General features: G+C 60.5%; 47 protein-coding genes and 1 tRNA gene (1 of these 48 only partly in view). 32 read left to right on the top strand and 16 right to left on the bottom strand.

All coding sequences use genetic code 11. The features are described from left to right. Positions 1-608: part of a CHAT domain-containing protein coding region (locus tag BR24_RS07680; RefSeq protein ID WP_496540914.1), annotated on the bottom strand (this coding region is incomplete at its 3' end). 2,236 nt of the annotated region lie to the left of the window's left edge; the window shows 608 of its 2,844 annotated nt. A 129-nt stretch (positions 609-737) separates the two neighbouring features. Here BR24_RS07680 and BR24_RS07675 point away from each other — a divergent pair. The 3 genes from BR24_RS07675 (at position 738) to BR24_RS07665 (ending at position 4,430) form a co-directional block, all read left to right on the top strand. After that, positions 738-1,547: a hypothetical protein gene (locus tag BR24_RS07675; RefSeq protein WP_496540913.1), complete on the top strand. Its 810-nt coding sequence runs from the start codon at positions 738-740 to the stop codon at positions 1,545-1,547. A gap of 345 nt (positions 1,548-1,892) precedes the next feature. Beyond that, a complete protein-coding gene (locus BR24_RS07670) occupies positions 1,893-3,155 on the top strand; it encodes a hypothetical protein (protein WP_496540912.1) in 1,263 nt (420 codons plus the stop codon). 174 nt (positions 3,156-3,329) lie between these two features. Next, the gene (locus tag BR24_RS07665) at positions 3,330-4,430 is read left to right on the top strand and encodes a tyrosine-type recombinase/integrase (protein ID WP_496540911.1); all 1,101 of its coding nucleotides are present in this window, start codon (positions 3,330-3,332) and stop codon (positions 4,428-4,430) included. A gap of 14 nt (positions 4,431-4,444) precedes the next feature. Here BR24_RS07665 and BR24_RS07660 read toward each other — a convergent pair. Both BR24_RS07660 and BR24_RS07655 read right to left on the bottom strand, forming a co-directional pair. Beyond that, positions 4,445-4,521: transfer RNA gene (locus BR24_RS07660), tRNA-Asp, on the bottom strand. A 157-nt stretch (positions 4,522-4,678) separates the two neighbouring features. Further along, positions 4,679-5,935 (bottom strand): RsmB/NOP family class I SAM-dependent RNA methyltransferase, encoded by a 1,257-nt coding sequence (locus BR24_RS07655; protein WP_496540910.1) that lies wholly within the window; start codon positions 5,933-5,935, stop codon positions 4,679-4,681. Between the two features lie 169 nt (positions 5,936-6,104). Here BR24_RS07655 and BR24_RS07650 point away from each other — a divergent pair, with 169 nt between their 5' ends. The 13 genes from BR24_RS07650 to BR24_RS07590 all read left to right on the top strand — a co-directional run bounded on the left by BR24_RS07650 (position 6,105) and on the right by BR24_RS07590 (position 20,114). Then, complete coding sequence (locus BR24_RS07650; protein ID WP_496540909.1) at positions 6,105-7,745, top strand: FG-GAP repeat domain-containing protein; 1,641 nt, start codon at positions 6,105-6,107, stop codon at positions 7,743-7,745. Between the two features lie 34 nt (positions 7,746-7,779). Next, positions 7,780-8,841, top strand: a complete 1,062-nt coding sequence (locus BR24_RS07645) for a TRAP transporter substrate-binding protein (protein ID WP_496540908.1) — start codon at positions 7,780-7,782, stop codon at positions 8,839-8,841. 58 nt (positions 8,842-8,899) lie between these two features. After that, positions 8,900-9,385: a TRAP transporter small permease gene (locus tag BR24_RS07640; protein WP_496540907.1), complete on the top strand. Its 486-nt coding sequence runs from the start codon at positions 8,900-8,902 to the stop codon at positions 9,383-9,385. A 1-nt stretch (position 9,386) separates the two neighbouring features. Beyond that, positions 9,387-10,688, top strand: a complete 1,302-nt coding sequence (locus tag BR24_RS07635; protein WP_496540906.1) for a TRAP transporter large permease — start codon at positions 9,387-9,389, stop codon at positions 10,686-10,688. Between the two features lie 9 nt (positions 10,689-10,697). Further along, a complete protein-coding gene (locus tag BR24_RS07630; protein ID WP_496540905.1) occupies positions 10,698-11,648 on the top strand; it encodes a pseudouridine synthase in 951 nt (316 codons plus the stop codon). Between the two features lie 16 nt (positions 11,649-11,664). Continuing rightward, positions 11,665-12,228: a BON domain-containing protein gene (locus BR24_RS07625; RefSeq protein ID WP_496540904.1), complete on the top strand. Its 564-nt coding sequence runs from the start codon at positions 11,665-11,667 to the stop codon at positions 12,226-12,228. Between the two features lie 19 nt (positions 12,229-12,247). Continuing rightward, complete coding sequence (locus BR24_RS07620) at positions 12,248-12,757, top strand: C40 family peptidase (protein ID WP_496540903.1); 510 nt, start codon at positions 12,248-12,250, stop codon at positions 12,755-12,757. Positions 12,758-13,068: 311 nt separating this feature from the next. Then, positions 13,069-13,998 carry a diguanylate cyclase domain-containing protein gene (locus tag BR24_RS07615; RefSeq protein WP_496540902.1) on the top strand — a complete coding sequence of 310 codons (930 nt, stop codon included), beginning with the start codon at positions 13,069-13,071 and terminating at the stop codon, positions 13,996-13,998. A 272-nt stretch (positions 13,999-14,270) separates the two neighbouring features. Continuing rightward, positions 14,271-15,044: a substrate-binding periplasmic protein gene (locus BR24_RS07610; protein ID WP_496540901.1), complete on the top strand. Its 774-nt coding sequence runs from the start codon at positions 14,271-14,273 to the stop codon at positions 15,042-15,044. Positions 15,045-15,079: 35 nt separating this feature from the next. Further along, a complete protein-coding gene (locus tag BR24_RS07605; RefSeq protein ID WP_496540900.1) occupies positions 15,080-16,447 on the top strand; it encodes an L-serine ammonia-lyase in 1,368 nt (455 codons plus the stop codon). A 190-nt stretch (positions 16,448-16,637) separates the two neighbouring features. After that, positions 16,638-17,366, top strand: coding sequence for an amino acid ABC transporter ATP-binding protein (locus tag BR24_RS07600; RefSeq protein ID WP_496540899.1), 729 nt, complete (start codon positions 16,638-16,640; stop codon positions 17,364-17,366). 70 nt (positions 17,367-17,436) lie between these two features. Further along, entirely contained in the window at positions 17,437-18,264 is an 828-nt protein-coding gene (locus BR24_RS07595) for a transporter substrate-binding domain-containing protein (RefSeq protein WP_496540898.1), read from the top strand. 74 nt (positions 18,265-18,338) lie between these two features. Continuing rightward, positions 18,339-20,114: an amino acid ABC transporter permease gene (locus BR24_RS07590; RefSeq protein WP_496540897.1), complete on the top strand. Its 1,776-nt coding sequence runs from the start codon at positions 18,339-18,341 to the stop codon at positions 20,112-20,114. Between the two features lie 92 nt (positions 20,115-20,206). On the opposite strand, the gene BR24_RS07585 is transcribed toward BR24_RS07590, so the two are convergent. The 3 genes from BR24_RS07585 to BR24_RS07575 are packed head-to-tail and all read right to left on the bottom strand — an operon-like array spanning position 20,207 to position 22,651. Next, entirely contained in the window at positions 20,207-21,145 is a 939-nt protein-coding gene (locus BR24_RS07585; RefSeq protein ID WP_496540896.1) for a tyrosine recombinase XerC, read from the bottom strand. Continuing rightward, a complete protein-coding gene (locus BR24_RS07580; protein WP_496540895.1) occupies positions 21,120-22,082 on the bottom strand; it encodes a diguanylate cyclase domain-containing protein in 963 nt (320 codons plus the stop codon). The genes BR24_RS07585 and BR24_RS07580 overlap by 26 nt, the downstream gene beginning before the upstream one ends. A gap of 44 nt (positions 22,083-22,126) precedes the next feature. Next, positions 22,127-22,651 (bottom strand): tetratricopeptide repeat protein, encoded by a 525-nt coding sequence (locus BR24_RS07575; RefSeq protein ID WP_496540894.1) that lies wholly within the window; start codon positions 22,649-22,651, stop codon positions 22,127-22,129. Positions 22,652-22,728: 77 nt separating this feature from the next. Between BR24_RS07575 and BR24_RS07570 the strand changes: the two genes are divergently transcribed. The 7 genes from BR24_RS07570 (at position 22,729) to ald (ending at position 31,540) form a co-directional block, all read left to right on the top strand. Then, positions 22,729-24,507, top strand: coding sequence for an aldehyde ferredoxin oxidoreductase family protein (locus BR24_RS07570; protein WP_496540893.1), 1,779 nt, complete (start codon positions 22,729-22,731; stop codon positions 24,505-24,507). After that, positions 24,504-25,697: a class II aldolase/adducin family protein gene (locus BR24_RS07565; protein WP_496540892.1), complete on the top strand. Its 1,194-nt coding sequence runs from the start codon at positions 24,504-24,506 to the stop codon at positions 25,695-25,697. The genes BR24_RS07570 and BR24_RS07565 overlap by 4 nt, the downstream gene beginning before the upstream one ends. Before the next feature lie 13 nt (positions 25,698-25,710). Beyond that, positions 25,711-26,604 (top strand): CPBP family intramembrane glutamic endopeptidase, encoded by an 894-nt coding sequence (locus tag BR24_RS07560; protein ID WP_496540891.1) that lies wholly within the window; start codon positions 25,711-25,713, stop codon positions 26,602-26,604. A 135-nt stretch (positions 26,605-26,739) separates the two neighbouring features. Beyond that, positions 26,740-27,915 (top strand): metallophosphoesterase, encoded by a 1,176-nt coding sequence (locus tag BR24_RS07555; protein ID WP_496540890.1) that lies wholly within the window; start codon positions 26,740-26,742, stop codon positions 27,913-27,915. Between the two features lie 210 nt (positions 27,916-28,125). Next, positions 28,126-29,691 carry a DEAD/DEAH box helicase gene (locus BR24_RS07550; protein WP_496540889.1) on the top strand — a complete coding sequence of 522 codons (1,566 nt, stop codon included), beginning with the start codon at positions 28,126-28,128 and terminating at the stop codon, positions 29,689-29,691. 200 nt (positions 29,692-29,891) lie between these two features. Continuing rightward, positions 29,892-30,377, top strand: coding sequence for an Lrp/AsnC family transcriptional regulator (locus tag BR24_RS07545; RefSeq protein ID WP_496540888.1), 486 nt, complete (start codon positions 29,892-29,894; stop codon positions 30,375-30,377). Between the two features lie 50 nt (positions 30,378-30,427). Then, positions 30,428-31,540, top strand: a complete 1,113-nt coding sequence (gene ald / locus BR24_RS07540) for an alanine dehydrogenase (protein WP_496540887.1) — start codon at positions 30,428-30,430, stop codon at positions 31,538-31,540. Between the two features lie 90 nt (positions 31,541-31,630). On the opposite strand, the gene BR24_RS07535 is transcribed toward ald, so the two are convergent. The 4 genes from BR24_RS07535 to lpxB form a co-directional block, all read right to left on the bottom strand. Further along, positions 31,631-32,920, bottom strand: a complete 1,290-nt coding sequence (locus BR24_RS07535; RefSeq protein ID WP_496540886.1) for an NYN domain-containing protein — start codon at positions 32,918-32,920, stop codon at positions 31,631-31,633. A gap of 100 nt (positions 32,921-33,020) precedes the next feature. Further along, positions 33,021-33,344, bottom strand: a complete 324-nt coding sequence (locus BR24_RS07530; protein WP_496540885.1) for a hypothetical protein — start codon at positions 33,342-33,344, stop codon at positions 33,021-33,023. A gap of 68 nt (positions 33,345-33,412) precedes the next feature. Further along, complete coding sequence (locus BR24_RS07525; RefSeq protein WP_496540884.1) at positions 33,413-35,086, bottom strand: glycosyltransferase family 2 protein; 1,674 nt, start codon at positions 35,084-35,086, stop codon at positions 33,413-33,415. Further along, positions 35,079-36,221 carry a lipid-A-disaccharide synthase gene (gene lpxB, locus BR24_RS07520; RefSeq protein WP_496540883.1) on the bottom strand — a complete coding sequence of 381 codons (1,143 nt, stop codon included), beginning with the start codon at positions 36,219-36,221 and terminating at the stop codon, positions 35,079-35,081. The genes BR24_RS07525 and lpxB overlap by 8 nt, the downstream gene beginning before the upstream one ends. Positions 36,222-36,345: 124 nt before the next feature. Between lpxB and BR24_RS07515 the strand changes: the two genes are divergently transcribed. Beyond that, complete coding sequence (locus tag BR24_RS07515) at positions 36,346-37,266, top strand: Gfo/Idh/MocA family oxidoreductase (RefSeq protein ID WP_496540882.1); 921 nt, start codon at positions 36,346-36,348, stop codon at positions 37,264-37,266. 74 nt (positions 37,267-37,340) lie between these two features. On the opposite strand, the gene asnS is transcribed toward BR24_RS07515, so the two are convergent. After that, the gene (asnS, locus tag BR24_RS07510; protein WP_496540881.1) at positions 37,341-38,708 is read right to left on the bottom strand and encodes an asparagine--tRNA ligase; all 1,368 of its coding nucleotides are present in this window, start codon (positions 38,706-38,708) and stop codon (positions 37,341-37,343) included. A 141-nt stretch (positions 38,709-38,849) separates the two neighbouring features. Here asnS and ftsY point away from each other — a divergent pair, with 141 nt between their 5' ends. Then, positions 38,850-40,265 (top strand): signal recognition particle-docking protein FtsY, encoded by a 1,416-nt coding sequence (gene ftsY / locus BR24_RS07505; protein ID WP_496540880.1) that lies wholly within the window; start codon positions 38,850-38,852, stop codon positions 40,263-40,265. Between the two features lie 30 nt (positions 40,266-40,295). After that, the gene (locus BR24_RS07500) at positions 40,296-41,765 is read left to right on the top strand and encodes a 30S ribosomal protein S1 (protein WP_496540879.1); all 1,470 of its coding nucleotides are present in this window, start codon (positions 40,296-40,298) and stop codon (positions 41,763-41,765) included. Between the two features lie 379 nt (positions 41,766-42,144). On the opposite strand, the gene BR24_RS07495 is transcribed toward BR24_RS07500, so the two are convergent. Both BR24_RS07495 and BR24_RS07490 read right to left on the bottom strand, forming a co-directional pair. After that, on the bottom strand, positions 42,145-43,254 hold the full coding sequence (locus BR24_RS07495) for a hypothetical protein (protein ID WP_496540878.1): 1,110 nt from the start codon (positions 43,252-43,254) through the stop codon (positions 42,145-42,147). A 50-nt stretch (positions 43,255-43,304) separates the two neighbouring features. Then, positions 43,305-44,153 (bottom strand): pseudouridine synthase, encoded by an 849-nt coding sequence (locus tag BR24_RS07490; RefSeq protein ID WP_496540877.1) that lies wholly within the window; start codon positions 44,151-44,153, stop codon positions 43,305-43,307. A 138-nt stretch (positions 44,154-44,291) separates the two neighbouring features. Between BR24_RS07490 and BR24_RS07485 the strand changes: the two genes are divergently transcribed. The 6 genes from BR24_RS07485 (at position 44,292) to BR24_RS07460 (ending at position 54,621) form a co-directional block, all read left to right on the top strand. Continuing rightward, positions 44,292-45,278 (top strand): ornithine cyclodeaminase family protein, encoded by a 987-nt coding sequence (locus BR24_RS07485; RefSeq protein ID WP_496540876.1) that lies wholly within the window; start codon positions 44,292-44,294, stop codon positions 45,276-45,278. After that, positions 45,278-46,174: a DMT family transporter gene (locus BR24_RS07480; protein ID WP_496540875.1), complete on the top strand. Its 897-nt coding sequence runs from the start codon at positions 45,278-45,280 to the stop codon at positions 46,172-46,174. The genes BR24_RS07485 and BR24_RS07480 overlap by 1 nt, the downstream gene beginning before the upstream one ends. Next, positions 46,153-49,302 (top strand): UvrD-helicase domain-containing protein, encoded by a 3,150-nt coding sequence (locus BR24_RS07475; protein ID WP_496540874.1) that lies wholly within the window; start codon positions 46,153-46,155, stop codon positions 49,300-49,302. Before BR24_RS07480 ends, BR24_RS07475 begins: the two co-directional genes overlap by 22 nt. Beyond that, positions 49,303-52,173, top strand: a complete 2,871-nt coding sequence (locus BR24_RS07470; RefSeq protein WP_496540873.1) for a PD-(D/E)XK nuclease family protein — start codon at positions 49,303-49,305, stop codon at positions 52,171-52,173. It begins immediately after the preceding gene. A 20-nt stretch (positions 52,174-52,193) separates the two neighbouring features. After that, complete coding sequence (gene lhgO, locus BR24_RS07465; protein WP_496540872.1) at positions 52,194-53,384, top strand: L-2-hydroxyglutarate oxidase; 1,191 nt, start codon at positions 52,194-52,196, stop codon at positions 53,382-53,384. Positions 53,385-53,481: 97 nt separating this feature from the next. Next, a complete protein-coding gene (locus BR24_RS07460; RefSeq protein ID WP_496540871.1) occupies positions 53,482-54,621 on the top strand; it encodes an NAD(P)H-dependent flavin oxidoreductase in 1,140 nt (379 codons plus the stop codon). A 76-nt stretch (positions 54,622-54,697) separates the two neighbouring features. Here the strand turns inward: BR24_RS07460 and feoB are convergent, their stop codons facing one another. Genes feoB through BR24_RS07445 form a run of 3 tightly spaced genes read right to left on the bottom strand, consistent with a single transcriptional unit; the run spans position 54,698 to position 57,344 of the window. Then, positions 54,698-56,884, bottom strand: a complete 2,187-nt coding sequence (gene feoB / locus BR24_RS07455) for a ferrous iron transport protein B (protein WP_496540870.1) — start codon at positions 56,882-56,884, stop codon at positions 54,698-54,700. Between the two features lies 1 nt (position 56,885). Next, positions 56,886-57,128 (bottom strand): FeoA family protein, encoded by a 243-nt coding sequence (locus BR24_RS07450; protein ID WP_496540869.1) that lies wholly within the window; start codon positions 57,126-57,128, stop codon positions 56,886-56,888. Positions 57,129-57,185: 57 nt separating this feature from the next. Continuing rightward, on the bottom strand, positions 57,186-57,344 hold the full coding sequence (locus BR24_RS07445; RefSeq protein ID WP_462999015.1) for a FeoB-associated Cys-rich membrane protein: 159 nt from the start codon (positions 57,342-57,344) through the stop codon (positions 57,186-57,188). Between the last annotated feature and the right edge of the window lie 327 nt (positions 57,345-57,671).

Genomic DNA, 57,671 nt, shown 5'->3' with positions numbered 1-57,671 from the left:
TGAAGGACTTGGGGAGACTCAACCTCAGGGATTACTTCACAAAGTTCATCAAGGGTTCCGGTTTCCTCAACCTTAAGGTCAATTCGTTTTTCCCCGACGGCTTGAATGAACTCCGACTCCTCACGCTCGTACTGCAATGTTCCGACTCCATCCGGAGCAGCAGCCATAAAGACGATGCCGAGCCGATATTTGTTCAGCGCGCCGTTTTCCATGGGGGAACCGATCCTCCTGAACGGACGAAACTTCATTGCAGAGTCGGCAGCAAGAAAGCCTTTTTCGTCAGCCAAGACTTCCCAGGGCGCATTGAGTATAGTCCAAGAGGTCGCATCCATGTCCCCGTTATGCCGAAGTTCAAATGTCCACTCTTCTGCTCTATGTCGTTGCATCAACCCACTGAGGGACTGCTTTTCACCATCAAGCCATCTGAAGAGTTCTTCCCCCACACGTTTCAGTGCTTCAGGGTCAGGACTTCTGGATATCCCCTGGTAGCGAAGATTAAGCTCACGGATAGCATCCACATCGCTGTCCGCGAGTACCCGGTTTTCGATGAGTTCATCGTTCCAGTTCAACACCAAAGCCTCAGCACCGATGCGCGCAAGAAAAGCCATTTGATCCCTCTCAGCAATAATGACGATTGGATATAAATTTTCGAGACAGTGACATACCCATACTTCCCTCGCAATAGGGGCGTTTCCCGACTCTTTTGCGCTCAGCTCCTTTCATTTGCGTCAGGGACTTTGCTGTTCTACTGCAACCAAATGTCTGGCTCTCGCATACAGTTCCAAATCCTCCGCCACCTAGCCGCCTCATGGCGCACCTCCTACGGCCTCCATGATTTCAGACGCGAGGCAGAGCGCCAGCAAAAGCCAATAGCAAGCGCCGAGTTAGCCAAGTGGCTTTCTTTTTACCGAAACCATCGTCGTCTGACTGACGGAATATTCCGGTCCTTCGGTCTGAATGACCTTGGCCCATTCGAAAAGCCGTACGGCAACGCTTCCTTACCCGATGGCTTCCGTATGCAGGATTTCCATGAGCAAGCAGGTAAAATTGAGCCAGAGCTCAGCGCCGATGGGCAACTTTCCGGGGAACTGACGTTCATGGCTCTCGTGTGGGTTCCATGCATTGCCCTGTATGGTGACTATCCTCCCAACCTTCTCAGAAAGGCGCGACACGGGGATTTGGACACGATCTGTCAGCTTATTGTGGTCGATAAGTCAGTGCTTGCCGAACCCCGGATAGCGCAATGGGTTCTTGAATGGTCCTTGGCTATTGACCGACCCAAGCTGGAGCGGATCGGCAAGGCTTTTCAGACTGATTTGCCGAAGCTCACTCCGAAACAGTGCAAGATCACTTGGGCTCAGTTTGTCGATTCCATGGCCGAACGCATGGGCTGTCCAATGAACGTCCCTGAGATAAGAGGAATCTATGACTCCTTGGCGCAAGAGGAAGGGCTAGGCCCACATGACCCTGACCTAGCAGAAATGACGGATGATGCCCTCTACAGGGCGATTCGAAAGCGTCACAAGCCCTTGAGAGACCTCCCTTAGCCCTGCCTTCCCCCAGCCATCCCTTGAGCCAGAGCTGAAAAGTTGCCATCCCTCTCGCCGTCGCCTGACACCCACGCAGCATGAGCAAGGCCGTGGAATCAAGGCCGAGCGACCGCAGGGAGCGAGCCGCAGGGCAGCCTTGATTCTTCGGACGCTCATGCTCTTCTGCCCCAACAAGGGCGAGCAAAATCAGCCAGTATACCACCCGGCCCAACCGAGCACCCGGACATTTTTTTCTTTCGATGTGTCCGAGTACTTTCGTGTTCGATTTCCTAATCAAATCGCATGCGAAACAAATCTCGAACCAACGGAAATCGTCAGAGGCAGCCCTCTCAAGGGGGGCGAATGACTATCAGCCCCCCTCCAAAGGTGAAAACGAGGCCCCAAAAGGGTATACAGGTGCTCACAAGCGGCGTGGATTCCCTGAATCTGGCTCTGGATATCCAATGGAAGGACGAGAAGACATTCAAGATTCTGGAAGACGCAAAGGCGTGTGCTGCAAAGGATCAAAAACCTAGCCCTGTCTTCATCTATGATCCCGAGCGAGAGCGGCATATTCCGTTTTCCGTCCTGCCGCACGGCACCAACGGCTACAGCTGGATACTCACGAGCCGAGAATATGCCCTACGGATTGGGGATTGGATCGACCCGAAGCAACGGCCGAGCGCCATGGTGGAAGTTCGATCCGAAACCCTTTGGCATCGTGGGCTGGTCGATTCAGTAACGAGCATACTGAGCGGGCTTGAGGCGTGTGAAGCCAAAGTGCTGAAGACCAAGCCGAGCCGCATGGACCTTTGCATGGACCTGCTCATGCCTGAAACCATGTGGAACCCTTCGCTTGTCGAAAAGGCTTTCACCAGAGCCACGCAGTATTCAACCTACATGCAGCACCGCAAATTCTCAGGGATGAGCATTGGTAAAGGCAAGCTCAGTGCCCGCTTGTATGACAAGGCTCTGGAAATCAAATCTCAATCCAAGAAAACGTGGATGTACGACATCTGGCAGTTGGAAGAAGTGCCTGAGGGCAAAAAGGTCATTCGGGTCGAGTTCCAACTCAGGCGCGAAGCGCTGAAAGCACTCGGGCTTGATTGCATTGAGGATGCGTTCAAGAGCCTTGAAAATGTCTGGGCTTATTGCACGCAAAACTGGCTCAAATTCCAAACAAACGGCAAGCACCATACGCAACGCCGCACCCTGCCGTGGTGGAAGAAGGTCCAGCAAAGCTACCTCGGTGTGCATGATCCGGTACCTTCGATCAGAGCCAAGGCCATTCGCAATGATCAGAAGCAGCTAAGCGCCCAATTGGTCGGTCTGGCTACTTCGCTTGCGGCCACTTTGGATGAAGAGGATGGAAAACTCTATCCCGATTCGCTTTGTTCCGTGGATCTGGAATCGGTTTTCCATGAAGCGGTTTCGATTTCCGGCAAGACGCCGCCTGAACTACTCGAAAGCATCACCGAAAAGAAATCTAATTATTACAGGGATAAATTGAAATACCGAATTTTAAATTCGGACCGATTCAAATTCGGACTTCCGGCTGATTCGGATGCACTCGGAATCCCGCCTGAAAAGCAGTCCATTTTCGACTTCGAGGCCGAGGGAGAATAGAGATGGACATGACGACTCAGCTTGGACGCAAATTCAGCCCGAAAGAAGCCGCCGATTTCTTCGAGGTTGCGGAGTCCACGGTGATGCGGCATCCTGCCCGTTACGGCGGTGTAAAGCTAGGTCGTCGTGTCCTGTTCTTTGAAAACCTCATAGGCGAAGCAATCAGGAGGCATTATGCCTTACAAGTTGAAGAAGAACGGGAAAACCGTCTGGATGGCGCAAGTCAAACTGGACGGTCGAAAATACAGGCGGCAGTTTCAGACAAAAGCGGACGCCAAGGCGTGGGAAGTCGAAAGGAAGCAGACCACGACAAAGCCGGAAGAGCCGACGATCCCCACGACCTCCTTGCTTGAACTGGCGAACCACTACCTGAATTACGCGGTCAAATTCGCACCCAAGACATACAGCGAGAAACGAACGGCATTCAAACGGTTCTTCAAGAGCATTGATCCGCACAAGGCGGCTCAGGACTTCAGCAAGAAGGACGCTCTGGACTACCTTCAAGCCCTGTTTCAGGAGAAAAGCGGATATTCCACCAACAAGGAGCGCAAGAACCTTGCAGCAGCATGGAACTACGGCATCAAGTTCCTTGAAGGGTTTCCGACTTCGAATCCGTTTCTAGCTGTTCCGCGATTCCCGGAACAACGTCAGAACCGTTACATCCCGCCTGAAAAAGACTTCTGGAAAGTCTATGCTCAGGCAGAAGGGCAAAACCGTGTCCTGCTCCTGACCTTCCTGCATACAGCGGCAAGGCGTGGAGAGCTCTATCGGCTCCAATGGAACGACGTTGATTTCGGCGGAAGAAGGCTACGGCTTGGCACACGAAAGCGTCAGGACGGCTCCATGGAATATGAGTGGCTACCCATGACGGATGAACTATACCGGACGCTTCTGGAACACAGACAGCAGGCGGTAAACGAATGGGTGTTCGTACAGCCATCGGGCCGTTTTCAGCACAAGCCCTATACCGAGAATCGGGGCTTTCCGCAGGAGCTCTGCCGCAAGGCTGGGGTAACGCCGTTTGGCTGCCATGCGATACGGCATCTTACGGCGTCGATTCTGGCGAACAACAATGTTCCCATGATCGCTATTCAGCAAATCCTCAGACACAAGAAGCTTGCGACAACGGAACGCTATGTGCGGGGAATGGAGCCGATCCGCCCCCACCTTGAGATATTGCAGGGCGGCATGAAGGCAAGCCTTGACCCCGGCCAGATATCAGGGCCCACCGAAGGGCCCACCAGCAAAGAAAAAAGGCTTAGGAGAATCTCCTAAGCCTTTGATTTTAATGGCGGAGCCGAAGGGACTCGAACCCTCGGCCTCCGGCGTGACAGGCCGGCGTTATAACCAGCTTAACTACGGCTCCGCTTTTCAAAGATCGAACAGGTTAAGCACCGTTCGGTCCGGCGTTGAGGTGTTTGCCTCAGCGCGGAAAGAGGTATGTCCCAACTCGCGTTTCTTGTCAACCAATATTTTCAAAAAAAGTTCACCGAAACTGTTTTTTCCTCATTCGGCGGCGCAAATCACTTCTCCTGCCAAAGCAGTCGGTTGCCCTTTCGAGAGAGCCAGCCAAGACGCAGCCCCTCCCAATACAGGCCGCAGGACCCGGCACCCTTTCCCGCGGGCAAACCCTGACCGCTCAAGAGACGAGTCAGGTCTTCAATGTCGGCGTCAACCGCATGCGTCGAAGGCGACAGCGACAGCGCGGCCCACAGCCCGGCATCCGGCTTGAATTTCTTGCGATCACCTTTTCCGCCGATGCGACCGAGGCGACAGCCCTGCCACTTCACATCCTGCGGAAGCAGACCGCCCAGCTTCGTCGGCACCCAGAAAACCCGGCCATCATGCTCCACGGACGCCCCGGCAGGCAGATTCGAATAATCAAGGACAGCTCCGCCGGAGATTCCATCCAGTCGCAGTTCCGCCTTAACCTTCTCGGGTCGGACGTCTTCCGGCTCCGTCATCCCACCCGGCTTGCGCAAGGAGGCTACGAAAAAGCCCTGTCCTATGGACTCCTCCGCAACGCAGAGAACACCGCTCAATCCCTCACGTGGCTCCGCAAACACGAAGCCTTCGGGCTGGCTCAACGTCTCAGGCTCAAGCCCAAGTTCATCAGCGGCATATACTACCTGGGACTCGTTTTCTTCGGGGTTGGTGGTGCAGGTAGAGTAGACCAGCCGCCCGCCCGGAGCGAGAAGGTCAGCCGCCTTCGCCAGCAACCTGCGCTGAAGGGCTTTGAGAGGAGCCAGTCGCTCAGGCGTCCATTGGTCGCGCACCCCGGGGTTGCGACTCTCCGTCCCCCATCCGCTGCATGGCGGATCCAGCTGAATGTGACTCCATGTTTCCGGTTCAAGCGGAAGGTCCTGCGCGAGGGACCGCACGGTTCCCGCGTTGACGCATCCGGTTTTCCGCAGGTTGGCGCGCAGGGTTCCCATGCGCTCACCCGGCTCGCAGGCGAGGACGGCCCCCTGCGGGCCAACAAGAGAAGCCAGCAACCCCGTCTTGCTGCCGGGTGCCGCGCACATGTCCAGCACGCGTTGTCCACATCGGGGCGAGAGCGCCAGCGGGGGCAGCATGGACGAGCGGTCCTGTATATAGATACGCCCGAACCTTGCGGCCAGAGAGCGCCCGAGAGGGAACGGCTCGTCCAGAAGTCGCTTCGCACCGTCGAAGAACGGCTCCGTTTCGAACTCGAACCCTTCGGCGCGGAGCAATGCTTCGATCAACGGCCACTCGCTCGCCGCTCCGGTCAGTCTGAAAGACCTTGCCTCGTCTGCCATGAAACCTCCTGCAAAACACCTTGACTCGCGGGTTCGGATACCCGTATCCGATCATGTTGGCAACCAAGAGCTCCTTTGCATAGCGCTTCATTACCTGTTATATAAACCATCCCGCAGACGCGGAGGAAATCTGAATGAATCGGGTCCGTCCGGACCCCGGAGGATACGCATGTTCAAAAAGTTCGTTACGGCCGTGCTCATGTCGGCCTTCGTTCTCGGCGCCGCTACGGCCATGGCCCAGTCTCCCAAGACTTTCGTAGTGCTGCCTGTCAAGTACCAGGGCCCCAAAAGCTATGAATACCTGATCAAGGGCATTGAACTGCAGCTGAAGAAAAAGGCCACCTGGCCGGGGCAGTATGTCCCCGCGGACGTCAACGCTTCGGGCGTCGATATCCCGAAGGGCGAGGCGCAAGCGCTGCGCATCGCGGATCGGCTCGGCACCGACGCCGTCATCTGGTGCTCCATCGATCAGGAGGGTTCCAAATCCGACGTCTTCATTCAGGCAGTAGCCAAAAACGGCAACCAGTGGAAGAACCAGACCAAGGTCGACATCAACGAGATCCCGGTCTGGCTCGAGCGGTCCGCGGAGAGCATTCAGGGCGAGGTCTACCAGCGGCCCGGCATGGGACAGCAGAAAGAAGCCATAGCTCAGCTTTCTCGCGAGAACACCAAGCGCGAGGCTCCGGAGAACCAGAGCATCATCGCCGCTTCCAGTCAGGGAGTGACTCAGCCCGAAGTCATGTCGCTGAACCCGAACTTTCGCTATGAAGGCGGTGCGCAGACGCCCGGACGCTGGCGCAGCCAGACCCTGCGGTTCCCCTCATACGGCATGGTCGTGGGTGACGGAGACGGCGACGGCAGCAATGAGGTCTTCATCCTGAGCGAACACAACCTGCATGCCTACCGCTACCGCCAGGGCAAGCTCGAACCGCTGGACAAGGCGGAGATCCGTTCCAACAAGAACAACCCGCTGCGGCTTTCCATCATCGATCTGGACCGGGACGGCTCCTCCGAGCTGATCGTCTCAGCGAGAAGCCACGAGCGCCCGCGCTCCACCATATACTCGTTCAAGAACTCCAAGTTCACGGTGCTCAAGGACGACATCCGCTACTATCTGGCCACCATGAACCTGCCCCCGACGTTCCAGCCCTCGCTGGTTGCGCAGAAACAGGGCAGGAAGGGGCCTTTCCCGAAACGCATATACGAAGCGTACTTCAACGGCAGCGACGTTGTGCTTTCCGGCACCCTGCCCCGCCCCAAGTACGCGAACATATTCAACATGAACTACCTGCCCGACGAAGGCTCCTACAAGATCATGGTTATCGACGAGATGCAGCGCATGCGCGTCTTCACGCCCGATACGGAGCAGCAGTACAAGAGCGAGGAGACCTACAACTCCTCGGTAGTGGGCATCGAAGTGTCCGATACGATTTACGGAATGGGCGGCCTGTCCGATGACAACCAGATCAAGGACCTTCTCGTCATTCCGTTCCGCATGGTGCCGGCCGCCATCTCCAATCCGAAGAAGTACGAAATGCTGGTCAACAAGGACATCACCATGGCCGGTCAGGTATTCGACCGCTTCAACACCTACTCGCAGGGTGAGATACACGCCCTGTTCTGGGACGGCGTCGGCCTGAACCTCGCCTGGAAGACCCGGCGCATCAAGGGTACCGTCACCGACCTCGGGCATCAGGACATCGACAACGACGGGAAGAAGGAACTCTGCGTGCTGCTCAACAAGCAGACCGGCGCACTGGACTTCAGCGACCGCAAATCGATCGTGATCGCTTACGAGCTGAACAAGTAGCCAAGACCACAACATATTCCGGAAGGAGAGGATCATGTTCAAACGTTACCTTGCGGTCCTGCTGGCGTTCGCGGCGCTGGCACTTGCCGCCTGTTCGGACCAGGGAGCCGGGGACACGTCAGGCAGCACGCCCGACGAAACGGCGCAGGAAGTCATCACGATCAGCTATGCAAACTTCCCGCCCGCATCCACCTTCCCCTGCATCCAGATGGAACGCTGGGCCGACGAGGTCGAAAAGCGCACGGACGGCCGGGTCAAGGTGGAAACCTACCCCGGCGGGACCCTGCTTTCCGCCAAGAACATGTACCGGGGCGTGCTCGAAGGTCAGGCCGACATCGGCTGCCTGAGCCTGCCCTACTATCCGGGCGTGTTTCCCGCGCTGCTTTCGGTCAACCTCCCGGTGGGCTTCACCAACGCTACCACCGCGAGCCTGACCCTCTGGGATCTCTACAACAAGCTGCGGCCGGACGAGATGAAGAACGTCAAGGTGGTCACCACCTTCACATCCGCTCCGTCCAATATCATGAGCAAAGAGCCTGTCCGCAGCCTTGAAGACCTTCAGGGCATGGAGCTGCGCGCCAGCGGCGCACTGCTTAAGATGCTGGAACTCATGGGCGCCAAGCCCGTGGGGATGCCCATGTCCCAGACCCCGGAAGCCCTCCAGAAGGGTGTGGTCAAAGGGCTCGTCTCATCCCTTGAAGTCCTCAAGGACTTCAACTTCGCGGAACTCTGCCGCTACGAGACCATCACCAACCTGCCCGTCTATCCCTTCGCCGTGGTCATGAACGAAGACCGCTGGAACTCGCTGCCTGACGACGTCAAGAAAGTCATCGACGAACTCGGCCGCGAACAGGCGGAGTGGACCGGCGATTACATGGACGCGCACATCGACGAAGCGCTCGAGTGGTCCAAAAAGAACCATCAGATCGAGATCTACACGCTCGCCAAGGAAGACCGTGCTCGCATAGCGGAAATCGGCGAGGGAATCGTCGAGGACTGGAAGGTCGAGGCTGAAAAGGCCGGCCTTGATGCGGACGCCATCCTGAGGGACCTCATGGCCTTCAAGGGCAAATACGAAGAGCGGTTCCCGGAATAACACGAGCACTGCGGCGCGCTTCCGCACGGAAGCGCGCCGTTTCATCACCTCACTCATTATGGATATTCTCGACCGCCTGAGCGATACGCTGAGCATCTGGCTGGCACGGCTCGCGGGCCTGTTCCTCATAGGCATGATGGGACTCGCCTGCGCCAACATGACCCTTCGCGCATTCGACATGCCGCTAAAGGGAACCTTTGAAATGATGGGCTTCATGGGAGCGGTGGGCACGGGCCTGTCGCTGGCATACGCTCAGAGAAGCAAGGCGCACATCGCCGTGGGCCTGCTCATGAAGCACTACCCCAAAGTAGTCCGGCGCATCCTGTCTGCCGCGACGGAAGCCGTGTCTTGCGGATTCTTCCTGCTCGCGGGGCTGGAAACCGCCGACTGGGCCGGCTTTCTCGTGACCACGGGCGAGCTGTCCGAGACTCTCAGGATCGCCTACCATCCCTTTGTGTTCGCCGCGGCCGCCGGATGTCTCGCCATGGCATTCGTTCTCCTGACCGATTTTCTCAACACCGTCACCGGCAGAGTGGAGCACTAGCATGGAACCGGCAACCATTGGGCTTCTCGGCATCGCCATTCTGCTGGCTTCAATCTTCGCGCTGCGCATCCCGGTCGGCTTCGCCATGGGCATCACCGGATACCTCGGCTTCATGGCAGTCCTCGGTCCGCAGGCCGCGTCAGGCATGCTGGGGACGGAAGTATGGAACGTCTTTTCCTCATACGGCCTGACCGTCATCCCGCTGTTCATTCTCATGGGGCAGATATGCTTCTACTCCGGCGTGAACGAACGGCTCTACAAGGCGGCCTACGCATGGATGGGACATATTCGGGGCGGCATCGCCATGGCCACGGTTCTGGCCTGCGGCGGTTTCGCAGCGATCTGCGGCTCCAACTCCGCCACGGCCGCTACCATGAGCACCGTGGCCCTGCCGCAGATGAAGCGCTTCAACTACAGCCCGGAGCTTTCCACCGGGTCGGTGGCGGCGGGCGCGACCCTCGGCGTGGTCATCCCGCCCTCTGTGGTGCTGATCATCATCGGACTGCAGACCAGCCAGTCCATCGCCGCGCTGTTCGTCGGCAGCATCCTGCCGGGACTGCTGCTCACTACGCTCTTCATGGTCACCGTCACCGTCCTCTGCCGCCGCAACCCCGACTGGGGTCCCGCAGGCGAACGGACCTCCTGGCGGGATCGCTTTCGGTCCCTGCCCGGCTCGGCGGAAATGATCGTTCTGTTCTGTCTCGTCATGGGGGGCCTGTTCATGGGCCTGTTCACGCCGACGGAAGCAGGAGCGGCAGGAGCCATGCTGGCGCTGATCATCAGCCTCGCCACCCGCACGCTCTCCTTCGGAGACTTCATCCGCTCGGTCATGGACACCCTGCGCGTGTCCAGCATGATCATGGTCATTGTGGCCGGGGCCGTCATCTTCGGACGCTTTCTGGCCGTGACGCGCCTGCCCTTCGAGGCCGCGGGCTGGGTCACGAGTCTTGACATCCCCGCCACCGTCATCATCCTGATGATCTGCGTCATTTACGTGATCGGCGGCATGGTCATGGATGCGCTCGCCATGCTTCTGGTGACCATCCCCATCTTCTTTCCGGTCGTGACGGCCATGGGATACGATCCGCTCTGGTTCGGCGTGCTCATCACAATCGTGACGACCCTCGGCGCGGTCACCCCGCCGGTGGGAGTCAACACCTTCATCGTCGCATCCATGGCACCGGACATTCCCATGGGGCACGTATTCAAGGGCGTCACCTGCTTCCTGCCTGCCTTCCTGCTCTGCGTCGCCCTGCTGATGCTCTGCCCGTGGCTGGTCACCTGGCTGCCGGGCCTGATGTAGGAGCGCGCCGTGCCCGGAGTGCAGAACGTCACCGTCAGCGAAGCGGAAGCCGGTCAGAAGCTGCTGCAGTTTCTGCAACGCCGCGTCGGACGCGATGTGCCCAAAGCCGCCGTCATGAAGTGGATACGCAAGGGAGAAGTCCGGGTGGACAAGGGCCGAAAAAAGCCCTTCGACCGCCTCAGGGCCGGACAGCTCGTCCGCATCCCGCCCTATCGGGACGACAGCGCCCCGGCGCCCGAGGCAGCTTCCGAGGTCGACGTGATGCACGAGGATACGGAAATCATCGCCATCAACAAACCCTCCGGACTGGCCGCCCATGGGGGTAACGGCATAACCGACTCTGCCGCCGCGCGCCTCAAGGCTGCGTATCCCGACGACTCCTTCGGCCCCACGCTCGCCCATCGACTGGACCGTGACACTTCCGGACTTCTGGTTGCCGCGCGCACTTACAATGCCCTGCGGCAACTCAACGACGCGTTTGCCGGCTCCGGCGTGGTCAAACTCTACCTTGCAAGGGTCGCGGGCCGCTGGCCGGATGCCGGAGCCGTCATGCTCGAAGACAGGATGGAAAAGTCCGGAGCTCCCGGCAGTGAAAAAGTGCACGCCGGGACAGGCAAACAGGCCCGCTCGGAAGTAACGCTCATCGATTCCGATGAAAAGGAAAGCCTTCTCGCCGTGCGCCTGCTGACCGGAAGGACCCATCAGGTGCGCGTTCAGCTCGCGTCCCGAGGGTTTCCTCTCTTCGGCGACCCGAAATACGGCCTCCCCGGCTCCCGCCCTCCGCTCCTGCTGCACTGCTTCGGCCTTGTTCTCCCGGATCTGGGGCACGGACCGATCCATCTTTCATGTCCTCCGGACTGGCAGGACAGTCACCAGCCCGCGCCCGAAGCGCTGAAGGCCGCACACGATCTGCTCGACGCCTTGCGCAAACGCGCTGTTGCGGGCTATGGTGAGCCCTAAAGCAAAAGGACACATCATGAAAAAGACTCAGTTTGACGCCGTGCGCCTTCTGATGCTGATCTGCCTCGTGACGATCGTCTCCGGTTGCGCGGCCCCTTACAAAGCGGCCGTGGACGAACGGAACATGAAGACGATTTACGCCGATGAAAAAGTCACCTTTCAGGTGAAGCAGGCGTTTCTCGACGACGACCAGATCAAATACATGGATTACGACGTCGCCAGCTATGAAGGCGACCTCTACCTCATCGGCGAGTACAGCTCCAAAGCACAGGCCGACAAGGCCGTCCGTCTCGCCCGAGGTGTGGAAGGTGTGCGCTCCGTCACATCCTACCTGCTGCCCAAGAAGGACCTCCCAGACTGCGGCACCGCAGAAGAGCTGGAGCTGATGGCGAGCATCAAGCAAAGACTCATTCAGGACGAGGACATCTGGTCCACCAACGTGGACATCTACATGGTTCAATGCCGCGCCGTGGTACTAGGAATCGTCGGCTCGGAAGCGGAACGCAGCGCTGCGCTGGCCCACGTTCGCGACGTCAAGGGCCTCAAGGGCGTGAAGTCCTACCTGAGGGTCAAGCGCTGATCGCCGCGGAGATTCTTTCATGAAGGCCGTCGTTGCTCCTTTCTGCCTCTGCGCGGCTTTCGTGCTCTTCGCGGCGGGGTGCTCCCATGTGGACCCCTACGTGCCCGACTTCGGCGGCCCGGCCCCGCCCCTGCGCGCATCGACCCGCACCACCCCGGAAACGCAGGCCATCATCAGCACCGCGCAGACCCAGCTCGGCAAACCCTATAGATGGGGCGGAGAATCGCCCTCTGCGGGCTACGACTGTTCTGGGCTCATGTGGTGGACCTTCCGGCGAAACGGCTTCCGCATCCCGAGAGTGTCTTGGAAGCAGTATTCGGCAGGCACTTTTGTGGAGCGACACGACATCCGCCCTGCCGACATGGTGTTTTTCAAGGTCGTGACCGGCAAAAGCATGCATGTCGGCCTTGTCACCGACAGAGGCACCTTCATTCACGCCCCCAAATCGGGAAAACGGGTCATGGAGTCCAGGCTGGACAATCCCTTCTGGAGCGAACACTATGTCGGGGCTCGCCGCATCATCCACTGAACCGGCTCCCTTCGGGCTTTGCCCACACCCCCTTCTCACCACGAAGTTCAAACAGCCATTTCCACAAAACGAGTATCCTGCGGGACTCACCACATACTCATGGGCACCGGGGTTCTGACCAGTACCGGAAGACGGCATAACGACCGGTCTGCAATCATTTTCCACAGAATGTTGATGAAATATTTTTTCTCCTCGCCTTCCGTCATTAGCAACGGCTCACGACCCGTGATCGTGATTTTCTCTATAATGAAGCATGCCATTGAGCTTTCGCTCTTGGAAAAAGCCTATGGCTGTTGTATAGCCCTGACATCATGGATTTCGAGAGGTATTTACACGAATGCGGCGATCCTTTCATGCTCGAGCGCCTGTTTCAGGTCGAGCGGTACGCATGGCTGGCTCTGTCGCAGGGACTGGCTGCCGTAATCAACCTCGACGGGCAGTTCGAAGACGTCAACCCCTCGTGGGAGCGCGTCACCGGGCATGAAACCGAATCCCTGAGGGAATCCTACCTTATCGAATACATCCACTTCGAAGACCGTGAGAAAGCTCTCGGCGCCATGCAGCGGCTCATCACCTCGGACATCGGCTCCACCTCCTTTTCGTTCCGTTTTCTCGACCGCACCGGCGCGCATCGGCTGCTGAACTGGCAGGCGATCTATTCTCCGGACCATAACGCCTATTTCTGCGTGGCCAATGAAGTCGGCGACGCCGCCAACATGGAAGTGCTGGCATTCCGCGACGGCCTTACCGGCGTTCGCAACCGACTCGCGCTGGAGCGGGATCTGCCCATGGTTGTGGACCGCGCCCGCGACAAGGACGGGTGTGTTCTCGTCTACTTCATCGACCTTGACGGCTTCAAGGATGTAAACGACACCCTCGGACACAAGGCCGGCGACACCCTTCTGGCCCGTGTGGCCGAGCGACTGATCTCCTGCGTCGGCGACAACGGCACCGCCTATCGCATGGGAGGGGACGAATTCATCCTGCTCGCAGGCAACTGTCAGGGGCGCGACTGGGCGGAAGAGTTGGCAAAGGAAGTAGTCAAAAGCATCGGCGCTCCCTACGTGGTGGAGGGAAGGGAGGTGCGCATCGGAGCCAGCGTTGGCATCAGCTGTTACCCGAACAACTCCGACAGCGCGCAGGACCTGCTCGAGAAAGCCGACAAGGCCATGTATCAGGTCAAGGACACCGGAAAAAACGGATACCATTTCAACTGCCTGTCCCCCTGCAATCACGGCTAGTCCATTCACCCGCCGTCTCGCCGGGACAATCCCACACCGTTCTCCGAACACTTCAGGGAACCTCCTGCAAAATGCAGCAATGAATAGCGATTATCTGCAGAAAGTCCGACTGCACAGGACTGTGTGAGGATTTGCGTGCATCCTCTTGCACAGACCGGTATTTCCCATTACATTTCATCATTTCTCGGCTTATGACGATCAGGGCGATGAGTCGTAGGGACATCGCTCCCCATTGAATTGTCACGTTGCTAACAGCAGGAGGGAGCACATCGGTGCACCGGCCTCATGTCAGACATTCTTGCTCTGCGGCACTCATTCTGCTTTGCCAGATTCTTCTGTGCGCGCCCGCTCTGGCCTCGGAACCGATCCGTACGGTGATCGGCGCGGGGCCGGCCTGGGAAGGATTCACGCGAAAGGACGGCGTCGGGCTGTACCACGAAATCCTCAAGGAAGCGTTCGGGCTGTATGACATCCGCGTTGAACACATATACGCCCCGAGCGAGCGCGCCTACGAGCTCGTCCGTCAGGGTGAAGCGGACTTCATGCTCGCCAACGACACCGAAATCCGCGGCCTCAAGCCTTCCACCTACCCGCTCTACGAAAACAAGTTCCACGCCTTTTACCGCAAAAACACTGTAAAACAATGGAAGGGCGCCAGAAGCCTTGTGGGACGCCAGCTTGTCTGGCGCTACGGTTACTACAAGCCGGCAAACTTCCCCCCGGGCATACGCTACACTGAACTGCTGACCGGTGAAGCCTGCCTCGGCATGGTCGTACTCGGACGAGCCGATTTCTACATCGACGACATTCTGCTGATGCGTCAGTCCATCGAGAGAACCAAGACGCCGTTCGACATGGACAGTTTCGAAATACGCCCCGTGGGACACCGCGCCTATTATCCCCTTTTCTCCACTTCCGAACGGGCAAAGCGAGTTCGCTCTCTTTACGAGAAAGCAATGGCCACCCTGCGAAGACGCGGCAGATTGTCGGCCATATTCCGCAAGTGGGGGCACGCCCTGCCACACTTCTACGGGGACAATCCCTGATTCCAACACGCTGATTTTTGTGTCATGGAGACCCTATGCAGCCCATCAACACTTCCATTTTCGAACTGTTCAAGATAGGCCCGGGGCCCTCCAGCTCCCACACCATAGGCCCCATGAAGGCGGGGGCAGACTTTATGACGCTGGCCCGTGCCCTGCCGGATGCGGAAAAAACCCGCGCCGAAAGGCTGGAAGTACGCCTCTTCGGCTCACTGAGCGCCACGGGGGAAGGACACGGCACGCGCAAGGCCATCATTTCCGGACTGCTCGGACACAGCCCCGAGCACTGCCCTCCCGAGGTTCTCGACAATCTCGACCGTTCCCCATCCGAGCAGCATGAACTTGATTTTACAGGCAATTTCATTAATTTTGCAGTCTCCGATATCATCATGGACGCGGTGGAACACGATTATCCGCACAGCAACACCATGATCTTCAGACTTCTGGACAAAAATGGAAATTCCCTTCTGGAGCGAGAATACTATTCGATCGGCGGAGGGTTTCTGCGCTGGCTGGGGTACGAAGAGCCCGAACGCGGGGAACCGCGGTATCCGTATTCAAGCATGGCAACGCTCAAGGAGCACTTGACCCGAAACGACATCCGCCTGCACCAGCTGATCCTCGAAAACGAAAAGGCGGTCACCGGGCTGACTGAGACGGAAATATTCACTAAGCTCGACACGCTCATCGAGGTCATGGAGCATGCCGTAGAGAAAGGGATCACCACCTGCGGCAAACTCCCCGGCTCCATCGGGCTCTACCGCAAGGCGCCTACCATGTACCAACATGCGCGAAACGACCATTTTCAAGGGTCGGGCTTCGTCAAAGCGCTCAACGCATACGCACTGGCGGCCTCCGAGGAAAATGCCGCCGGACACTGCATCGTCACTGCGCCAACGGCCGGAGCGGCCGGCGTCATCCCGGCCATACTGTTCGTCCTCAAGCGCCATCTCGGCGCACTGACTGACGAGGTAAGACAGGGACTGCTCGCCGCATGCGCCATCGGTTTTCTGGTCAAGCACAACGCAAGCATTTCCGGCGCGGAGGTGGGATGCCAGGGCGAGGTGGGGACGGCCTCCGCCATGGCCGCCGCCCTGCTGGCCTATGCGCGGGGATACCGCTTTCAGATAACCGAAAACGCAGCAGAAATAGCTCTGGAGCACCATCTCGGGCTGACCTGCGATCCTGTTGGCGGCTTCGTGCAGATTCCCTGCATTGAACGCAACGCCATGGGCGCGGTGAAAGCGTACAACGCCTACCTCATAGCCACCACCGTGGAGGCCGCCTACCACATGGTCGATCTGGACAAGGTGGTCCGGGCCATGAAGGAAACCGGATTCGACATGTCGCACAAGTACAAGGAAACTTCCGAGGGCGGCCTCGCGCTCTCCATGACAGAATGCTAATTTTCGTTTTTCGGAACAATATACATTTCAACCTGCGAAACACGCAATGACTCCGTTATAATTTTGACCGTTTCACCTAGCGCCAATAACGCATACCCCCCTGACAACATTTAAAAAAAATTTGCCCGCCTCGCTCTTTTCTGCTAGTCCCACCTTGTCTTTCGTGAATGGATCGAAACGAGGAAAAAACGTGATTTCTTTCAAAAACGTCAACAAATGGTTTGGAGACCTCCACGTTCTCCAAAACATCAATCTCGACATTGAGAAAGGCGAGGTGGTTGTCATCTGCGGTCCCAGCGGCTCGGGAAAGAGCACGCTCATCCGCTGCATCAACCGACTCGAGCCCATTCAGCAGGGCGACATCGTCGTGGATGGCATGAACGTGGGCGATGCGCGCACCAACATGACCACCCTGCGGGCCGAAGTGGGCTTCGTCTTTCAGTCCTTCAACCTCTACCCGCACATGACCGTGCTGGAAAACATCGTCCTCGCCCCGACGCTCGTGCGGGGCATGTCGCGCGGCGAAGCCAGCGAGATCGGCATGCAGCTGCTCAAAAAGGTCAACATTCCGGACAAGGCCGGGGCGTACCCGACCCAGCTCTCCGGAGGCCAGCAGCAGCGTGTCGCCATTGCGCGCGGCCTTGCCATGCAACCCAAGATCATGCTTTTCGACGAACCCACTTCCGCTCTCGACCCCGAGATGATCAACGAAGTGCTCGACGTCATGAAGTCGCTGGCTCGCGAAGGCATGACCATGGTCTGCGTCACGCACGAAATGGGCTTTGCCCGCGAAGTGGCCGACAGGGTCATCTTCATGGACGAGGGGGCGATGGTGGAGCAGAACACGCCTGAGGAATTCTTCCACAATCCGCAGCACGAGCGGACCAAGGACTTCCTCAGCAAGATTCTCAGCCATTAGCAAACAGGACCCTGCGGGCCGGGCCCGCAGAGTCTTTGGTGACAACTCAACCACAACCGAAGGAGAGGTTATGCGAGTTCTCAAGATCATGGCGCTGTCCGCCGCCATGCTGCTGGTCGCGGCCAGCATGGTCTTTGCCGGTCCCACCTACGACCGCGTCATGGGCGAAAAGGTCGTTCGCGCCGGTATTTCCAACAAGGGCAAACCGTTCGGCTTCATCAACGCCCAGAACGAGTGGGTCGGTTTCGACATGGACATGGCGAAGGAAATCGCCAAGCGCATCGGCGCAAAGCTCGAGCCGGTCGTGGTCAACAACAAGACCCGCATCTCCTTTGTGCAGACCAACCCGCCCAAGGTGGACATGGTCCTTTCCAACATGACCCACAAGCGCGTGCGTGACGAGAAGATCGACTTCTCCATCACCTACTTCTTCGACGGTCAGAAGTTCCTCGCGCCCAAGGGCATGATCGACAAGCCCGAAGATCTGGTCGGCAAGAAAATCGGCTCCATGCAGGGCACCACTTCCATCGTCAACGTGAAGAAGTACCTGCGCTCCATGGGCGACAACAGCCCCAAGGTCATCGGCTACCAGAACGAAGTCGAAATGTTCGAAGCGCTTCGCTCCGGCCGCGTTCAGGCCATCTCCACCGACTCCACCCTGCTCATCGCGCTGGCTTCCAAGATGCCCGGCAAGTTCGAGCTGGTCGGTGAATTCATCTCCGACGAGCCCTACGGCGTCGGCCTGCCGGAAGACGATTCCGCATGGCGCGACCTGGTGAACTTCACCATCCAGGACATCTGGGCCGACGGCACCTACATGAAGATCTACAACAAGTGGTTCGGTCCGGATTCCGACACGCCGTTCCCCATGACTTCCAAGATCGAAATGTGGCCGTAAGCCGCAGGCAACCCGCATCGTAACGATCGGGTCCCGGGGCGGACGCCCCGGGACCCGTTTTCCAAGAAGAGCACATGCTTAATAGACTATTCGAAAAGACATGGGTCCAGAATACGACCCTGCTGTTCATCCTGGGACTGGCCGTCTATTATTTCGGCTTCGTCTTTCACTTCGACTATGACTTCAACTGGGGAGTCTTCGTCAACGAGACGCAGTACGGCCATATGGGCCTGCTCATGCTCGACGGCCTTCAGCTGACGATTTCCATCTCCATCTATTCGGCGGCGATAGCCCTCGGGCTGGGGACCCTTTTCGGACTGGCACGGCTTTCCAAATTCAAGCCGGTGTACGCATTCGCCTCGGCCTACGTCGAATTTTTCCGCAACACGCCGCTGCTGGTCCAGCTGTTTTTCTGGAACTTCGCCCTGCCCAACGCGTTTCCGCAGGAAATCCGCTACAAACTTTTCGAGTACAATTTCGAATTTTGGGCCGCGACCATCGGCCTTGGCATCTTCACGTCCGCATTCATGGCCGAGATCATCCGCGCGGGCATGCAGTCCATCCCCAAGGGACTGCTCGAAGCATCCTACTCTTCGGGCATGAGCTACGCCCAGACCCTTCGCAAGATCATTCTTCCGCTGGCATTTCGTGAAATTATCCCGCCGCTCGGCTCCGAGTTCCTCAACAACATGAAGAACTCCTCGCTGGCCATGACGCTCGGCGTCGCCGAAGTCTGCTGGTCCATGCAGGAAGTCGAATCGCTGACCTACGCGGGCTTTGAGGCAACGGCCGCCGCCACGGCGATCTACCTTTCGCTCTCACTCGTCATCGCGGGGCTGCTGAACCTCGTGAACACCAAGCTCAAGCTGATGCCTGCCGGGAAGAAAACCTTCACCAGAAAAGTGGCGGACGCCTTCTTCCTTCCATTTGAATTCGTCTGGGAGCTGTTCGCCCGCCCCATCCGGCGCCTGACCAGAAAGAAACAGGGAGCAAAGCACCTTACCCCGCGACAGGAGTTCTTCTTCCGTATGCGCGGGCTGGCCCGCATGGCCCTTATCAACGGCGCCAAGACCATCTTCGTGGTCGCGCTTCTGCTGCTGATCTATCAGACCATCAAGGGCATCGCCTCCTTCAACTTCCAGATTATCTGGGACAACCTGCGAGCCCTGCTCATCTGGCGCTTCCCCAACGGCGGCAGCACCGAGCCTCTCTGGGGCCTCGGCGGCCTGTCCATGTCCATCTTCATGGCCGTGTTCTCCATATCGGTCAGCTTCGTCATAGGACTGTTCGTGGGCATGGGTCGCACCTCCAAGAACAACGCCATCCGCGTTCCCTGTACCGCCTACATCGAACTGATTCGCGGCAACCCGCTGATCATCGTCATCTTCTGGGTCTACTTCTTCCTGCCGATCATCATCAAATCGCAGATCGGCGTGTTCTGGAGCGCGACATGGGCCATGACCGTTTTCTTCGGCGCCTACATCGCGGAGATCGTCCGCGGCGGCATCGAGAACATCCCGCCCGGGCAGGTCGAGGCGGCCCAGTCCACAGGACTCAGCTACTTCCAGACCATGCGCAAGGTGGTTCTGCCGCAGGCCCTGAAGCAGATGCTCCCGGCCATCGTCGGCATGTTCATCGCCGCCTTCAAGGACACCTCGCTGGCTTACATCATCGGCGTGACCGAACTGACTACAGCCGCCTACTCCATCAACAACCGGCTGATGCTGTACCCCTTCGAGATCTACACCACCATCGCGGTGCTGTACTTCCTTTGCTGCTTCGCCATGAGCCGTTACGCCAAGCACCTCGAAAACAAGCTCAGCCCGGAAAAGGTGCGGCTCGAAATGTAGCCCGCACAGCCATTCACGAAACAGAAAAGGGAGGCTCTCGCCTCCCTTTTTTATTGCCTTGTAAATTCGGAATCATTTCGAATTGAAATGGATCAGGACTTCTTTTTCCCCTCTTTGCTGCGGGGATGGGCTTTGTCATAAACCTTCATAAGCTGTTGCAGATCAAGATGCGTGTAACGCTGTGTGGTGGACAGCCGTGCGTGGCCCAGCAGTTCCTGCACACTGCGCAGGTCTGCCCCGGCCTCCAGCATGTGGGTGGCGAAGCTGTGGCGCAGCATGTGCGCATGCACCTCACGAGGAATACCCGCCGTGTCCGCTAGCCGGTTGAGAATACGGTTGGCCTCGCGCCTGTTGAGCCGGCTGCCGCGCTTGCCGATGAACAGGGCGCGCTCCCCGGAAACGGGCTTGAACGCCTGTCGCTGCTCAAGCCACCGCCGCACACGCTCGCCCGCCTTGTTCGTGAGCGGCACCATGCGTTCCTTGCCCCCCTTCCCCATGACGCGCACCACGCCGGTATCCACATCGAAAACATCCAGTCCGACGGCCTCGGATATCCGCAGCCCCGAGCCGTACAGCAATTCCGCAAGGGCCAGATCGCGAAGGCCCTCAGGATCGGGCGTCACTGCGGCTTCCATCATGCCGATGGCCTGATCCACATTCAGCCCTCTCGGATGGACCTTGTCCTGCTTGGGGTTGCGCACCCCGGCAGTCGGATCGTGCCCGCTGATACGCTTCCTCGCCAGAAAGCGAAAGAAAGCGCGAATACTCGAAAGTTTTCGCGCCACGGTGGTTTTAGTGACCCTTTGCCGATGCAGATTGGCCATGAATCCACGCACATCGTCTCTGGCGATGTGTTCCGGCTGATCGAGGTCAAGGCCTCGGCTCTTAAGGAAATTGTAAAACTGCTCCAGATCGGTTCCATAGGAACGGAGCGTGGCGGGCGAGTACCCCTTTTCGGTGCTCAGGTATGCAAGAAAGCGCTTTCCGTATTCGCCGAGGTCGCGCTCATTCGTTTCGTTTGTCGACGACATAGGAGCTCTTGGGGTTTTCCTTGGCCTTCTTCTTGAGCGCCATGGCGATGGCCGACGCCTCACCGTAGTGCTCGAGGCGTCCTTCGGTATTGATGACCACGGCTATGGACACCGCCATCAGCGGGAAGGTACGTTCGTTACCCTGCCTGTCCGTGGAACGGATGAAGCCCTGCTTGCGGTCCTCTTCATCATAGAAATGCGGAACGATGGAGTCGAACGCCTCAATAACCCGCTTGCAGGACTCCTCAGCCCGATCCGCAGGGACAATGTAGACGAAGTCGTCACCGCCGACGTGTCCTACGAAGCTGCCCACTCCGCCGAGTCCGCGGATCGTATTGACGATGACCCTTGCCGACATCATGAGAACTTCATCCCCGCGCGAGAAGCCGTACTTGTCGTTGAAAGACTTGAAATGGTCCAGATCGCAGTAGGCGAGCGCGAATTCCTCGCCCGCGTCGATGAGCGACTGGATGCGTTGAATGATGGAGGTGTTGCCCGGCAATTTGGAGAGCGGGTTGGCGTCGAGCGCACGCAACGCGCGGCACAGGGTCAGGTTCACCCGGTCGCGGGCCTCGCCCTCGGTGAAGGGGCGTACGAGAAAGTCGTCCACCTCGACGCGGTTCCAGTCCCATGGCTCGGTCATGTCTTCGGCATCGAGCACCAGCACCACCGGGAGCTGTCTGTAGACGTTCTCGCTCTTGACCAGCGAGGCGACCTCCTTTCCGCTTATGTCACTCAGCCTATTGTCCACGATGAGCAGGTCCGGAGGCTCGTTGAAGAGATGCTCGACCGCCCCGCGCCCGTATTCGAACACGGTTATCTCCATGAGGTCCTCGGGCCACAGGGAACGGAACAGTTTGGCGAGATCCGGGTCCGAGGACAGGACGAACGTACGCTGGCGCCGGGAAAAGAGAGAATCGCTCATGCTTTTATTCATGGTACCCAAGTAGCACCAGCAGGCGCTTGCAGTAAAGGTTTCGGCTACAGGCAGTCGAGCTGTGCTTCAACGGCGCGTGCCACGGACTCCGGCGATTCGGCCATGCCATCTTCGATGAGCCCGATCTGCAGATTGAGCTCGCGCTGCATGGGGATATTGTGCGGGTCGAAGTATTCGCGCCACGCCTCTGCCGCCTTGTCCAGATCCTCCGCACGGGCGTAGGTCAGGCCGAGCAGGATCATGGCGCGCTGCTCCTTGGGACGCCCCCGGAGCACCGTACGGAACTCGGTACGGGCCGGGATGTAGCGTCCGGCCTTGTACATGGTTTCGCCTAGCCGCAGCCTGACGTCCAGGTCCTTTTCCTTTTTGAGATATTCGCGGTAGAGTCGGATGGCTTCGTCCCAGTTCTGCGCGGCGTATGCGTCGTTGGCCTCGCGGATCAGGGATATGGTGTCGCTGCTGGCCGCGATTGGACCGCAGGACTGCTCGTCATCCTTGCGAATACGGCGGACGGCTCCCATGAGGAAGTTCCGCCGCGATGCGTTGACCTTGTCGTTTTTCTTGGACATAACTCCCCCTGCGGCGAGATACTATCCGATTCCCGGAGCGGGTCAACCGCCCACAACGCGTTCCCCGGAAAAAACGAATGAAAAGCGACCTCTGCGGCTGGACAGGCAGCGTCCTCCACATAGACCTGCAACGCGGCGAAACCCGGACCGAGCATCCCGGCCCCGACTTTTACGCCACGCACTGCGGCGGCCGGGCCATGGCGGGAGCCTTTCTGCGGCCGCACTGCACGCGCCCCTGGGACGACCCGCACATGCCCGTCTGCATCTTCGCAGGGCCACTGACAGGGACCGCCGCCCCTGCCTCGGGCCGCGCCTGCCTGATGACCCGCTCTCCACTCACGGCAACCGTCACCGACTCCCCTCTCGGGGGGCGTCTGGGCACACAGCTCAAGCGGGCCGGATGGGACGGCATCATCATCACGGGCAAGGCCGACAGGCTCGTCGGCATCGAAATCCGCAACGGGAGTGTTTCCGTCGCAGACGCTGATGCCCTTCGGGGGAGGCAGACCGAGGATGTCTTCAACACGCTCGCGGAGTCGACACCGACGAGCGCTTCCATAGCCTGCATCGGTCCGGCAGGAGAAAATCGCTCGCCCATGGCATCCATCATGGTGGATCGTCATCATCCCGCCGGACGCGGCGGCCTCGGAGCATCGCTGGGCGCACGCAACCTCAAGTATCTGAGGGTTGTCGGCACCGGAGAGGTCCGCGTCCACAATCCTCGCAAACTCGACGAGGCGAGATGCGAGATCATGCGCCTGATCGCCGCATCCCCCGCGCTTATGGGGCCCTACGGGTTTGCCCGCAACGGAACCGCCGCCCTGCTGGACCTCACTGACTCCCGGCGCATGATGCCCTCGGAAAACTACCGCAGGACCCGTTTTTCCGCTGCACGCGAGCTGAACGCCCCCGCCTTCAACACTCGATACCATGCCCGGCCCCACGGCTGCGAAGGCTGTCCCATCCGCTGCCGAAGGGTTGCCCGCGACGGCAGGAGCATCCCCGGCTTCACGGCCCTGTCCCACCTGACGGCGCTGATCGGAAACAAGAGCATGGAGCTGACCATGAAGGCCTCCGACCTGCTGAACCGTCTTGGGCTGGACGCGGTCTCAGCCGGCGGGACGCTGGCCTGCATGCGTGAAATCACTGGCAGGGACTTTGACGAGAACAGTCTGCATAGCGCGATCCGGGAGATGGCTTCGGGAGGGGGACTTGGGGCGGGCTCAAGGCGGTACGCCGCGGAGCATGGAGAACCGGAACGCTCCATCTCCTCGAAAGGATTGGAACTGCCCGCATTCGATCCGCGCGGCGCGTACGGCACGGCGCTGGCCATGGCGGTCAACACCATGGGCGGCTGCGACCTGCACGCCTACCCCGCAAGCCATGAAATCCTGCGAAAACCCGTCGCCACAGACCGCTTCACCTTCTCCGGCAAGGCACGCATCATCAAGCTCTCCGAGGACGTCTTCGCGGCAGCGGACTCCCTCGCGACTTGTCGATTCGCCTTTTTCGCCGCAGGGCTTGAGGAATACGCCAAGGCCGTGAGCGCGGTCACCGGACAGGCCATGAATCTGAAAACCCTTCAGCAAATCGGCGAACGCACCTGTTTCAACGAACGGGTCATGAATGCCCTCAACGGCTTCGATGCAACGCACGACGATCTCCCGCCGCGTTTCTTCACGGAGGAAGGCTCCTCCGGGGAGGGAGTTCGCATAATGCCGCTGAACCGCGAGCAGTTCCTGCGGGCTCGCGCCGCATATTACCGCATCCGCGGCCTTGACGAACAAGGGGTTCCCCTGAATGAAAAAGCCGGGGAACTCGGTGTGAGCCCTTCGCAAGACGGTGAACGCGCATGAAGGAGTTGCTGAACAAGTACGCGGACAAGCTGGTGCGCCACGGACTGGCCGAAGCCGGAGAGCCGCTGCTCGGCGGCCGGGACGATTTTACGACGTGGAATCGGGACGATGCGGACCGGGAAGTGTTCGAACAGGTCTTTGAACTCATGGACGTCGGTTCGCTGGTTTTCTCACGGCCGGCCGAGCCGTATGCCACCATCATAGACTTTCTCGCCTCAAGACACGGACTCTCCATCCGCCCCAGAGACTGCGAAACGCGCACCTTTCTGCACGACATCCCCGTAACGGAAGCCTTCGAAGCGCAGGCCGTGGCGGACGCACTGCTTCGCCGCAAGGCGGCGGTTATTCCGGGCAGGGGCGTGGTCAGTTTCGGCACCGTCAGCCCGGAGCAGGGGTTCGTCTTTTTTTCGTCGGTCTGCTTCGCCTGCTTCGTCCTGTTCTTTTCGGACTACCTCGCGGCGTGTGAATCCGGCGGGCCGGATCCTGAATTGCAGGCCGTTTTCGACATGGCCGTTTCTCACCTCTCCGAGCCCGCAGACGCCGGTCCCGAACTGACGGCAGGGCCTTTCGCCGACCGCGCGGCAGCCCTTGCCGCCATGGCGGAGGCCGGACGCACCGTGGTGGACTACGGGCTGGTGGATTCGTTTTTCGGCAACCTCTCCTGCCTGATGGAAGACACCGTTCTCATCAGCCAGACCGGAAGCTCCCTTGACGAGTTGGCTGGCTGCATCGACCCGTGTCCTCGCGACGGTTCGTCATGCGCCGGCCTCACGGCCTCCAGCGAGCTGTCCGCTCATGAAGGAATCTACGACAGGACGAACGCTCGCTGCATCCTGCACGGGCACCCGAGGTTCAGTGTGATAATGTCCATGGTCTGCGACAAGACGGACTGCGAACATGCCCGGCAATGTCATGTCGACTGCCGGGAGCAGCGCTTCGCAGGTGGCGCTCCGGTGGTCCCGGGGGAGGTTGGCACCGGCCCCACAGGGCTTTGCAATACCCTGCCGCCCGCCATGGAGCGCGCTCCGGCGGCCATCGTGCACGGACACGGCGTTTTCGCAGCGTCGCAGACCGACTTCAACGAAGCCTTCCGGCTTCTTCTCCAGACAGAACACCGCTGCCGCGCCGAATATTTCCGCAGAATCCAGCAATACCTGCCGCCGCACGTTGTGCGGAAAAGCGAATACTGATAAGCCCCCGACGATGGACGAAACGACCGCGCCCCCCGTCAGCATCCGACATGCCCTGCTCTTTATCGGCCTGACCCTCGGCATCACCTGGGTGGTGGAAGCCGTGATGATCGTCAACGGCTTCAGCGCAGAGCGACTTCTCGAACCCGGCGCCATGCTGCTGCTCGTGGCCGTCATGTGGGTACCGGGCGTCTGCGCCCTGATGGTAAATATGCTGGCGGGCAGACCGTTGTCCGCTCTCGGGCTTCGCATCGGCTCATGGAAGCCTTACGCCGTCACCGTTTTCGCCGTTCCGCTGATATTCATGGCGTCCTACGGGCTGACCTGGCTGCTGAACATATCCGAGCCGGACTGGACCATGAAGACGCTTTTGCAATCCATGCGCATGGCACCCGGCGCGGAAGCCCCGGTCTACCACGCGCTGCTCATCATGCTCCCCGCCAGCGCGCTGCTCGGTCCCCTCTTCAACTTTCTCGCAGCGCTTGGCGAGGAGCTGGGATGGCGCGGCCTGCTCCTGCCCTCACTCATGCGGCTGGGCAAGCTGAGGGCCTACCTGCTGCTCGGCATCATCTGGGGCGTCTGGCATCTGCCGCTGGTTCTGGTTGGCTTCAACTACCCCGGCCATCCTTACACCGGGGCGCTGCTCATGTGCTTCGGCACCATCGCAATTGGAGCATTCATCAACGAATTCACGCTGGCCTACCGCAGCACGCTGCTCGCCGCGTTCATCCACGCCGCCATCAACGCTCAGGCCTACGGCGTGTGGAAATACATTTTCCCAGACCACAATCCGGTCCTCGGCGGCGATACCGGCCTGACCGGAATCGCTTGCTGGCTGGCGGCATTCCTGCTCGCCTTCCTCTGGTTCAATAAACGCGGCAACCGCCAGCGCCCCGGACGCTCATAGCAGCGTCAGGGCCCGCTCCCCTTTTTCAACCCCCCGCGTAAGGATTGGTGAAACAGCGGTTTTCCGCAACCATCGCGCAGCGGTTGGCAGAAACCGGCACATGCGCTATGGTGCGCTAAACCTTGGAGCATGTTCATGGGCTGGTTGGTCACAGTAGTCAGCGTGGCGGTATTCATAACCGTCTATCTCGGGTTGCGCGTCATCCGCCCCCTGCCCTTTTCGCCGTGGACCAAACGCCTGCTGTTCCTGATGGTCGCCTTTCTGGTTATAGGACAGCGCTTTACATGGGTTTTCCGCTTCAACGGGTATCACCACCAGTTCATCGACGGGTTGGACCTCGCCGGGTACACCTTTCTCGGCTTCGTCTCATCCTTCATGATGATGCTCATTGCGCGCGACCTGCTGTTCATCCTGCTGCGCATCATCAACTACCTGCGCCCCAAGGACACCCGCCGCATCTTCTTCAAGGAGAAGCAGCGCAACATCCGGCGCACATGGCTCAACGCGACCAATGCCCTGATACTTGCCGTGGCCATTCCGCTCACGGCCTATTCGGCGCACATCGCCCGCAGCCTGCCCGGAGTCACCGAAATCGAAATCGCCGTCCCAGACCTGCCGAGGCAGCTGGACGGGTACACCATCGCGCAGATCAGCGACACCCACGTCGGTCCCACGCTCAAGGGGCCGTGGGTGGATCGCCTCGTAAAGCTCGTGAACGCGCAGGACCCGGACATGGTCGTGCACACCGGAGACATGGTCGACGGCCGCGCGTGGTGGCTGCGCCCCGAGGTCAAACATTTTGATGAACTGAAGGCTCCGCACAAGTTTTTCATCACCGGCAACCACGAATACTATTCGCACGCACTCGAATGGATAGATGAAGCTCGCTCGCTGGGCTTCACCACCCTCGTCAACGAAAGCGAGGTTGTCGAGGTCAACGGCGCCCGCATCCTGGTCGCCGGCGTCCCGGACAGCAAAGCCGGACGTTTCATCGACGAGCACGCCCCCAAGCCGCGCGAGGTCATGGACAAGGCCGGGGAGCACGACTTTTCCATCCTGCTGGCCCATCGTCCGGACATGATCGAGCTGGCCGACGAGGCTAACTACGACCTGCAGCTTTCCGGCCACACGCACGGCGGGCAGTTCTTTCCGTGGACCTTCATCGTCGGCTGCTTCAACCCTTATGTCTACGGACTTCACGAACACGGCGACACGGCGCTGTTCGTCTCGCGCGGCGCCGGCTACTGGGGACCGCCCATGCGGTTCGGCGCGCCGCCGGAAATCGTTTTGATCACGCTCAGGCGTAACTGACCTTCAACGCTTTGCCTTTTTGTCTTGACGGCAGGCGCGCCATGGCATACGCCGAGGCACGTCCCGTTATCATAAACGGGTTCCGCCAGACCTTTCACGTCCCCCGCTGACACAGCTTCACCTCTGCACCGGATGGAAAGGCGGCCCGACCGCCGCGGCATCGTGCGCTCTGCGGCGGCGCTTATTCGCACGAAAAACAATCAGGAAAAAATGAATCCATTCAAGAAACTTGGTCTTTCCGACAACGTAGTCGACGCACTCGAGAAAAAGGGCTTCACCGCCCCGACCCCCATTCAGGAACGCACCATCCCCATGCTTCTGGCCGAAGAGGCCGACATCGTGGGACAGGCTTCCACCGGAACCGGTAAAACCGCTGCTTTCGGACTGCCCATCATAGAACATGTCGTGGAAGGCGAGCGCCACGTCCAGTCCCTCGTACTCGCTCCCACCCGCGAACTCGCCATTCAGGTGGCGGATGAAATCAACTCCCTCAAGGGAGACAAAAAGCTGCGCGTGCTGCCCGTCTACGGCGGTCAGTACATCGGCCTTCAGCTCAAGAGCCTCAAGCAGGGAGCCGACGTGGTCGTGGGTACCCCCGGCCGAATCCTCGACCACCTGAACCGCGGCTCGCTCGACCTCTCCGGCATCGGCATCGCCGTACTGGATGAGGCCGACGAGATGTGCGACATGGGCTTCATCGAGGATATCCGCGAGATTCTCTCCCGCAGCAACACGGACCGCCGCACCCTGCTTTTCTCCGCCACCATGCCGGATCAGGTCATGCGCATCGCCTCCGAATTCATGGGCGACTACAAGACTGTAGCCGTGAAGGCCAAGAAAAACGAAGCGCCCCTGACCAAACAGGTCTTTCACGAAGTCGCGGAATCCGACCGCTTCGAGGCGCTCTGTCGCGTCATCGACGTGGAGCCAGACTTTCGGGGGCTCATCTTCTGTCGCACCCGAGCCGATACGGACGATGTCGCCCGCAAGCTCGCTGAACGCGGCTACCCGGCCGAGCCGATCCACGGCGACCTGAACCAGTCCCGCCGCGAACAGATCCTCGGCAAGTTCCGCAGCGGCGCCAGCGACATCCTCGTGGCGACCGACGTGGCGGCACGCGGCATCGACGTCCCGGACCTGACCCACGTGATCAACTTCGCCCTGCCGCAGGATCCGAAGACCTTCGTGCACAGGGTGGGACGCACCGGTCGCGCAGGCAAGAAGGGCGCGGCCATCACGCTCATCACCCCGCGCGAATTCCGCAAGCTCATGTTCATCTGCCGCACCTCGGGCATCGAAATCTCCAAAGAGCCGCTGCCCAAGGTCGAGGACGTGATCTACTCCAAGAAAAAGCGCATCGCTTCCGAACTGGACGAAATCCTCGCCACCGAGAACTTCGAGACCTACCTGCCGCTGGCACGCGAGTTCATGCAGGAGCGCGACCCCGAAGAAGCCATGGCCGCGCTGCTGCGCTACGCTTTCGGTGAGGAACTGGAACACGACGCCTACCGCGAAATCCGTGAAGCTCAGCGGAACGACAAGGGCGGACGGGTTCGCATGATCGCCAACATCGGCAAGAATCAGGGCATGAACCCCAAGAAATTCGTTGATTTCCTGGTGAACAGGACCAAGACCCGCCCCTTCAAGGTGCAGAACGTCAAGGTCCAGAACAACCGAACGACCTTCACTGTTCCCGACGGAGAAGTGAGTTTCATCCTGCGCGGGCTGAACCGCTTCCCCGGCAAGGATGGCCAGCCTTTCTGCTCGAAAGCCTAGCTCCGACCCTCGAAATCAGACCAATAATCGACCGGGACGGCAATCGTCCCGGTCTTTTCTTATGCTTGAACCAACCTGCGAAACCGGTCAGGAGGCGCATTTTCAAAGCAATCCAATTGACACCACGATTTTCCTTTTGATAGAAAAAAGACATTCCAAATTTGCTTTAGACAAGTCACAAACACAACAGGGACACTTTGATGAAAAAAGTTCTCGACAACCTTGATAAAAGACTCGTTTCAGCCCTCACCGAGGACGGACAATCTCAGGTGGGCAAGCTCACCGAACGTCTGGGAGTCACTCCCCCCACCGTCCGCTCGCGCATGAAGAACCTCATCTCCGCAGGTGCGCTCAAGGTGGCAGGCCTCGTGGACCCCATGCGCACCAAGGGGCTTACCGTCGCTCTTGTGGGCATCACCCTTCAGAGCCACAAGCTGCTCGATGAAAAGCTCGAGCAGATCGCCAACCTCGACCGCGTCAACTGGTGTGCCGTGGTCACCGGAAGGTACGACCTGATCGTGGAAATCGTCTGCACCGAAAACACGAGCGACCTCTACGACTTCCTTGACAAGGACCTTTCACAGATCGGCGGCGTGGGATCGAGTGAATCCTTCATGGTCATGAAGTCGCGCCGTAAATGGCTGCTTCTCCCTGAGGCCGTAACCCGGCTTTTCAGCGCAGAATAATCGTTTAGTTGCCATGAACTAGTATCCCTCAAGCGTAAGGAGACAGGACAATGATCATCGGTATCCCCAAGGAAATCAAAACCCTCGAAAATCGCGTCGCCATGACCCCCGGCGGCGTGGAGAGCCTTGTCCGTCAGGGCAATGAAGTGCTGGTTGAAGCCGGAGCCGGGATGGGCAGTGGCCTGAGCGACGAGGAATTTTCCGCCGCCGGCGCCAAAATGGTTTCTGCCGAAGAAGCCTGGGGCGCCGAAATGGTCATCAAGGTCAAGGAACCGCTGGAAAGCGAGTACAAGTTCCTGCGCAAGGACCAGCTCCTGTTCACCTACCTGCACCTCGCCGCCGCCGAATCGCTGACGAACGCGTTGCTCGAAGCCGGGACCGTTGGTGTCGCCTACGAGACCGTGCAGATGCCCGACGGCTCCCTGCCGCTGCTGACCCCCATGTCCGAAGTGGCGGGCCGCATGGCCACTCAGGTCGGCGCGCACCATCTCGAGAAGAATCAGGGCGGTCGCGGAATGCTGCTCGGCGGCGTTCCGGGCGTTCCCCCGGCGAAAGTCGTGGTCATCGGCGGCGGCATCGTGGGCACCAACGCTGCACGCATGGCCATGGGCATGGGCGCTTCCGTGAAAGTGCTCGACCTCTCCCACCGTCGCCTGCAGTACCTCGACGAAGCCTTTGACGGCCGTCTGATGACCGTCAGCTCCACCGAGCCCAACATCCGCGAAGCCCTCAAGGAAGCCGACCTCGTCATCGGCGCCGTGCTGATCCCGGGTGCCAAGGCTCCCAAGCTGGTCACCCGCGAACTGCTCAAGACCATGAAGCAGGGTTCCGTCATCGTCGACGTGGCCGTGGACCAGGGCGGTTGCGTGGAAACCATCAAGCCCACCACTCACGACAACCCGACCTACGAAGTGGAAGGCGTTGTTCATTACGGCGTGGCGAATATGCCCGGCGCAGTGCCCCGCACCTCCACCTTCGCGCTGGTGAACCAGACCCTGCCTTACGCCATGCGCCTCGCGCAGAAGGGCATGGATGCACTCAAGGACGACCCGGCGCTGGCGCTGGGCCTGAACACCATGCATGGCACCCTGACCTGCCCCGCCGTCGGTGAAGCCTTCGGCATAGACTCCGTCACTCCGGAAGAAGCGCTGAAGAAAGCATAATCATTCCGCGCCATCCCCTCGCGGGGCGCGCGATAAAAAGGCCGGAGCCCCTCGGGGTTCCGGCCTTCGTGCTGCAATGGGAGTATGCCGCTATTCGCGGCTGCTGCGCTTCCAGAGTTCGTTGTCGTGAATCTCCCGCAGATGCCCCGCGTTGGAGACATCGCCGAAGAGCAGTTCGGACATGGCCTCGTAATCCGGAGGCTCCTCAAGGTTGTCGGTAATCCGCTTGACCAGATAGCTTACCGCCCGGACCCAGAGCATGTCCGCGCTGACAACCTCGGGCTGGATGCTCAGGGTCTGCCGTTCGTAATTGAGCTTGAAGCAGAACGTCCGGAACAGCACCTGCTGGATGTTGTTCAGGTCCTTTGACGTTGCCTCTATCCCCTTGGCCTTCAGCCGCTCGTCCAGCTTCTCGCGAAAGAGCGGATACCCGGAGATTTCGCCATGCTCGGCGAAAAGCGCGAAGGCTTCGCGTATACCGGTGGTGAGCAGCGCCGGGTCCGGCAGATGAACGTGCTGCTTCTGCAGGATCAGCTCGTAGGGATGCAGCTTGCGCGCATTGGTCTCCAGCCGGGCAAGATCTTCCGGGGACTTGAGTGAGATGTAATGGTCATGCTCGCCGTTGTGGATGCTGATGACGTCCTGACAGGACTCGAGAAACGACTTGAAAGTGGAAAAGCCGTAGTTGCTCTCGTCGAAGGCGGGGTCCAGCCGGATGAGCATGGGCTTGATCGCCGCCTTGACGATCTTCGTCTCTCCGGTCTCCGCTGCGATCCGGCCCAGCGCCTTGATCAGAATCTGCTTTGCGTCTTCCAGATCCCCGGCTTCGTAGCCTTCCTTCTCCAGACTTGAGATGGATGAAGACTTCACGAGCAGCGACGAGTAGTACTTGAACTGGTTGCAGGACTTCATCCAGTACTGGTTGGTGGTCTCGCGCACCCCGATGCCGATGATGCGCTTGCCGCGCTGCCTGACCTTCTGGGCCAGCGCCACGTAGTCCGAGTCGCCGCCGATGACGACCACCGTGCTGATATGAGGGTTGAGCGTGATGTCCTCTATGGCGTCGATGGCCATGCGGATATCCGCACCGTTTTTGCCGTGGGAGCCTCTCGGAAACATCTGCACGAGGTCCACCGCATGGTTTTGCAGGTCGAAACTGTAACCGAAGAAAAAACTCCAGTTCCCATAGGCCTTGTTGATGTTGACCTCGCCGACGGAGTTGATGAACTCCATGATGGAGTTGATATCCACCAGTGCCGGCTGGCGGGAGTGACGATTCATCTTGTCCCTGTACCAGTGCGGCCCGTATCGCAGGGTGCAAAGGGAGGCGTGAATGTTTTCGAAATCCCAATAAAGCGCTATCTGTTCTGCACGGCTCACATGTACTCCGTTGTTTTATGGACCCATGATAATAAGAAACGGTCCGTTCATGCCATACGCAAGAACGGACCGTAACACGGTTTTCAAAAAAAAAGCCAGCCTATAGACCGTGATCCCGCATGTGGGCGTCCAACACGTTGTCCACCTTGACCACCTTGCTGGAAATGCGGCCGTTTTCAATGGTGTAACGGGTCACCTCCCATTCCAGCTGGTCGATGTACTCCACGGCGCCACGGCCCTCGTCGGCCAGCACCTCGGCCATGAGGTCCAGAAAATCTTCAACCATGAGGAATTTTCCCTCGTGGTCCACCCTGAGGACGTTGTCCTTGTATTCCATCTGCTCGAAAGGAATCTCGTCCCGGATGCGCTCGAACTTGTCCGGGGTCAGGCCGTGAAAGTCACCGTAGACTCTAACGTCTTCCATAGCTTTCGCCTCCCGGCACCGGACACGGTGCCATGCTTTTTCATATTCTTGAACGGAACGGGATACAATCAGGCGGAGCGTCTGTCCAGCCTTTGTAGGGTTTCGGCCAGACTCGCCCAGAGCAGACGGCTGTCGATCTCCGCCAGACGGACCGCCTGTGCGTCGTCGTACTTGGTCTCCAGTTTGAACTTGTTGCCCATGACGTGCCCCATCTGCTGCGGCGTGGTGGCCTTGGCGAGGCTGGAATGCTGAACATGACGAACGGCCAGCGTGCCGCAGTAGACGGCGGACATCCCTGCCAGCGCGCTCCGCAGGTCCCTTTCGAGGTCGTCGAACTGCGACGGGTTGAAGCGCACGTCGAAGGTGCCAGCCTTTTCCAGCGCTTTCATGCTCACCAGATGACAGCAGCCTGAGACCGAAAGACAGGGGCGATCATAGCTGAACAGACCGTCATCCAGAGCGCCGGAGCAGGAGTCGAAAAGATTGATCCTTCGCGGCATCTCGCCCGGCTCTCCGGCCGAAGGCGGCACCGGGAGCAGATTGTAGTCAGCAGACTGCAGGGCGAAAGGAGACTCGGCGGAGGTTATGCGGCACCCCACTACTCCGGCGTCAGGATCGAGCCGCGACGCGCCGAGCAGCTTCAACAGCCAGTCCGGCGGGAGCACCACGTCGTCGTCCAGAAAGGCCGCCCAGCGGCAGGCCCGGACTTCGGGCAGCGACAGCAGCCAATTCCGCGCGGGCGGAGCGCCGATGTTGATGGGCAGGGTCACGGTTTGCAGTCGCTCGCCGAACCACTCCTTGGCCGTACGGAAGACGTCCTGCATGTTATCCGTGGAGCCGTTGTCCAGAAGAAAAATTCGCGCCTGTCCGGTTTCGCTTTTGCGAAGCGACTCCAGCGTGCGGAGCATGAGGTCGGCCTTGTTCCACGAGTAGGCCAGTATGGCCACCTCGTCGGCCGTGGGCGGCGCCGGAAGCGGCAGCGGGGTGCGCAGCGAATCCAGCTTGAGCAGCAGGTTGGTGTGCCATGGCATCCTGAGCACGAGCCGCTCAAGCAGGTCTGCACCCTCCTCCCTGCGACCGGAGCGTATCAGCAACTCCGCGCGATGGTACGCGGGCCAGAAGCCCCAGACCGAGGCGTCCACGCGGTCCACGGCTTTGATAGCCTGATCCGGGGACGACATATGAAAGGCGGCCTCTGCCCGCAGACGCGGCAGCAGCGGCGCCAGTTCACCCTCGAAAGACAGGGAAGACAGGGCGGCTTCGAGCAGCGACTCGCTCCCGAAGCGCAGGAGGCCGTCCCAGCACAGGCCGAGCCATGCGAGGCCCTCCGGCCGCGCCAGCCTCGGCATGAGAAACTTGATGGCGTACGACGGATCGCCATTGAGCATCACCTGCTCCCAGAGCTCGGCGTCATCTTCCGGAAGATCGCTCAGATGTGTGGAGAGATGCTCGAAAAAACAGCGCGCCTGTTCCGGCAGAAAAGGACGCGCAGCATTGAAGGATGCGAAACGCGCAAGAAAATCCCGGTCGAAGGGTTGACGCGCAATGGTCCACCACCCCACACCGCAGCCTGCGGCGACCGCGTCCGGGGACTCGCTGCCAAGCAGGTCCAGCGCATGCATCAAGCCGCGGACGTGATCGCTCTGCACCACGCCGAGAATCCAGCCGGGATACCGTTTCCGCATGAGTTCGAAAAATCCGGGACCGGGCACCGGGACGTCGGGCAGCACGGGATCAGCCATGGGCCAGCTCCTTCAGGTCCTTGAGAATGATATCTGCCGCACGACCGGCAGCGCCCGGCTCGCCCAGCATGTTCCTGAGCTGCCGCAGATCCTCCCGCACGGCTTCGAGCCGGGCGGAATCCTCCATCCACGAAAGGGCCTGCGCGAAAAGCGCATCCGCCGAAGCGCTCTCCTGCACCATTTCCGGAAAGACCTCGCGGCCAAGAATCAGGTTGGGCAGGCTGATAAAATCCACGTTCACGATCATACTGCCGATGAGATAGGTGAGTTTGGAGAGCCGGTAGGCGATGATGGAGGGCGTGCCGACAAGCGCAAGCTCCAGCGAGACGGTGCCCGATGCCGCAAGGACGAACGAACAGCGACGCATCCCCTCGTATCGGTCATCCGGTTCCACCATGTCCATCGGCAGCTCCTTGGGCCAGAACTCCATGAGCCGTTCCACCGGCATACCGGGCGCACGGAACAGGCTGAAGCGCACCGCCGGGTTGCGCTCCCGCAGCCGCCTCGCCACCTCAACGAACTCGGGCAGGAGCGTGGCAATCTCCTTGTTCCGGCTTCCGGGCAGGATGCCCACCCGGTGCGGCTCCGGATCAATGCCCTGCAACCGGTCACGCGGCACCTCGTCCACCAGCGGATTGCCGATGTAGGAAACGTCCATGCCGTACTGCGCGTAGAAATCCTTCTCGAAAGGCAGGATGCAGAACACGTCCCGCACGTTTTCGCGCAGGAATTTTGCCCTGCCCGAACGCCAGGCCCACAGCTGCGGACTTATGTAGTAATAGACGGGGATGCCCATCTTGCGGGCCATCTTGGCAACGCGGAAGTGAAAATCCGGGCAGTCGAGCAGAATGATGGCCCGTGGCCGTTCGCGGCGGAAGTCGCGCTTGAGTTCCCCCAGAAGGCGGATGATGCGCGGCAGTCCGGCAAAGACCTCCGTCAGCCCCACGAGGGATATCAGGCTCATGGGGTAACGCACGTCACAGTCCGCGCGCTCCATGGCCGGGCCGCCCATGCCCATGAAGGAAAGCGAAGGATCGCGTCGTTTAAGCTCCCTGCAAAGGACCGCGCCGTGCAGATCGCCAGATGCCTCGCCCGCGCTTATCCATACGGGCCCGTCCGGATTCAGCAAATTCATGGCCGGACAGTAGCCCGAACCCGCGGCGCGCGCAAGCGGTGAGACATGGGCTTGCCAACCGATTCACAAGCGGGTACCAAGGTGCCCACGTTTTCCGCAAACAAACATTCAAGGAATATTGATCATGATGAACGTAGCAGTCATCGGACTCGGCTGGATGGGCCGGGTTCACTTGAGAAATTATACGGAGATGCCCGAAGCCAACGTGGTGGGCGTCATGGACGTCAACGCCGAGGCGCTGGCCGAGGTCAACAAACAATTCGGCGTGCCAGTCTTCGACGATGTGGACAAGCTGCTCGAACAGGACATCGACGCCGTGAGCGTCTGCGTCCCGACGATCCTGCACCACGAGATCGGCCTCAAGCTCATCGACAAGGGCATCGCCCTCTTGATGGAAAAGCCGCTGGCCGCCACCGCCGAACAGGGGCAGGAACTCGTGGACCGGGCCAAAGCCGCCGGAGTGCCGCTCATGGTGGGCCACATCGAACGTTTCAACCCGGCCGTGCAGCGCGTCAAGGAACTGGTGGGCGATGACATGATCTCCATCACCATCGAGCGCGTGGGGCCCTACCCGCCGCGCATTCAGGACGTGGGCGTGGTCAAGGACCTCGGTTCCCATGACCTGGACCTGGTGCGCTTCCTCACCGGCTCGGAGTTCAAGACGGTGTACGCCGTGACCTCCACCTCGCTGGGCAAACACGAGGACACCGCCCTCATCACCTGCGAGATGGAAAACGGCGTGCTGGCCAACATCAGCACCAACTGGGTGACCCCCTACAAATCCCGCAAGATCAACGTCGCCTTCGAGTCCAAGTACATCGACTGCAACCTCGTGACGCAGGAAGTGAAGGAATACTCGGCGTTCTCCACCTACGACAAATCATACTCCGTGCGCGAATGGCCGCTGGTGTACAAGGAGCCCGTTCGCGCCGAACTGAACGCCTTCCTCGGCGCCATTCAGGAAGGAAAGCCCATGCCCATCAGCGGCGAAGACGGACTGGAAGTGCTGCGCACCTTCGACCGTATCTTCACCTGCGGCTGCTAGCGGCGACGAACACAAGACATAAAAAAGCGGGACGGCTTCGGCCGTCCCGCTTTTTTACATTCGTAAGATTCCCGCTAGAAATCGAGGTTGTTGGGCGTCCTCGGGAACGGGATGGCGTCGCGGATATTGCCCACGCCGGTCACGAGCATCAGCAGACGCTCGAAGCCGAGGCCGAAGCCCGCGTGCGGCACGGAGCCGAACCGACGGGAATCCAGATACCACCAGTACTCTTCTTCGGAGAGTTCCATTTCCATCATGCGTGCGTGCAGCACGTCGAACCGCTCCTCGCGCTGGGAACCGCCGATGATTTCCCCGATGCGCGGCACGAGGCAATCCATGGCCGCCACGGTCTCGTTGTCGTCGTTCATGCGCATGTAGAACGGCTTGATGGTCTTGGGGTAGTCATAGACGTACAGCGGCTGCTTGAACTTCTCCTCACACAGGAAGCGCTCGTGCTCGGTCTGCAGGTCCATGCCCCACTCCACCGGGTAGTCGAACTTCTTCTTGGTCTTCTTGAGGACGTTGATGGCCTCGGTGTAAGGCAGACGAATGAACTCGTTCTCAAGAATGGTTTCAAGCGTGGGCATGAGGCTCTTGTCAACCCACTTGGCAAACAGCTCCACGTCGTCCGCGCAGTTGTCGAGGATGTGACGCACGAGATACTTTATCATCTCCTCGCCGAGGTCCATGTCGTCCGCGAGGTCCGCAAAAGCCATTTCGGGTTCGATCATCCAGAACTCGGCCACGTGACGCGGCGTGTTGGAATTCTCGGCACGGAACGTGGGCCCGAAGGTGTAAACGTCGCCCAGCGCGAGGCTGAACATTTCAGCTTCAAGCTGTCCGGAAACCGTAAGGTGTGCGGGCTTGCCGAAAAAGTCCTCTTCAACGGCGGTCTTGCACCCGTGCTCCAGACAGGTGACGCGGAACATCTCGCCCGCGCCTTCGCAGTCCGAGCCGGTGAGCACCGGCGTGTGCACGTAGAAGAAATCCTTCTCGGCGAAGAACTTGTGGATGGCCTGCGCCAGCTCGGAGCGGATGCGGAACATGGCCCCGAACTTGTTGGTGCGCGGACGCAGATGCGCGATGCCGCGCAGAAACTCGTCGGAGTGGCGCTTCTTCTGCAACGGGAAGGTCTCGGGATCGGCCTCGCCGAGCAGCTTGAGCGCTTTGCCGCGGACCTCCCACTTCTGCCCCTTGCCCGGTGATTCAACCAGCTCGCCTTCAATGGCGACCGATGCACCAGTGCCGATCTTGGCAAGCTCGGCTTCGATTTCAGGCGTGTGGTCGATGACCGTCTGAATGTTTTTCAGACAGGAACCGTCATTGAGTTCGAGAAAGGAAAATCCCTTGCTGTCGCGCTTGGTACGCACCCAGCCCTTGACCACGATCTCGGGCATTGCGCTTTCAGCATTCAGAAGGGCCTTGATTTTCGTTCTTTTCATCGTATCCCCCGGAAAAACTTTTTCGGCCTTTCTAGCCCTTCACCCAACAAATGGCAACGCCCACTGTTGCGTCCCGCGTGCGCGTGATATACAACCCCTGCACCGAATGCACGCAATGCTACCAAAAGGACTCGTACAGATATGGCATTCTTTTCCAAACTGAAGAAACTCTGGCAAAGCCCGGACGAAGTCGCCCGGCAAGCGGTCGAGGACTACGTTCAGGACAAGGGCATCGAAATCGACCTGCCCGACGCCGCCCCGGAACAGGCTCCGGAACCCGAAGCTCCCACCGCCGAGCCACAGGCTGAACCGCAGCCCGAAGCGGCCGCCCCCGCTGCAGAAGCCGCACCCGCCGAAGCGCAGGACTGGCAGAAGGAACTGACCCTCTCCCTGCGTCAGGCCGAACCGCGCCTTTCCGAATGGCTCTCCGTCATCCTTGAAGATATCGACGAAGCCGGAGACCGCCTCTGGCAGCGCCTCGCCTTCCTTTTCGAAAGTCTCGGCGCCCCGGCCGACGAAGCGCAGGACTTCATTGCCCGCTTCCGCCAGTGGCTGGACGACATGGGCTACGAGTCCGTTGACGAATTCCGCTCCGAACTTCAGTACCGCCTCGCCCTCGCTCTCGACCTCGAAGACGAGGAGGACGAGCGCGACAGACTGTTCCTCAAGCTCTCCGAAGGCATTACCAAGACCAAGGAGACCCTCACCAAGCACATCGACAGCATGCTGGCCAGCCATGACAGCATGGATGACGATTTCTGGGAGGAGTTCGAGGAAATCCTGATCATGGCCGACGTGGGCATGGAGGCCGCCAACCAGCTCATGGAGAGCCTCAAGTCCCGCGCCAGAAAGGCCGGCACCACCGACCCCGCGCACTTCAAGGACATCCTGCGCGAGGAGCTCGAAGAGATTTTCCGCACCCCGCCGCGCATCACCGCCGTCAACCCGCCCGAGGTGGTGATGATGGTCGGCGTCAACGGCGTGGGCAAGACCACCACCATCGCCAAGCTCGCCCACCGCGCCCAGATGCAGGGCCGCAAGGTGCTCATCGCCGCTGGCGACACCTTCCGTGCCGCAGCCATCGAACAGCTCGAAGTCTGGGCCGAGCGCGTGGGAGCCGGATTCTTCGCCAAGGAAGCCGGATCCGACCCGGCCGCCGTGGCCTACGAGGCCATGGAAAAATGCATCGAAGAAGGGTATGATCTGCTGCTGCTCGACACCGCCGGACGGCTGCACACCAAGGTCAACCTCATGGACGAGCTCAAGAAGATCAAGCGCGTCGTGGGCAAGAAGCACGAAGGCGCGCCGCACAAGAGCCTGCTCGTCATTGATGCCACCACCGGGCAGAACGCCCTGTCACAGACCAAACTGTTCCACGAGGCGGTGGGCGTGGACGAACTCATTTTGACCAAACTCGACGGCACCGCGAAAGGTGGCGTCGTCGTGGCGGTGGCCCAGCAGTTCGGGCTGCCCATCAGCTTTGTCGGCCTCGGTGAGAAGATGGAAGACCTGCGCCCGTTCGACGGCAAGGACTTCGCCAAGGCCCTTCTCACCTAACTTCCAACCCTTTTCTACAGGAACCCTTTGATGTCCGAGGAAATCAAGAGCAACGGCCAGGGCGAAGAATCTTTTGCCGAACTTTTCGAGCAATACAGCGAAAGCGGCACGGACGACCTGAACGTCGGCGACAAGGTTGTCGGAAAAGTCATCGCGATCGATGGCTCCGCGGTGTTCGTCGACACCGGCAGCAAACTGGACGGCATCGTCGAGCGGGAGGAACTGCTCGATGAAGAAGGCAACCTAACCGTGGCCGAGGGCGACGAAGTGGAGCTTTACGTGGTCGGCAAGGACTCCGGCGGCATCCGCCTGTCCAAGGCGCTGGCCGGTATCGGCGGCCTGAAGATGCTGGAAGAGGCCAAGGAAGGAAACCTGCCCGTCGAAGGCAAGGTCACCGGCACCAACAAGGGCGGCTTCGACGTCGAGATCCTCAAACGCCGTGCCTTCTGCCCCGTCTCCCAGATCGACACCCGCTTCGTGGAGAACACCGAGGAATACGTCGGCAATACTTACGAGTTCCTCATCTCCAAGCTCGATAACAAGGGCCGCAACGTGGTCGTCTCCCGCCGCGCGCTGCTCATGCGCGAAGCCGAAGCCGCCACCGAGCAGTTCCTCGCCGAGACCAAGGAAGGCGACGAAGTGGAAGGCACCATCACCCGCCTTGCCCCCTTCGGCGCATTCGTAGAGATCGCCACCGGCCTTGAAGGCATGGTCCACATCTCCGAACTCGGCTACGGGCGCGTACAGCATCCCGAAGAAGCCGTGGCCGTCGGCCAGAAGGTCAAAGCCAAAATCATCAAGCTCGACACCGACGACAAGGGCCGTCAGCGCATCTCCCTTTCCATGAAGGAACTCGCGCAGGACCCGTGGGACTCCGTGGTCACCCAGTTCGCCGAAGGCGACAAGGTCACCGGCAAAGTCGTACGGCTTGCGGATTTCGGCGCATTCGTCGAGATAGCCCCGGGCCTCGACGGACTCGTGCACGTCTCCGAAATCAGCTACACCCAGCGCGTGCACAAGCCCGGCGACGTACTCTCCGAAGGACAGACCGTCTCAGTCAAGATCAAAAGCATCGACGCCGAGAACCGCCGCCTGTCCCTGTCCATCAAGGACGCCGAAGGCGACCCCTGGCTCGACGTGGCCGATAAATATCAGGAAGGCCAGACCGTCAAGGGCACCGTCGAAAAGCACGAACAGTTCGGCATCTTCATCAACCTCGAGCCCGGCATCACCGGCCTGCTCCCCAAATCGGTGCTCGCCCGCTCCGAAAAAGCCTCCGAGTTCGAAAAACTGCACCCCGGCGACGAAGCCACTGTGGTCATAGGCGACGTCAAAACCGGCGAACGCAAGATCAGCCTGCGCGTCGGCGACGAAAAAGACGCCGAAGACTGGAAGGAATACGCCCCCAAGAAAAAATCCAAGCCCGCCGCAGGAAACTCCGGCGGCGGACTCGGACTGCTGGGTGAAAAACTCCAGGAAGCAATGAAGAACAAGAAATAATGAGGCCTCCGGCGGGCAGGGGCGCTGCCCCTGCACCCCGCCAAAGGGCCGAGGGCCCTTTGGAATCCCCGGTTTGCCATCTTCCAATGAGAACGGCCCGCTGCACTTCGTGACAGCGGGCCGTTCTCATTGGAAGATGGCGGGTTGGGGTAAAAGGCAGGTGGAAACAAAAGGCTCAGAAATTCTTTTGGCGTGAGCTCCCCCACTCGCACTCATCCCGTTTTCCGTTGTGTTGCGGGTGGGGCGAGTCCCGAAGGGATCGTCTCACCCGCAACATACAGGAAAACAACACAGGGTTTCCAAAGGGGGTCCGCCCCTTTGGTCCGCCTGAAGGGCCCGTCGGAGACCCGCCGGAGGCCCGCCTTTCCCAAAAATTCAGTTAAACAGCGAGATCCAGTGCGGTGCCGGGTGCGGGAGATTCATCCGTCTCGGCGTTCTCTGCGTAGGTGTCGGCAACCTGCTTGCTGTCCCGGTTGGCTTCCATCTTCTTTTCGAGCAGTTCGGTCTGCTGCTGGAGGGCGTTGGGCTTGATGACTTCGAGAGTGACGCCGCCGTCCGCCTTGGGCGCTTCGGGATTGTCGACTTCAACCACTTCGACGATTGTTCTGCCGCCGAGGCGCTGTTGCAGTTCGGAGAGGAAGTCGTTTCGCAGATCGTCGTATCGGGTTGCGAGCCCGCCGATGGAGTCGCCGTAGTTCAGGCCGGTCTGCCCTTCTTCCTGTTGCTGGTCGAGTTCGGCTATGACGGACTCGTCACCGGCAAGCTGGCGCCGGAGATGGTCGGAAGTCGCCCCGAGGACGCTCTCAGCATTTTCGGTGTAGAGATTCCGACCGGCGTTGCCGAGCTTGTCGAGGCCGTGGTCAAGGGCCTTTTCGCGCATTCCTTCGAGCTTCTCGGTCCACTGCTCCATGCCGTGGGGGCGGTCGTTCTTTTGGAATGCGGCATTGAGCGAGGACTGAATCAAGCCATGCAGACCGCCCTGAGGCCCGTTGCCGTTCCCGTCGAGGCGGTACCCGGCAAAGGACTGGCGGACTTCTTCTGCAAAGGTCCGATCTGCCTCAGCCATGATCTTGTCCATCTGGCGGCCAAAGGACTCGGAGCCGTCGTCGTAGAAGCGCTGGACAAGCTCTCTTGCGTGGCGATAGTTGCCGTTGCCCACGGCGGTGTCGAGCGATTCGCGGAAGGCGTTGTATTCGTCAGCGGTACGTCCGGCGGCGCGGGCCTCGGCATTTTCTCCGAGGTAGGCGTCGAGGCTTTCCACCATATTGACGGCGGCCCGCTGCTCGGCCTTTTCGATACCCTGTTGAATGTCGTCCCACGCGACCTGCTGGAGTTCGACGTCGCGTGAATAGGCGGCAGTGGCTGCGGTACCGGACGACAGGGAAGAGACCCCGCTGGAGGTGTTCTCCGAGTAGCGGGAAATGCTCACCGCGCGCTGCTGCATGGCGCCGATGCCTTGTGATCCGTTGTATCCACCTATTGCCGTCATGATACGATTCTCCGTTCTGCTCGTGCTATCGGCAGTCGGAGCGAATAGCTTTAGGGCCGGGCGGCGAGTTCTTCGGCAAACGGACAGGGCGCCTGAAAGACGGCCTGCCCCACTGTGAGGCGGTAATGATGCAGATGGAGTCGCTCCGCCTCAGGGCCTTCATAAAGCGTGTCGCCGAGAATGGGATGCCCGATGGATGCGAGGTGCACGCGAATCTGATGACGGGCGCCCTTTGCGATCCGGCAGCGGACAAGCGTCGAGTCCCTACTCGAATCGTACTGAAGAGGTTCGACGGCGGTCTGGCGCAATGGGTCAGAGGTGTCCTCGTCCAGAGCGCGCACCACGCGACGGTCGGCCATGTCGAGAGCCCTGCGGATCGTAACTGGAGCCTCAAGTCTCCCGGCGATCTCGGCCAGATATTCCTTGTGGAGACCGCCCCGGTCCTCGATACGCCGGTAGCGTTGCGCGGCGTCGGCATCGAGCGCCACAAGCAGAATACCGGAAGTCGGGTTGTCCAGACGGTTCAAAAGGACGGGGGCATGTTCCGGGAACAGCGCGGGAAGCATGGCTTCAACAGATGAATTGGAGCGCCCTTCAATGACTGCGGAATGAACGCCTTCCGGCTTGTAGACGGCGGCGAAACCGTCCTCCACCCCGATGGCATGAATCCCCAAATCATTCGGGAACGTCTGGATGGCTGATTCGTCTTCAACGCTGACTTCCATCCCTTCCATCAGCTTGAGGGACGGCTTTGCCCTGCGGGCATTGACCATGACACGCCCCTCTTCACAAAGACGGCGACGATGCCGCAGGCCGGACTCCGGCAACAGCTCCGCGAGGGCGCGGTCCAGCCGGGCTCCGGACAGGTTCGGGGGGACGATCATACGTTTTCCGTTCATGGCCGGAGCAGGATACAGCGGAGCAAGCGACCGGGCAAGATGGAATCTCCTTTGACGCAAAGGGGCATCATGGCTTACATCTTTGCGTCAGGTCGGCAAAGGTGCTCATTATCCCCATCCGCCGCAAAGGAGGCTCCCGTGAGTTTCGACGTTCTCTGGATTTCTCGTGATGAAATAGAATCCCTGAACATCACCATGCCAATGGTCATGGACGCCGTGGAAAGGGGGTTTGCCGCCATCGGGCGCGGCGAGGCGGAGATGCCCGCAAAAATCGGCGTACACCCGCGCGAAGACTGTTTCATCCACGCCATGCCCTGCCATGTCGGCGGTGCGGTGGATCGCTGCGGGGTGAAGTGCGTTTCCGGGTATCCGCCGAACACGCCCAAGGGCCTGCCGTACATCAGCGGCGTCATGGTGCTGAACGACCCGGAAACCGGGCTGCCCAAGGCCGTCATGGATGCGGGCTGGATCACCGCGTGGCGCACAGGCGCGGCCTCGGGGGTTTACGCCAAGCACTTCGGCAACCCGGACACGCGCACCGTCGCCATCATCGGCACGGGCGTGCAGGGGCGCGTCAACCTCATGGCCATGCGCGACGTGTTTCCCGGGCTGAACCATGTGAACCTGTACGATCTTTCGGAAGAACAGATCGGCAATTTCCTTTTTGACATGCAGCCGGAACTGCCCGAGGCCGGATTCCGCGTCTGCCGCACGCTCAAAGAGGCGTGTGCGGACGCCGACGTGGTCATCACCTGCACACCCATCGTGGAGGCCCCGGAGCGGCCCATCGCCATGGACTGGATCAGACCCGACGCGCTGTGCATCTCCGTGGACTACGACGCCGCGTTCAGCGACGAGATCATGCGCCGCAGCGTGTTCACCGTGGACAACATGGGCCAGTACCTCTGGACGCAGGAACAGGGCGTCTATTTCCAGAACGGCTACCCCTTGGCCGAGGAAATTCATTCCGACATGGGAGAGGTCTGTGCCGGAGTGAAAGCCCCGGTCCGTGACGGCCTGCGCGGCGCGGTGCTCATGGGCATCGCAAGCCATGACGTCATGACCGCATCGCTTATCCACGACAGGGCCACCGACAAAGGGCTCGGCACCACGGTGAAACTCTAGTGGATATCCGCGGCTGTCTCTACATCCTCGCGGCGGCCTCCATGTGGGGCCTCATCGGCGTCTTCACCAAGTTTCTGCTTGCAGAAGACATCTCCGCCCTGGAGATCGCGTTCTGGCGAGCCAACTTCGGCTGGCTGTGCTTTCTGGCTCATGCCAAGTACAGACGCATCGTGCGGATCAGCTACAGGGACCTGCCGGTGCTGTTGAGCTTCGGCTTTGTCTGCGTGACCATGTTCTACGTGTCGTACCAGCTGGCGATACGCGACGTAGGCATGGCGCTCGCGGCGGTACTGCTCTACACGGCCCCCGCATGGGTCGCCTTCCTCTCCCGCGTTGTACTCAAGGAACCGCTCGGAGCCATCAAGCTGACCTGCGTCGCCATGACCATCGCGGGCGTGGCCTGCATCAGCCTCGGCCCCAAACTGCTCGGCGGCTCCACCATTCCGCTGGACTTCTTCGGGCTGGCCGCAGGGCTCACCGCCGGACTCACCTACGCACTCTATTACATCTTCGGGAAGAAGTGGCTGTACCGATACTCCACCCCCACCATATTCACGTACGCCCTGCCCTTCGGCTCGCTCATCCTGCTGCCCTTCATAGATTTTGCGCCGAAGTCCGCCACGGCGTGGCTCCTGCTCATCGGGATCGGCATGGTCTGCTCCTACGGCGCGTTCTCCGCGTACTATGCGGGACTGAGACGACTGGAGGCCACGAACGCGGCGGTCATCGCCACCTTTGAACCCGTGCTGGCGGCCGTGCTGGCTTTCGCCCTCTTCGGCGAACAGTTCGGCATCTTCGGATACACGGGCAGCGCCCTCATCATGGCCGCCCTGCTCATGGTTGTGCTTGACCAGAAAAAACGACGGAACAAAGAATGTCCGAACTCAGACAGGTAAAGGCGGCGGCGGGCTCCGGGAAGACGTTCCAGCTCACGCGCCGTTTTCTCTCCCTCATCGACGGCGCAGACGCGGAGGAACAGGTCCGGGTCTGCACCCGCGGCCCGCGCGACGGTTATTCATGGCCCGAAATCCTCGCGGTAACGTTCACCAACAAGGCCGCCGCGGAGATGAAGGAACGCGTGGTGGAAGCCCTGAAGGAGGGAGCTCTCGGCAAAGGCGACCGCGCACAGCTGCCGGGACACGACCCGGCCCGCGACGAGGCCGCTCTGCGCGACATTCTCCGCCGCTATCACCGGCTGAACATCCGCACCATCGACTCCCTGTTGGCGCTCGTGCTGCGGCTTTTCGCGCTTGAACTGCGCCTGGACCCGGCCTTCGACGTGGTCTTCGACGAAGGGGAGCTGTTCGAAGAGGTCTGGGCAGACTTCATTACCAAGTGCGGCAGAGACGAGGAGGAACGCGACCAGTTCGCCGACATGCTCGGTGCCATGCTGCGCGTTGAGTCCAAGAAGGGCTTCCTCCTGCACGAGGGCATCCGCGACCGGGTGCTCTCGCTCGTGCAGTTTCTGCGGACCGTCAAGCAGGTGGACACCGACACCGAGGCCATGGAAGCCGAACTCAGGAAGGCCAACGTCCGCATGAAGGACGCGGTGGCGGCCATGCGCAAATACATCGACGACACCGGCCTTGCCGTGAACGCCAACTTTCCAAAGGCCCTCGCCAAACTCGAACCGCTCGGCATATACGAAGAGCTGAAAAGTGAATCCGCATACCTTCGCAAGGGCTCCCTCACCGAGTGCTGCAACAAGAAGGGTGTCCCCATGGTGGACGAGGCCGGCGAGCGGGCCTATGCCAGGCTCAAGGAGCAATGGGCGGAGTGGAAACGGCTCCAGACGCTCTACCGCAGCGCCATCAGCCTCGCCCCGGCCGTGGAGGTGGCCGTCGGCCTGCTGACCGGCCTCGCCGATGTCGAACGCAGGCAGGGTACAATCACAGGCAGCGCCATCGCCGGTTACGTGGCGCACCTCCTTCAACACCCTGCGGTGCCGGAAGCCTTCTGCCGGCTCGGCTCCCGCTTGCACCACCTGTTGGTTGACGAATTCCAGGACACCAGCCGCGACCAATGGGCGGCCATCACGCCGCTGGCCGAGGAGTGCCTGTCCAAGGGCGGCTCGCTCTACTATGTGGGCGACGTAAAGCAGGCCATCTACGGCTGGCGCGGCGGAGACGCGGACCTTTTCGACGAGGTGGCCGAGCAGCAAGGCCTTGCCGAAGTGGCCGAGAGCGACCGCTCCACCCTGCCGGATAACTGGCGCAGTTTCCGCGAAGTGGTGGAATTCAACAACGACTTTTTCAGGCGGCTGGAGCTCGGCGAAGCCGCCAATACGCTGGCGAACACCCTCTTCTCCGACTCCGACATCGGTTTCATGAGCGACTTCGCGGACACCATACGTTCCGATTTTTCCGAATGCGTGCAGGGCATCGCCCCCAAGAACCGCGACACCGGCGGCTACGTGCGCATCGAACGGCTGACAGGCGGCGACAAATCCGAGGTGGAGGCGCAGTCCGTTGAGCGGCTCTCCGAGTTGATGGATGAATTGGTGGGCCGCCGTGAACTTTCGGACATCGCCATACTGGTGCGCAGCCGCAAGCACGCGGACCCGGTCTGCGACATGCTCTTGCAGAAGAACATCCCGTTCATCACGGAATCCAGCCTGCGGCTGGACCGGCACCCGGTGATCCGTGAACTGGCCGCGCTTTTGGAATATCTGGACGCGCCCCGCAACGACGCGGCCTTTGCCTCTTTCGTCACAGGGACATGGCTCTTCCTGCCGGAATCGGGCCTCGACGCCGCGGAAGTATTCAAGCTCATGGCGGAGCGCGGCAAAGGCCCGCTCGCAGCACGATTCCGCAAAACGTTTTCGGTCGCATGGGCCAACTGCGTGGCACCGTTTCTGAACCGCGCCGGACTCATGACGCCGTACGATCTTGCGCAGGAGGCCGTGAGCGCGTTCCGGGTTCTGGAACGCCACCCCGACGCCGAGCTTTATGTGCGCCGCTTTCTTGAGGTCATCCATCTGGCAGAGGAACGTGGCTTCGGCTCGCTCACGGAGTTTCTGGACTACTGGCGGGAGAACTCGGAAGAGGAAAAGGTTCCGCTTCCGGGGAACATCGCGGCGGTGCGGGTCATGACCATGCACAAATCCAAGGGACTCGAATTTCCGGTGGTCATCGTGCCCTTCCATGATTGGGACGCGGCCCCGCGCGGCGAATTCACGGTTGTTTCCGAGGGCGGCATGCACCTTCTGACCCCGTTGCGCAAAGGACTCGGTCGGCCCTACTGGCGACAGACCGCCAAGAACTGCCGCGAACAGCTGAACCTGCTCTATGTGGCGTGGACCCGGGCTGCCGAAGAGCTTTACGGCCTTTGGGTAGAGACCCCGCCCAAAGGCGGCCCGTATCCCGCTCTGGAAGTGGTGCGGCAGGCCTTCGGCGACGGTGAGGCAATCGTGGAGCGCGGCGAACGGCCCGTACCTGAAAGCGTCGGCGAAAAAGAGCCGGAAACGCCGGGACAAGACATCGGGCCGAGAAACGAGCCACCCGAGATCGGTGCGTGGCTGCCAAGGATGCGGGTCCACCGCCACACCCGCGACGAGTTCTTCTACAACGAGCGAACGCGCGGCGATCTTGCGCATCTGGCTTTCGAGCATCTGCGCATGACCGGGGATCCGGATGCTGACGCGGAGCGCGCGGTGCTTCTGGCCCTGCGCGGCTTCCCGGCCATCGGCGGAGACCTGCGTGAGCGCGCCCACGCGGAAGTCAAGGCCATGCTGCTCTGGGCCATGGAAACACCGGAACTTGCGCAGTTGCTTCGCGAGGGGGAACGTGAGGTGGAGATTCTCGGAGATGACGGCGAATTTCGACGGCTGGACCTGCTGCATCAGACGGAAGAGATGCTGACCGTGCTCGACTTCAAGACCGGCCCGGAGCCGGACATCAAACATGAAAAGCAGGTGCGCGACTATCTCAGACTTTTCGACACCATGCCGGACGCCCCGGAGAATCGCCGGGGTTTGCTGGCCTATCTGGACCGCCGGGAACTGCGCGAAGTGAGGGAACGTTAAATGGAACCCATCCGCATCATCCCGTGGACTGACCGCTTCGTGGAAGGCCTCGGCGCGGAACTGGCCTCACGGCCCGATCTGCATGCCCACACCGTGGTTTTCACCCATGACCGTCCACGCCGCTACCTGCGCGAATACTTCAAGCAATGCCCGGACCTGCCGCGTCCGTGCCGCATGCCGGAAATCTCGCACATGGGGTCCTTCGTGCAGATGATTCGCGACGAGCTTTCCGGGCCCATGCGTCAGGCGAACCGACTGGACCGTATCGAACTCCTCTACCGAACCGTGCACGACCTGCGACGTGAAGGCCACGGGTTGCTCGGCAAGCTGCCCGAGCTGGAACGCGAACAGTTTCTGCCCTGGGGCGCAAGGCTCGCGGACCTCATGGAAGACCTGTTCCGGCAGGACGCCGACCCCATGGACATCCGTCTGGCGGGCGGGGAAGTGGCCGACTACGCAGCCGCCCTGCTTGAGCAGCTGTCCGCCATTCACGAGGCGTATCTTGAGAAACTCGCCCGACTCGGCTGGACCACTGCGGGACTGGACCTTCGCTTCGCCGCCGCCAACACCGAGGCCGTGGCGGAACTCTTCAAGGACCGGCGTATCGTGGCAGCCGGCTTCTACGCCCTGTCCCGCTCCGAGGATGTCCTCATGAAGTCACTCTGGCAGCGGGGGCTGCTGGAGGTATGGTGGCATTCCGATCCCGAACTTTCCGAGCACCGCAAGGGCCACTGGGCCGTCTTCGAGCATCGCGACTGGCAACGCCTCTGGCGTGCACCGGTGGAAGTTTACGGAAACGCCACCGAACGCACCCCGGAGCTGCGCTTCGTGGAAGGATTCGACCGTCATTCGCAGCTCAAGGCGCTTGGCGAGGAACTGCGTGCCACCCCGGAACACGACGACACCGCCGTGGTGCTGCCCGACCCCGGCGCCCTCATGCCCGTGCTGCACCATCTGCCCGAGGAGGACGTGAACATCTCCATGGGCTACCCGCTTGACCGCACGCCGCTGGCCCGGCTGCTGGACATCCTCATCCGCCTACAGGAAAACCGCGACGAAAACGGGCTGTATCTCTGGAAAGACTGCGTGGCCCTGCTGCGGCACCCATTCATCCGGATGCTCGGCGGGGACGAATATCGCCGCACCCTGCACCTGCATGAAGGTGAGCTGCGCATGGGGCCGGCCCGCGTGGACCCGCGCCACTGGGAGCCCCCGTTCGGGGAAGCGCCGTTGGAAGAGGTGCATCCGGACGCAGTGGAGCCCGTGCGCCGCGAAATGCTCGGCATCTGCCTCTCGGGATTCGCCACCGTGGAGACGCTCGCCTCCCTCGCCGATGCGCTGGGCGGCCTCGGGCGCCTGCTGCACGAACACGGCAGAGACGTGCTGAACGCCCACCTCATCGACGCGGAGTGCCTGTATCGACTGCTGCAGGGCACCGCCCCCGCGCTGCGGGATACCCTGGCCTCTCGAGAGGCGTTCAAACAGCCGGTCCTGTTTGCAATGCTGCGGCAGGAACTCTCCGCGGAGCGCGTATCCTTCGAGCCGGAGCCGCTCTCCGGGATGCAGGTGCTCGGAGTTCTGGAAACGCGCCTGCTGCATTTTCGCAAGCTCATCCTGCTGGATGCCGTGGAGGAGCGCATCCCCGGCACCAACCCGCACGATCCGCTGCTGCCCGACACACTGCGGCTTGAGCTGGGACTCCCGGGCGTGCGCCGCCGGGACTACGTGGCCGCCTACAACTTCCACCGGCTCATCAAGGGCGCGGACGAGGCGGTCATCCTCTACCAGTCCGGGGAAAACCCCGGCCTGCTGGATTCCAAGAGCATCCGGAGCCGCTTCGTGGAGCAGCTGCTCTGGGAGGAAGAGAAAAAACTCGGACACGTGGTGGAAGTCGGCAAATCCGACCTGCTCAGGCCTGTGACCATGCGCTCCAGCGCCGTACCCACGGACGTCCCCAGAATCCCCGTCACCGAGGAAATCCGCGCCGAGCTGCTGAACCGCCTCACAAAAAAGCGACTCTCACCGTCCCGGCTGGACACCTACCTGCGCTGCCCGAAGCTGTTCTTCTTCGAATATATGGCGGGCATCCGCGAGGACACCCGCCCTGAGGACGAGCTCTCCAGCCATGTGGGCAACGCGATCCACGACACGCTGGAAGCGTTCCTGACGCCGCACATCGGTCGCTCCGTGGACGTGCGCGGGCTCGGCGCAGACATTCTGACCAGCACGTTCGAGGAACAGCTCGCCGAAAACTCGGTCTTCCGGCATCTGCCCTTCGACGTCTTCGAGACCATCCGCCGCACCGGACGCGAACGGCTGCTCTCTTTCCTGCGAAATCAGGGGACCGCCACGCCGCTGGCTCTGGAGAAGGGTTATGAGGCGAGCATCGAATTCGACGGCCGCAGCATCCCCTTCTTCGGCAAGCTGGACCGCGTGGACCGCAGGCAGGGCGGCATCGTCATCCTCGACTACAAGACCGGGACCATCAAGAAACCCGCCGCCAAATTCTGGGAAGGCGAGCTGTGGGACCGCATGGCAAACCACGACCCGGACGCCCCGGACCCCATGCTGCTGCCGGACCTGTACAAGTCTCTCGGCAGCGTGCAGCTCCCGGCATATCTGCATATCTACAAGGGGAACACCGGCGAGTCACCATGGAACGCCGCGCTTGTGGAGCTCAAGGACAAGGGCGAGGAAAAACCGCTGTTTCCCGGAAAATGGGAAGAGGCAGACCGCGCCGAGATCATCGACGACATGATCCCGCGTCTGCTCGGCTTCGCCCTCTGGCACATGACCGCGGCGAAAAGTTTTGAGGCGGTCACCGGACGCCACTGCGACTGGTGCGCCTTCCGCCGCTCCTGCGGCAGCTAGCCCCCCTAGGATTCACCACCATGAAAAAGCACGACGTCATCATCTGCGGGGCCGGAATCATCGGCCTGTGCATCGCGCGGGAACTGGTCGCGCGCGGATACCGGGACATCCTCGTCATGGACAAGGAGCCCCACCCCGGCCTGCATGCCTCCGGTCGCAACTCCGGGGTCCTGCACGCGGGCATCTACTACGATCCCGGCACACTCAAGGCGCGCATGTGCCTTGAAGGCAACCGCCTGATGCGCGACTACTGCCGCGAGAACTCTCTGCCGCTTTTCGAATCCGGCAAGGTCATCGTGGCCCGCAGCAACTCGGAGATCCCGACCCTGTTCGAACTGGAGCGACGCGCCACGGCCAACGGCGGCAGCGTGGAGATCATCGACGAACGGCAGCTCGAAGAACTGGAACCCAACGCCCGGACCGCCGGGAAAGCCCTGCACTCCCCCCTCACCGCCGTGGTGGACCCGAAAAGCATCCTCAAGAGCCTCGTGCGCGAGCTCGAACGCTCCGGAAGGGTTCAATTCCAGTGGGGCAGTCGCTTCGTGAAGGCCGGTCGCAACTTTATCACTACCGACCTCGGCGACCTCGCGTACGGCCTGTTCATCAACTCGGCCGGGGCGTACTCCGACAAGGTAGCCCACTCCTTCGGCGCGGGTATGGATTATCGGCTGATCCCGTTCAAGGGCATCTACAAGACGCTTCGCCGTCCGGCTGCCGACCGTATCCGGGGCAGCATCTACCCTGTGCCGAACATAAGGAACCCCTTTCTGGGCGTGCACTTCACCCGCAACGTCCATGGCGAGGTCTACCTCGGCCCCACCGCCATCCCAGCCTTCGGGCGCGAGAACTACGGACTGCTGCGCGGCCTCGACGCCGAAGCTCCGGCCATCCTCTGGCGCGACGCGCTCATGTTCCTCAACAACCGCAAATTCCGCAGCGTGGCGCTGGAAGAACCCCGGAAATATTTTTCCTCATGTTTCTTCAGCGATGCCTGCGAGTTGGTGAAGGAGCTTCGCCCCGAAGACGTAAAGGACAGCCCCAAGGCGGGCATCCGCCCCCAGCTGGTGAACCTGCGCACGCATGAACTCGTTATGGATTTCATGGTGGAAAAAGTGGGGAATTCCATACACGTACTCAACTCGGTCTCGCCGGCCTTCACCAGCGCAATGAGCTTTTCCAGAATGGTAACAGAGGAATACATCGACAGATAAAACAGACGTTTGAACCTCGTTTTCCTGCCGACACCGCTTGACTTGGCGGTTGGCGGGTGTATGCTTCGCGCAACTCTCTTACAGCGAGGTTGACATAATGAAACTCCCTACTTTGAAGTTCGGGAATCTCGCCGCCAAAATGCCCATTGTTCAAGGTGGCATGGGCGTCGGTATCTCCCTTTCAGGTCTCGCGTCCGCAGTCGCCAATCAGGGCGGCGTGGGCGTCATCGCAACATCAATGATCGGCATGCGTGATCCGCAGCGCGCCAAAGACCCCAACGGGGCCGACATCCGCGCGCTCACGGAGGAGATTCGCACGGCCCGTGAAAAAATGACCGACGGACTGCTCGGCGTGAACATCATGTGCGCGCTGACCAACTTCGCGGACATGGTCTCCACCTCCATCAGGGAGAACGTGGATATCGTCTTTTCCGGCGCGGGACTCCCGCTGGACCTGCCGAAATACGCCCGTGAGACATCGGACAATCTCAAGCAGGAAGTGCGCACCAAGCTGGTGCCCATCGTGTCCTCGGGGCGCGCTGCCAAGATTATCTCCAAGAAATGGCTCGCAAGGTACGACTATCTTCCCGACGGCTTCGTGGTGGAAGGCCCCAAGGCGGGCGGCCACCTCGGTTTCAAGCCGGAGGAGATCGACGACCCGGACCATCAGCTCGAAAAGATCGTCTCCGACGTTGTCGAGACCGTGAAGCCCTTCGAGGATCAGCACGGTCGCGCCATCCCCGTCATCGCGGCGGGCGGCGTGTACAGCGGCGAGGACATCGGCAAATATCTGGCTCTGGGCGCTTCCGGCGTGCAGATGGGAACCCGCTTCGTGGCCACCGAGGAGTGCGACGCGGACATCGAGTTCAAGCAGGCGTACGTCAACGCGAAGCAGGAGGACGTGGGCATCATCAAGAGCCCGGTCGGACTGCCCGGACGCGCCATCATGAACAACTTCCTCAACTCGGTCTCCGACGGCCTGAGAAAGCCCAAGAAGTGCGTGCACAAGTGCCTGCACTCCTGCGCCGAGGAAAACTCGCCCTACTGCATTGCGCAGGCTCTGGTGAACGCTTACCGCGGCAAGCTGAAGCACGGCTTCGCCTTTGCGGGCGCCAATGCCTACCTCGTGGACAAGATCGTCACCGTTCAGGAGCTGATGACCTCGCTCTCCGAAGAATTCGACAGGCGCTGGAGCAGCGTCGAGGAATTCGGAAGGGATCTGGCTAATAAGAAATAGCCGCTTACCACACGACACAAAAAAGGCAGGGCCGTATCGGCCCTGCCTTTTTTTGTTTGCTGTGTCGCCTGTCCTATCAGACGAAGTGGCGTGCCACCTGATAGACGGCCACCGCCAGCCCGTAGGCCAGTGCCGTGGAGCCGACCACGCTGAACATCGCCCAGCTCCAGCTCGACTCCCGGGCCATGGTCACCACGGTGACGAAGCACGGTGCGTAGAGGAGCACGAAGATGATCATGGCCAGTCCCGCCGCCTTGCTGAATCCGGGGTCCGTGGAGAGGCGCTCGGCCAGCGGGCGCGCTTCCTCGGGGTCCACTTCGCCCAGAGAGTAGGCGGTGCCCATGGTGGAGACGATGACTTCCTTGGCCGCGAATCCGCCCACCAGAGCGATGTTCACGCGCCAGTTGAACCCGGCCCACTGGGTCACGCCTTCGAGCGCGGTGCCGATCTGTCCGGCAAAGGTGCCGCGAAGGGCTTCCTCGGCCTGCTCGTTTTCGAGCGTTTCGATGCGTTCTTCCAGCGCTGCGACCTTATTCTGCGCATCGGAGGCTTCGACGGTTTCTATCTTCTGCGCGATTTCGGCGCGCTGTGCTTCATAGGCTTCCACGCGCTCCTGCGGCATCTGGGGGAAGGTCATGAGCGCCCAGAGCAGGATGGAGATGCCGAGAATAACTGTACCGGCCTTGCGGGCGTATTCCCAGGTGCGTTCCCAGGTGTGGATCAGCACGCCGCGCAGCGTGGGGATGCGGTACGGCGGCAGCTCCATGACGAACGGGGTGGACTCTCCCTTGATGACCGTCCAGCGCAGGAGGCGCGCCACGATCAGGGCCATGGCCCACGCGGTGAGGGTGATGGTCAGCATGACGCCCGCGCCCTCTTTGGGGAAGAATGCGGCCGCAAGCATCAGGAAGACGGGCACCTTTGCGCCGCAGGTCATGTACGGGGCCACGAACAGGGTCGCCAGCTTCTCGCGCGGGCTTCTGAGCGCCCGGGCGGACATGACGCCCGGGACAGCGCACCCGCCGGCGATGCCGCCGGAGACGATGAACGGCAGCACGGAGGTTCCGTGCAGGCCGAAGGTGCGGAACACGCGGTCGAGCATGTAGGCCATGCGCGCCACGTAGCCGGAGTCCTCCAGCGCGGAGATCATGAGGAACATGAACATGATCAGCGGGACGAAGCCGAGCACGCCGCCGACGCCGTCGATGATGCCGGAAACGATCAACGATTTCAGCAGGCCGTCGGACATCATGCCCGAGACGGTGTCGCCCAGCCATCCGAAGAATGCTTCAAGCCAGCCCATGGGGATCTCGCCCACGGTGAAGGTCACCTTGTAGATCATGTAGATGACGCCCAGCATGATGACCGGCCCGAGGAACTTGTGGGTCAGGAAGCGGTCGATGGTGTCGGACATGCTGATGCGGTCTTCGTCCAAGACCGGATAGCGTACGACGCTCTTGACTATGCCGGCGATGAATCCGTAGCGGTAATCCGCGATGATGGCGTCGGGCTCGGCCTTGAGGGTCTTTTTGGTGTGCTCTGCGACCTTGGTGGCCATCTGTTCCAGACGCTTGGAAAGCTCGGAGTCGGCCATGCGACCTTTGAGCACCACGTCCTCGTCGTGTTCGAGGTACTTGATGCCGGTCCAGCGGGCGGGGACGAGGTCGGTGAGGAAACCGGCCTCGGCGATCATGGCTTCCATTTCCTCCAGCACGGGATCGAGGTCCGGGCCGTAGGAGATGCGAAGCGACTCCCAGTCGCCCTGATTCTCATTGGCGTGACGCGCGGCTGCGGCCAGCAGATCGCCCTTGCCTTCACCGGTGCGGCCCACGGTCTCCACCACGGGGCATCCGGTGAGCTCGGCCAGTTGCTCGGTGTCGATTTCCTTGCCGCTCTTTCTGACCTCGTCCATCATGTTCAGGGCCAGCACCAGCGGCACGCCCATTTCCTTTATCTGGACGGCGAGGTACAGGTTGCGCTCCAGCGCCCCTGCGTTGAGGACGTCCACCACCACTTCCGGGCGCTCTTCGGCCAGAAAGTTGCGGGCCACGAGCTCTTCCTGCGTGTAGGCGGTGAGCGAGTAGGTTCCCGGCAGGTCCACGAGCTCGACGTCGGTACCCTGATGCTTCACGATGCCGGTTTTCTTTTCCACAGTGACGCCGGGCCAATTGCCCACGTGATGCCGGGCTCCGGTGATGGCGTTGAACAGGGTCGTTTTTCCGCAGTTCGGGTTGCCTGCGATGGCTGCAGTGATCTTCTGCATGCTAGTCCTCCAGCGGCTCGACGGTTATGCGGTCCGCTTCGCTGTTTCGAAGAGTGAGGGTGAAGTCCTTGAGTCGCAGTGCCACGGGGTCCTTGAGCGGCGCCTTGCCTATGACCCGCACCTCGGTGCCGGGGATGAGGCCCATGTCGCGGATTCTTCGCCCGAGCTCGCCTTGTGCGGAAACGGTCACGATCTTGAGCTTCTGGTTGACGCCTGCCTCTCGCAGGCAAAATGCCTTGCCCATCTGGATCACTCCTCTCGATTCAAATGAAAATCGTTTTCAACGTTTTGACAAAAAAAATTATTCCCCGCCGCAGTCCTTCTTCTGCTGTGGCGTGCAGCTTGAGCCGCAGCCGGAGCATCCGCAGGATCCGGAAGAGGTGGCGCTCTTGACGAAGCGCCTGATGACGAAGAACGCCGCTGCCGCGACGATTACGCCGACGATGATGATATCTGTCATTTTTCCCCCAGTGGTTTTGGACGCATCCGCCGCGTCCGTCAACTAGCTTGTAGTGACGTTGAAAATCATTGTCAACAATTTTGACGGAGAAAAATTCGGATTAATTTTGTGGGGAATGGCTGAAGGGGCGCCTGCCGAGAGCGGAATGGGGTCCCCGGAAGCGACCTGAGCGAGAATCCGACAGCTTGTGCGGCACGGGAGGATTCTATATAGTCCACACCGAAACCGAACCAAGGAGCGCGCCGTGGGCTGCTGCATGTGTGAAGAAGATGAATGGGGTGACCCGCAGGAGCCGGTCCTGTGTCTGCTTGAGGATCGCAAGGAGTA

The organism is Pseudodesulfovibrio halophilus DSM 5663 (assembly GCF_059568665.1).
The sequence above is the reverse complement of the archived record's forward strand: the minus strand, read 5'-3'. Positions and strand labels throughout refer to the sequence as shown.

What these genes read in the sequence shown, in the direction of transcription:
- BR24_RS07590 (WP_496540897.1), top strand. Translation starts at nt 18,339, where the DNA reads ATGCTTAATAGACTATTCGAAAAGACATGGGTCCAGAATACGACCCTG.
- lhgO (WP_496540872.1), top strand. Translation starts at nt 52,194, where the DNA reads ATGAAAAAGCACGACGTCATCATCTGCGGGGCCGGAATCATCGGCCTG.
- BR24_RS07470 (WP_496540873.1), top strand. Translation starts at nt 49,303, where the DNA reads ATGGAACCCATCCGCATCATCCCGTGGACTGACCGCTTCGTGGAAGGC.
- ald (WP_496540887.1), top strand. Translation starts at nt 30,428, where the DNA reads ATGATCATCGGTATCCCCAAGGAAATCAAAACCCTCGAAAATCGCGTC.
- BR24_RS07640 (WP_496540907.1), top strand. Translation starts at nt 8,900, where the DNA reads ATGGATATTCTCGACCGCCTGAGCGATACGCTGAGCATCTGGCTGGCA.
- BR24_RS07625 (WP_496540904.1), top strand. Translation starts at nt 11,665, where the DNA reads ATGAAAAAGACTCAGTTTGACGCCGTGCGCCTTCTGATGCTGATCTGC.
- BR24_RS07500 (WP_496540879.1), top strand. Translation starts at nt 40,296, where the DNA reads ATGTCCGAGGAAATCAAGAGCAACGGCCAGGGCGAAGAATCTTTTGCC.
- BR24_RS07555 (WP_496540890.1), top strand. Translation starts at nt 26,740, where the DNA reads ATGGGCTGGTTGGTCACAGTAGTCAGCGTGGCGGTATTCATAACCGTC.
- BR24_RS07525 (WP_496540884.1), bottom strand. Translation starts at nt 35,086, where the DNA reads ATGGCTGATCCCGTGCTGCCCGACGTCCCGGTGCCCGGTCCCGGATTT.
- asnS (WP_496540881.1), bottom strand. Translation starts at nt 38,708, where the DNA reads ATGAAAAGAACGAAAATCAAGGCCCTTCTGAATGCTGAAAGCGCAATG.
- BR24_RS07665 (WP_496540911.1), top strand. Translation starts at nt 3,330, where the DNA reads ATGCCTTACAAGTTGAAGAAGAACGGGAAAACCGTCTGGATGGCGCAA.
- BR24_RS07595 (WP_496540898.1), top strand. Translation starts at nt 17,437, where the DNA reads ATGCGAGTTCTCAAGATCATGGCGCTGTCCGCCGCCATGCTGCTGGTC.
- BR24_RS07670 (WP_496540912.1), top strand. Translation starts at nt 1,893, where the DNA reads ATGACTATCAGCCCCCCTCCAAAGGTGAAAACGAGGCCCCAAAAGGGT.
- BR24_RS07620 (WP_496540903.1), top strand. Translation starts at nt 12,248, where the DNA reads ATGAAGGCCGTCGTTGCTCCTTTCTGCCTCTGCGCGGCTTTCGTGCTC.
- BR24_RS07460 (WP_496540871.1), top strand. Translation starts at nt 53,482, where the DNA reads ATGAAACTCCCTACTTTGAAGTTCGGGAATCTCGCCGCCAAAATGCCC.
- BR24_RS07530 (WP_496540885.1), bottom strand. Translation starts at nt 33,344, where the DNA reads ATGGAAGACGTTAGAGTCTACGGTGACTTTCACGGCCTGACCCCGGAC.
- ftsY (WP_496540880.1), top strand. Translation starts at nt 38,850, where the DNA reads ATGGCATTCTTTTCCAAACTGAAGAAACTCTGGCAAAGCCCGGACGAA.
- BR24_RS07550 (WP_496540889.1), top strand. Translation starts at nt 28,126, where the DNA reads ATGAATCCATTCAAGAAACTTGGTCTTTCCGACAACGTAGTCGACGCA.
- BR24_RS07575 (WP_496540894.1), bottom strand. Translation starts at nt 22,651, where the DNA reads ATGTCCAAGAAAAACGACAAGGTCAACGCATCGCGGCGGAACTTCCTC.
- BR24_RS07570 (WP_496540893.1), top strand. Translation starts at nt 22,729, where the DNA reads ATGAAAAGCGACCTCTGCGGCTGGACAGGCAGCGTCCTCCACATAGAC.
- BR24_RS07515 (WP_496540882.1), top strand. Translation starts at nt 36,346, where the DNA reads ATGATGAACGTAGCAGTCATCGGACTCGGCTGGATGGGCCGGGTTCAC.
- feoB (WP_496540870.1), bottom strand. Translation starts at nt 56,884, where the DNA reads ATGCAGAAGATCACTGCAGCCATCGCAGGCAACCCGAACTGCGGAAAA.
- BR24_RS07545 (WP_496540888.1), top strand. Translation starts at nt 29,892, where the DNA reads ATGAAAAAAGTTCTCGACAACCTTGATAAAAGACTCGTTTCAGCCCTC.
- BR24_RS07490 (WP_496540877.1), bottom strand. Translation starts at nt 44,153, where the DNA reads ATGAACGGAAAACGTATGATCGTCCCCCCGAACCTGTCCGGAGCCCGG.
- BR24_RS07585 (WP_496540896.1), bottom strand. Translation starts at nt 21,145, where the DNA reads ATGTCGTCGACAAACGAAACGAATGAGCGCGACCTCGGCGAATACGGA.
- BR24_RS07560 (WP_496540891.1), top strand. Translation starts at nt 25,711, where the DNA reads ATGGACGAAACGACCGCGCCCCCCGTCAGCATCCGACATGCCCTGCTC.
- BR24_RS07565 (WP_496540892.1), top strand. Translation starts at nt 24,504, where the DNA reads ATGAAGGAGTTGCTGAACAAGTACGCGGACAAGCTGGTGCGCCACGGA.
- BR24_RS07450 (WP_496540869.1), bottom strand. Translation starts at nt 57,128, where the DNA reads ATGGGCAAGGCATTTTGCCTGCGAGAGGCAGGCGTCAACCAGAAGCTC.
- BR24_RS07495 (WP_496540878.1), bottom strand. Translation starts at nt 43,254, where the DNA reads ATGACGGCAATAGGTGGATACAACGGATCACAAGGCATCGGCGCCATG.
- BR24_RS07475 (WP_496540874.1), top strand. Translation starts at nt 46,153, where the DNA reads ATGTCCGAACTCAGACAGGTAAAGGCGGCGGCGGGCTCCGGGAAGACG.
- BR24_RS07645 (WP_496540908.1), top strand. Translation starts at nt 7,780, where the DNA reads ATGTTCAAACGTTACCTTGCGGTCCTGCTGGCGTTCGCGGCGCTGGCA.
- BR24_RS07655 (WP_496540910.1), bottom strand. Translation starts at nt 5,935, where the DNA reads ATGGCAGACGAGGCAAGGTCTTTCAGACTGACCGGAGCGGCGAGCGAG.
- BR24_RS07635 (WP_496540906.1), top strand. Translation starts at nt 9,387, where the DNA reads ATGGAACCGGCAACCATTGGGCTTCTCGGCATCGCCATTCTGCTGGCT.
- BR24_RS07650 (WP_496540909.1), top strand. Translation starts at nt 6,105, where the DNA reads ATGTTCAAAAAGTTCGTTACGGCCGTGCTCATGTCGGCCTTCGTTCTC.
- BR24_RS07445 (WP_462999015.1), bottom strand. Translation starts at nt 57,344, where the DNA reads ATGACAGATATCATCATCGTCGGCGTAATCGTCGCGGCAGCGGCGTTC.
- BR24_RS07580 (WP_496540895.1), bottom strand. Translation starts at nt 22,082, where the DNA reads ATGAATAAAAGCATGAGCGATTCTCTCTTTTCCCGGCGCCAGCGTACG.
- lpxB (WP_496540883.1), bottom strand. Translation starts at nt 36,221, where the DNA reads ATGAATTTGCTGAATCCGGACGGGCCCGTATGGATAAGCGCGGGCGAG.
- BR24_RS07615 (WP_496540902.1), top strand. Translation starts at nt 13,069, where the DNA reads ATGGATTTCGAGAGGTATTTACACGAATGCGGCGATCCTTTCATGCTC.
- BR24_RS07605 (WP_496540900.1), top strand. Translation starts at nt 15,080, where the DNA reads ATGCAGCCCATCAACACTTCCATTTTCGAACTGTTCAAGATAGGCCCG.